Origin of the sequence: Anaeromyxobacter diazotrophicus, from assembly GCF_013340205.1 — a bacterium.
Classification (GTDB): Bacteria; Myxococcota; Myxococcia; order Myxococcales; family Anaeromyxobacteraceae; genus Anaeromyxobacter_A; species Anaeromyxobacter_A diazotrophicus.
On sequence record NZ_BJTG01000007.1, the window covers coordinates 1 to 57021 of the forward strand.

48 protein-coding genes (1 of these 48 only partly in view) are annotated in these 57021 nt (G+C 75.3%); 26 read left to right on the top strand and 22 right to left on the bottom strand.

Translation table 11 applies throughout. The annotated features are described in order from the left end of the window. On the top strand, nt 1-270 hold a 270-nt coding region (locus tag HWY08_RS14485), incomplete at its 5' end, for a transketolase C-terminal domain-containing protein (RefSeq protein WP_308469073.1). A 6-nt stretch (nt 271-276) separates the two neighbouring features. Here HWY08_RS14485 and HWY08_RS14490 read toward each other — a convergent pair. Then, nucleotides 277-1476: a BamA/TamA family outer membrane protein gene (locus tag HWY08_RS14490; protein WP_176066426.1), complete on the bottom strand. Its 1200-nt coding sequence runs from the start codon at nt 1474-1476 to the stop codon at nt 277-279. A 96-nt stretch (nt 1477-1572) separates the two neighbouring features. On the opposite strand from HWY08_RS14490, the gene HWY08_RS14495 reads away from it, so the two are divergent. The 3 genes from HWY08_RS14495 (at nt 1573) to HWY08_RS14505 (ending at nt 6321) form a co-directional block, all read left to right on the top strand. Further along, nucleotides 1573-2541, top strand: coding sequence for a phosphatase PAP2 family protein (locus HWY08_RS14495; RefSeq protein ID WP_176066428.1), 969 nt, complete (start codon nt 1573-1575; stop codon nt 2539-2541). A gap of 2 nt (nt 2542-2543) precedes the next feature. After that, complete coding sequence (locus tag HWY08_RS14500) at nt 2544-4805, top strand: efflux RND transporter permease subunit (protein WP_176066430.1); 2262 nt, start codon at nt 2544-2546, stop codon at nt 4803-4805. Nucleotides 4806-4875: 70 nt separating this feature from the next. After that, entirely contained in the window at nt 4876-6321 is a 1446-nt protein-coding gene (locus HWY08_RS14505; RefSeq protein WP_176066432.1) for an aminoacyl-histidine dipeptidase, read from the top strand. A 704-nt stretch (nt 6322-7025) separates the two neighbouring features. Here HWY08_RS14505 and HWY08_RS14510 read toward each other — a convergent pair. Together HWY08_RS14510 and HWY08_RS14515 are read right to left on the bottom strand one after the other, a co-directional pair. Further along, nucleotides 7026-8210: a 6-phosphofructokinase gene (locus HWY08_RS14510; RefSeq protein ID WP_176066434.1), complete on the bottom strand. Its 1185-nt coding sequence runs from the start codon at nt 8208-8210 to the stop codon at nt 7026-7028. 31 nt (nt 8211-8241) lie between these two features. Continuing rightward, a complete protein-coding gene (locus tag HWY08_RS14515) occupies nt 8242-8715 on the bottom strand; it encodes a YbaK/EbsC family protein (protein ID WP_176066435.1) in 474 nt (157 codons plus the stop codon). Nucleotides 8716-8749: 34 nt separating this feature from the next. On the opposite strand from HWY08_RS14515, the gene HWY08_RS14520 reads away from it, so the two are divergent. Both HWY08_RS14520 and HWY08_RS14525 read left to right on the top strand, forming a co-directional pair. Next, complete coding sequence (locus HWY08_RS14520) at nt 8750-9493, top strand: AzlC family ABC transporter permease (RefSeq protein WP_176066438.1); 744 nt, start codon at nt 8750-8752, stop codon at nt 9491-9493. Further along, entirely contained in the window at nt 9490-9810 is a 321-nt protein-coding gene (locus tag HWY08_RS14525; protein ID WP_176066440.1) for an AzlD domain-containing protein, read from the top strand. Before HWY08_RS14520 ends, HWY08_RS14525 begins: the two co-directional genes overlap by 4 nt. Here the strand turns inward: HWY08_RS14525 and HWY08_RS14530 are convergent, their stop codons facing one another. The 3 genes from HWY08_RS14530 to HWY08_RS14540 form a co-directional block, all read right to left on the bottom strand. Beyond that, on the bottom strand, nt 9811-10671 hold the full coding sequence (locus HWY08_RS14530; RefSeq protein ID WP_176066442.1) for a pirin family protein: 861 nt from the start codon (nt 10669-10671) through the stop codon (nt 9811-9813). It lies immediately after the preceding gene. A gap of 87 nt (nt 10672-10758) precedes the next feature. Beyond that, nucleotides 10759-11364: a glutathione transferase GstA gene (gene gstA, locus HWY08_RS14535; protein ID WP_176066444.1), complete on the bottom strand. Its 606-nt coding sequence runs from the start codon at nt 11362-11364 to the stop codon at nt 10759-10761. A 33-nt stretch (nt 11365-11397) separates the two neighbouring features. Continuing rightward, a complete protein-coding gene (locus HWY08_RS14540) occupies nt 11398-11928 on the bottom strand; it encodes a ferritin-like domain-containing protein (protein WP_176066446.1) in 531 nt (176 codons plus the stop codon). Nucleotides 11929-12123: 195 nt separating this feature from the next. Between HWY08_RS14540 and HWY08_RS14545 the strand changes: the two genes are divergently transcribed. Both HWY08_RS14545 and HWY08_RS14550 read left to right on the top strand, forming a co-directional pair. Continuing rightward, the gene (locus tag HWY08_RS14545) at nt 12124-14001 is read left to right on the top strand and encodes a PAS domain-containing hybrid sensor histidine kinase/response regulator (protein WP_176066448.1); all 1878 of its coding nucleotides are present in this window, start codon (nt 12124-12126) and stop codon (nt 13999-14001) included. Between the two features lie 9 nt (nt 14002-14010). Continuing rightward, nucleotides 14011-14856, top strand: a complete 846-nt coding sequence (locus HWY08_RS14550) for a 1-acyl-sn-glycerol-3-phosphate acyltransferase (protein ID WP_176066450.1) — start codon at nt 14011-14013, stop codon at nt 14854-14856. On the opposite strand, the gene HWY08_RS14555 is transcribed toward HWY08_RS14550, so the two are convergent. Continuing rightward, nucleotides 14853-15665 carry an alpha/beta fold hydrolase gene (locus HWY08_RS14555; protein ID WP_176066452.1) on the bottom strand — a complete coding sequence of 271 codons (813 nt, stop codon included), beginning with the start codon at nt 15663-15665 and terminating at the stop codon, nt 14853-14855. The two genes, HWY08_RS14550 and HWY08_RS14555, sit on opposite strands and share 4 nt — an antisense overlap. Before the next feature lie 113 nt (nt 15666-15778). On the opposite strand from HWY08_RS14555, the gene HWY08_RS14560 reads away from it, so the two are divergent. Together HWY08_RS14560 and HWY08_RS14565 are read left to right on the top strand one after the other, a co-directional pair. After that, on the top strand, nt 15779-17401 hold the full coding sequence (locus HWY08_RS14560; RefSeq protein WP_176066454.1) for a fumarate hydratase: 1623 nt from the start codon (nt 15779-15781) through the stop codon (nt 17399-17401). A 7-nt stretch (nt 17402-17408) separates the two neighbouring features. Then, nucleotides 17409-19547, top strand: a complete 2139-nt coding sequence (locus HWY08_RS14565; RefSeq protein WP_176066456.1) for a M3 family metallopeptidase — start codon at nt 17409-17411, stop codon at nt 19545-19547. Between the two features lie 435 nt (nt 19548-19982). On the opposite strand, the gene HWY08_RS14570 is transcribed toward HWY08_RS14565, so the two are convergent. Next, complete coding sequence (locus HWY08_RS14570; RefSeq protein ID WP_176066459.1) at nt 19983-20492, bottom strand: GreA/GreB family elongation factor; 510 nt, start codon at nt 20490-20492, stop codon at nt 19983-19985. 64 nt (nt 20493-20556) lie between these two features. Here HWY08_RS14570 and HWY08_RS14575 point away from each other — a divergent pair, with 64 nt between their 5' ends. Continuing rightward, nucleotides 20557-22527, top strand: coding sequence for an ABC-F family ATP-binding cassette domain-containing protein (locus HWY08_RS14575; protein ID WP_176066461.1), 1971 nt, complete (start codon nt 20557-20559; stop codon nt 22525-22527). A gap of 27 nt (nt 22528-22554) precedes the next feature. On the opposite strand, the gene HWY08_RS14580 is transcribed toward HWY08_RS14575, so the two are convergent. Together HWY08_RS14580 and HWY08_RS14585 are read right to left on the bottom strand one after the other, a co-directional pair. Next, the gene (locus tag HWY08_RS14580) at nt 22555-24576 is read right to left on the bottom strand and encodes a hypothetical protein (protein WP_176066463.1); all 2022 of its coding nucleotides are present in this window, start codon (nt 24574-24576) and stop codon (nt 22555-22557) included. Between the two features lie 183 nt (nt 24577-24759). Next, complete coding sequence (locus HWY08_RS14585; protein WP_176066465.1) at nt 24760-26151, bottom strand: oligosaccharide flippase family protein; 1392 nt, start codon at nt 26149-26151, stop codon at nt 24760-24762. 391 nt (nt 26152-26542) lie between these two features. Here HWY08_RS14585 and HWY08_RS14590 point away from each other — a divergent pair, with 391 nt between their 5' ends. Genes HWY08_RS14590 through HWY08_RS14600 form a run of 3 tightly spaced genes read left to right on the top strand, consistent with a single transcriptional unit; the run spans nt 26543 to nt 31447 of the window. Further along, the gene (locus HWY08_RS14590; RefSeq protein ID WP_176066467.1) at nt 26543-28846 is read left to right on the top strand and encodes a polysaccharide biosynthesis tyrosine autokinase; all 2304 of its coding nucleotides are present in this window, start codon (nt 26543-26545) and stop codon (nt 28844-28846) included. A 2-nt stretch (nt 28847-28848) separates the two neighbouring features. Beyond that, nucleotides 28849-30393, top strand: a complete 1545-nt coding sequence (locus HWY08_RS14595; RefSeq protein WP_176066469.1) for a hypothetical protein — start codon at nt 28849-28851, stop codon at nt 30391-30393. Between the two features lie 4 nt (nt 30394-30397). Then, complete coding sequence (locus HWY08_RS14600; protein ID WP_176066471.1) at nt 30398-31447, top strand: glycosyl hydrolase family 28-related protein; 1050 nt, start codon at nt 30398-30400, stop codon at nt 31445-31447. A gap of 81 nt (nt 31448-31528) precedes the next feature. Here HWY08_RS14600 and HWY08_RS14605 read toward each other — a convergent pair whose 3' ends face one another. Both HWY08_RS14605 and HWY08_RS22195 read right to left on the bottom strand, forming a co-directional pair. Beyond that, nucleotides 31529-32860 carry a glycosyl hydrolase family 28-related protein gene (locus HWY08_RS14605; protein ID WP_176066472.1) on the bottom strand — a complete coding sequence of 444 codons (1332 nt, stop codon included), beginning with the start codon at nt 32858-32860 and terminating at the stop codon, nt 31529-31531. A 472-nt stretch (nt 32861-33332) separates the two neighbouring features. Further along, complete coding sequence (locus HWY08_RS22195; protein WP_176066474.1) at nt 33333-34031, bottom strand: YdcF family protein; 699 nt, start codon at nt 34029-34031, stop codon at nt 33333-33335. Nucleotides 34032-34183: 152 nt separating this feature from the next. On the opposite strand from HWY08_RS22195, the gene HWY08_RS14615 reads away from it, so the two are divergent. From HWY08_RS14615 to HWY08_RS14625, 3 genes are all read left to right on the top strand, one after another. Beyond that, nucleotides 34184-35386, top strand: coding sequence for a glycosyltransferase (locus HWY08_RS14615; protein WP_176066476.1), 1203 nt, complete (start codon nt 34184-34186; stop codon nt 35384-35386). After that, nucleotides 35383-36303: a glycosyltransferase family 2 protein gene (locus HWY08_RS14620; RefSeq protein WP_176066478.1), complete on the top strand. Its 921-nt coding sequence runs from the start codon at nt 35383-35385 to the stop codon at nt 36301-36303. The genes HWY08_RS14615 and HWY08_RS14620 overlap by 4 nt, the downstream gene beginning before the upstream one ends. A 71-nt stretch (nt 36304-36374) precedes the next feature. Next, nucleotides 36375-37004 carry a tRNA-uridine aminocarboxypropyltransferase gene (locus HWY08_RS14625; protein ID WP_176066480.1) on the top strand — a complete coding sequence of 210 codons (630 nt, stop codon included), beginning with the start codon at nt 36375-36377 and terminating at the stop codon, nt 37002-37004. Here HWY08_RS14625 and HWY08_RS14630 read toward each other — a convergent pair. The 3 genes from HWY08_RS14630 to HWY08_RS14640 form a co-directional block, all read right to left on the bottom strand. After that, nucleotides 36993-38177, bottom strand: coding sequence for an MFS transporter (locus HWY08_RS14630; protein WP_176066482.1), 1185 nt, complete (start codon nt 38175-38177; stop codon nt 36993-36995). The two genes, HWY08_RS14625 and HWY08_RS14630, sit on opposite strands and share 12 nt — an antisense overlap. Before the next feature lie 184 nt (nt 38178-38361). Beyond that, on the bottom strand, nt 38362-39129 hold the full coding sequence (locus HWY08_RS14635; RefSeq protein ID WP_176066484.1) for an NYN domain-containing protein: 768 nt from the start codon (nt 39127-39129) through the stop codon (nt 38362-38364). Nucleotides 39130-39180: 51 nt separating this feature from the next. After that, nucleotides 39181-40446: an MFS transporter gene (locus tag HWY08_RS14640; RefSeq protein WP_176066485.1), complete on the bottom strand. Its 1266-nt coding sequence runs from the start codon at nt 40444-40446 to the stop codon at nt 39181-39183. Nucleotides 40447-40563: 117 nt separating this feature from the next. Between HWY08_RS14640 and HWY08_RS14645 the strand changes: the two genes are divergently transcribed. Both HWY08_RS14645 and HWY08_RS14650 read left to right on the top strand, forming a co-directional pair. Then, entirely contained in the window at nt 40564-41475 is a 912-nt protein-coding gene (locus HWY08_RS14645; RefSeq protein ID WP_176066487.1) for a LysR family transcriptional regulator, read from the top strand. A 9-nt stretch (nt 41476-41484) separates the two neighbouring features. Further along, nucleotides 41485-42249 (top strand): YdcF family protein, encoded by a 765-nt coding sequence (locus tag HWY08_RS14650; RefSeq protein WP_176066489.1) that lies wholly within the window; start codon nt 41485-41487, stop codon nt 42247-42249. Nucleotides 42250-42262: 13 nt separating this feature from the next. On the opposite strand, the gene HWY08_RS14655 is transcribed toward HWY08_RS14650, so the two are convergent. Genes HWY08_RS14655 through HWY08_RS14670 form a run of 4 tightly spaced genes read right to left on the bottom strand, consistent with a single transcriptional unit; the run spans nt 42263 to nt 44582 of the window. After that, a complete protein-coding gene (locus tag HWY08_RS14655; protein WP_176066491.1) occupies nt 42263-43006 on the bottom strand; it encodes an N-acetyltransferase in 744 nt (247 codons plus the stop codon). Nucleotides 43007-43065: 59 nt separating this feature from the next. Next, nucleotides 43066-43602 carry a GNAT family N-acetyltransferase gene (locus HWY08_RS14660; RefSeq protein WP_176066492.1) on the bottom strand — a complete coding sequence of 179 codons (537 nt, stop codon included), beginning with the start codon at nt 43600-43602 and terminating at the stop codon, nt 43066-43068. Between the two features lie 9 nt (nt 43603-43611). Then, the gene (locus HWY08_RS14665) at nt 43612-44232 is read right to left on the bottom strand and encodes a hypothetical protein (protein WP_176066494.1); all 621 of its coding nucleotides are present in this window, start codon (nt 44230-44232) and stop codon (nt 43612-43614) included. Continuing rightward, nucleotides 44229-44582: a YbjQ family protein gene (locus HWY08_RS14670; RefSeq protein WP_176066497.1), complete on the bottom strand. Its 354-nt coding sequence runs from the start codon at nt 44580-44582 to the stop codon at nt 44229-44231. Before HWY08_RS14670 ends, HWY08_RS14665 begins: the two co-directional genes overlap by 4 nt. 60 nt (nt 44583-44642) lie before the next feature. Here HWY08_RS14670 and HWY08_RS14675 point away from each other — a divergent pair, with 60 nt between their 5' ends. From HWY08_RS14675 to HWY08_RS14690, 4 genes are read left to right on the top strand one after another with little or no spacing between them, the layout of a single operon-like run. After that, complete coding sequence (locus HWY08_RS14675) at nt 44643-45014, top strand: hypothetical protein (protein WP_176066499.1); 372 nt, start codon at nt 44643-44645, stop codon at nt 45012-45014. 31 nt (nt 45015-45045) lie between these two features. After that, nucleotides 45046-45741 carry an ABC transporter ATP-binding protein gene (locus tag HWY08_RS14680; protein WP_176066501.1) on the top strand — a complete coding sequence of 232 codons (696 nt, stop codon included), beginning with the start codon at nt 45046-45048 and terminating at the stop codon, nt 45739-45741. Beyond that, nucleotides 45738-48272, top strand: a complete 2535-nt coding sequence (locus tag HWY08_RS14685; RefSeq protein WP_176066503.1) for an FtsX-like permease family protein — start codon at nt 45738-45740, stop codon at nt 48270-48272. The genes HWY08_RS14680 and HWY08_RS14685 overlap by 4 nt, the downstream gene beginning before the upstream one ends. After that, a complete protein-coding gene (locus tag HWY08_RS14690) occupies nt 48262-49443 on the top strand; it encodes a lipocalin-like domain-containing protein (protein WP_176066505.1) in 1182 nt (393 codons plus the stop codon). Before HWY08_RS14685 ends, HWY08_RS14690 begins: the two co-directional genes overlap by 11 nt. On the opposite strand, the gene HWY08_RS14695 is transcribed toward HWY08_RS14690, so the two are convergent. Further along, nucleotides 49395-50117: a PrsW family glutamic-type intramembrane protease gene (locus tag HWY08_RS14695; protein WP_176066506.1), complete on the bottom strand. Its 723-nt coding sequence runs from the start codon at nt 50115-50117 to the stop codon at nt 49395-49397. The two genes, HWY08_RS14690 and HWY08_RS14695, sit on opposite strands and share 49 nt — an antisense overlap. A 175-nt stretch (nt 50118-50292) precedes the next feature. Between HWY08_RS14695 and HWY08_RS14700 the strand changes: the two genes are divergently transcribed. The 3 genes from HWY08_RS14700 to HWY08_RS14710 all read left to right on the top strand — a co-directional run bounded on the left by HWY08_RS14700 (nt 50293) and on the right by HWY08_RS14710 (nt 53661). After that, entirely contained in the window at nt 50293-51024 is a 732-nt protein-coding gene (locus HWY08_RS14700; RefSeq protein ID WP_176066508.1) for an acyl-[acyl-carrier-protein] thioesterase, read from the top strand. Between the two features lie 160 nt (nt 51025-51184). Continuing rightward, nucleotides 51185-53218, top strand: a complete 2034-nt coding sequence (locus HWY08_RS14705) for a HAMP domain-containing methyl-accepting chemotaxis protein (protein ID WP_176066510.1) — start codon at nt 51185-51187, stop codon at nt 53216-53218. Between the two features lie 26 nt (nt 53219-53244). Next, complete coding sequence (locus HWY08_RS14710) at nt 53245-53661, top strand: bacteriohemerythrin (RefSeq protein ID WP_176066512.1); 417 nt, start codon at nt 53245-53247, stop codon at nt 53659-53661. A gap of 19 nt (nt 53662-53680) precedes the next feature. On the opposite strand, the gene lysS is transcribed toward HWY08_RS14710, so the two are convergent. Together lysS and HWY08_RS14720 are read right to left on the bottom strand one after the other, a co-directional pair. Beyond that, a complete protein-coding gene (gene lysS, locus HWY08_RS14715) occupies nt 53681-54811 on the bottom strand; it encodes a homocitrate synthase (RefSeq protein ID WP_176066514.1) in 1131 nt (376 codons plus the stop codon). A 2-nt stretch (nt 54812-54813) separates the two neighbouring features. After that, nucleotides 54814-57021, bottom strand: partial view of a GNAT family N-acetyltransferase gene (locus HWY08_RS14720; protein ID WP_176066516.1) — the final stretch only. 2484 nt of this gene lie beyond the right edge of the window; only the last 2208 of its 4692 coding nucleotides appear in the window; its start codon lies off the right edge, out of view — the gene reads right to left on this strand; its stop codon occupies nt 54814-54816.

Genomic DNA, 57021 nt, shown 5'->3' on the forward strand with positions numbered 1-57021 from the left:
CTCTTCTGCGAGCTGGCGGCCTCGGCGCGGCGGGTGGTCACGGTGGAGGAGGGGGCGCTCATGGGCGGCTTCGGCGCGGCCTGCCTGGAGGCGTTCGAGCGGGGCGGGGTGCTGCCGGGACTCCAGGTGAAGCGGCTCGGGCTGCCGGACGCGTTCGTCACCCACGGCGACGCGGGCAAGCAGCGCGCCGAGCTCGGCTTCGACGCGGCCGGCATCGCCGCCGCCGCCCGCGAGCTCGTCGGCGACCGCGCCGCGCGCGGCGTGGGGTAGCTGCGATCAGTACGGGTACCCGAGCTCGACGTAGACGTTCAGGTTCTCCCCGAGGCCCTTCGCCACGTCGACGCGCCCGAGCACGTTCGGGTGGACGAAGGCGCGGAAGCCGACGCCGGCCGCGGCGCGCGGGCGGGAGAAGGCCTCGTCGAACGGCCCGAAGACCTGGCCCACCGCGAAGAAGGGGTCGACGCGCCAGTCCGCCACCACGCCGAAGATGTGCGTCTGGAACAACCGGAGGCGCTGCTCCAGCTCGAGCGTCCAGGCCTGCCGGTCGATGAAGCGATCGGGCATGAAGCCGCGCAGGAGCAGCGCGCCGCCCAGCGAGCTCTGCTGGTAGAAGGGCGCGCGCCCGGAGCTCACGCCGCTCCACAGCAGGCGCGCCGCGCCCGAGACGCGGCCGTTCTCGGGGAAGACCGCCCGCGCCTCCAGCGCGCCGCGCAGGTACGCCGGCGAGCGCGAGAGCCCCTCGACCACCCCGGCCGCGGCGTCCACCCGGACGCCCCGCTCCGCGTAGTCGCCCCCGCGCCGGTCGTCGTAGCGGAGCTCCACCCCCTGCGAGGCGAGGGTGGCGCCGCCCATCCCCGGATCGCCGGGGAAGGCGCGCGGGCTGAGCGGCAGGCCCGGCACGCCGAGCCCCACCACCGCGTCCGCCTCGAACCAGGCGGCGACGCCCAGGTTGAGGTGCGGCGCCACGTTCAGCCCGCGCCGGAAGCTCGCCAGCGCGCGCTGGCGCGTGTAGCTCGACTGCGCGTCGAAGGAGGTGCCGGGGCCGAGCCCGAAGTAGCGGAAGAAGACGTCGCGCTGGAGCCGCACCGTCAGCTCGTCGGTCGAGGCGCCCACGTCGGCGGGGAGGCGCTGCCACTGCAGGAGCGCGTTCCGGTTGATCTGGGTGCTGGCGGAGGCGACCAGCACGAGCGAGGTGTCGTCGGTGGGGTAGTGGAACCAGCGGAAGGTGCCGGTGTACTGGATGACCGAGTTCCAGCTGAGGCTCGGGGCGAGGATGGACTCGGTGCGCTCGCCCTCCGGGCACACGCGCAGGAACACCGGCATGAGGCCCCAGGTGTTCCCCTCGTTCGGGAGCGTCGCGTAGATGGGGATGGGCAGGAACTGGGTGGTGAGGCCGGGCCGGCACTCCGCCGCCGCGCGCGCGCCCCACAGGGCGAGGGCGGCCGCGGCCCAGCGTCGCAGGGCGCGGCGGCTCACGCGGCCGGACCGGGGTGGTGGAGGCTCATGCCGTCGCGCCGTTTACACCAGAAGACGTTGAAGTCGTCGAACGATCTGCTACATAGCCGGCCACCGATGCCGAGCGCTGTGCCGGAGCTGCCGGGCGAACTCGAGCGTGCGCAGGCGCCGTCCTGGCGCGGCGCCGCGCGCGAGTGGCTGCTCCCCTCGCGGACGATGCGGCGCCGGCTCGGCCCGTTCGCGCTCGGCCTCGCCTACATCGCGGCGGTGGGCCTCCTGGGCGGGCTGCGCGGCGATCACGTGGCGGTGGGGCTGCTCGGGCTGCTCGACCTCTACAACGAGCGCTCCCGCCTGTTCCTGCGCCGGTTCTTCCCGTTCATCCTGACGGGCGTGCTCTTCGACTCGATGCGCTACTTCTACTGGCAGGGCATCGCCGGCCGGGTGCACGTGGCCGAGCCCTACCTGTTCGAGCGCGCCTGGTTCGGCGTCGGCGGGCGGACCCTCAACGAGCTCTTCCTCGAGCACCACGCGCCCGCGCTCGACCTGGCCTGCGGCTTCGCCTACCTGGTCTACGTGGGCGAGTACCTGGGGCTCGCGTTCGTGCTCTTCTGGCGCGGGCGGCTCGACGCGGTGACGACCTTCGCCCGCTCGTTCCTGATCGTGAACGTCATGGGGTACGTCACCTACTTCGTCTACGCGGCGGCGCCGCCCTGGTACGTCACCCAGTACGGCCTGGGTCCCGCCCGCCTCGACGTCCGGCCTGCGGCGGCGGCGGCGCACCGCTTCGACGCGCTGCTCGGCACCCGCTTCTTCGACGAGATGTACGGGCGCGGGGTGGACGTGTTCGGCGCCTACCCGTCGCTGCACGTGGCCTACCCGCTCATCGCGGCGATCCTGGCCTTCCGGCTGCCCGAGCTGCGCTGGGCGCGCTGGCCGGCCGTGGCGTTCTTCCTCCTCATGTGCCTCTCCGCGGTCTACCTGCAGCACCACTACGTCACCGACGTGGTGCTCGGGATCGCCTACGCCGTCGCCGCGCTCGCGGCGGTCTCGGCCTGGGAGCGGCGGCGCGCGCCGGCCGCCGGCTGACGGTGCCGGGGAACGACCGGGCCACCCGCGCCCTGGCGCGCGTCGTGCGGTGGCGCGGGGCGTTCCTCGCCGTCTACGCGCTGCTCGTCCCGGTGGCGGCGGTGGTGGCGGCGCGCATCCCGTCCGAGGGCGCCATCGACCGGCTGATCGTGCCGAGCGATCCGGACTACGCGGCGACGCGCGCCTTCCAGCGCATCTTCCCCGAGACGCCGCAGGTGCTGCTGCTCCTCGAGTCGGAGGACCCGTGGTCCCGGCAGGCCGTGGCGCGGGTCGACGCGGCCGAGGGGGCGCTGCGCGGGGTGCCGCACGTCGGGGCCTTCTCCGTCCTGGACGTGCTGCGGCGCGCCCGGCCCGGCGCCGGGCTCGACGAGCTGCGCCGGGTGGCGGCGGGCACGGACTTCTTCCGGCGGCAGGGCCTGGTCGGGGACCGCTTCATGACCGTGATGGTCGGCCTCGACGTGCGCGGGCCGGCCGAGCGCGACGCGGCGCTGGCGGCGGTGGACGCCGCGCTCGCGGGCGCGCGCGTGGGGCCGGTGCGCAGGGTGGGGGCGCCCTACGTGACCTCCTGGCTCGAGCGGCAGTCGTCGGCCGCCTCGGCGCGGTCGTTCCCCATCTTCGCGGTGCTGCTGGTCGGCATCGCGCTCTTCCTCTACCGCTCGTGGCGGGCGCTCCTGGCGCTGGTGCTGGCGCTCGGGGCGGCGGTCGCCCTGGGCGTCGCCGCCGGAGGGCTGCTGGGCTTCACCTTCACCATCGTCTCGGTGCTGGTGCCGCTCACGCTGCTCGTGACGACGCTCGCCACCCTCGTCTACCTGCACTCGCGCTTCGTGGATCAGCCGCCGGGCGTGCCGCTCCGCGAGCACCACCTGGCGGCGCTCCGCAACAAGCTCCTGCCGGTGACCGCCTCCACGCTGGCGGCCGCGCTGGGGTTCGCCGCGCTGGCCGTCTCGCGCATCCGGCCCATCCGCGAGATGGGCCTGTGGACCGCGGCGGGCCTGGTGGTGTCCTGGGTGGTCTGCCTCACGCTCTTCCCGGCGCTGCAGCTCGTGCTGAAGACGCCCACGGGCCAGAGCGTCCGGGTCCGCGGCCGGCTCTATGACCGGGTGGCGGACGCCCTCCCGGGGCTCACCTTCCGGCACCGCTGGACCCTCGCAGGCGGCGCGCTGGCCGTGTGCGCGGCCGGGCTGGTGGCCGTCTTCGGCGTCCCGGGGGCGGTGCGCGGCATGTCGGTGGGCGTCGACACGCTGGCCTACCTCGACCCCTCCACGGCGATCCACCGCGACCTCGCCTGGTTCCGCGAGCACGTGATGGACCTCAACGTGGCGCGCGTGTGGATCCACCTGCCGGCCCCGGCCGCCACCGACCCGGAGGTGCTGCGGGCCGTCGACCGCTTCCAGAGCGCCGTCGAGGCCGCGCCCGACGTGACGGCGGCGATCGGCCCGACCACGCCGCTGCGGCTGCGGCGCTACCTGGCCGGCCAGGGGGAGGCGCTGCCGGCCGACGCAGACGGGTTCGCCAGCGCCGCGGCCGACCTGGAGCAGCTCCTCCTCACCGAGCCGGACCTGCGCGGGTTCATCGACGTGAAGGGGCTCGCGGACCTGCAGCTCACGGTGCTCTTCCGGAACGGCGACGCGGCCGGCTACCAGGCGATGGCGGGCCGGGTGGCGGCCGCGTGGCAGGCGGCGCGCGCCGGGGCGCCGGCGCTGGCGGGCGCCGAGATGCGGGTGGTCGGCGAGTCGCTCCTGCAGACGAAGGTCGGGGCGAGCCTGGTGCCGACCTTGGCGGAGAGCTTCACGCTCACGGTGGTGCTCATCTTCGCCGTCTTCCTGGTGCTCTTCCGCAGCGGGGTCGAGCGGCTCCTGGCGATGATCCCGTCGCTGTTCGCGCTCCTGGCCACCTTCCTCGGGATGCGCCTGCTCGGGGGGTCGCTCAACGTCGCCACCATCATCATCGCCACCACCGTCCTCGGCACCACCGAGAACGACCAGATCCACTTCTTCCACCACATGCACGAGCGCGCCGGCGCCGGGGTGGAGGAGCGGCTCCGCCACACCTTGAGGGTCTCGGGCCGCGCCATCGCCTTCGCGACCCTCATCAACGCGGCCGGGTTCCTCGGCCTGGCGGTCTCGAGCTTCCCGCCGCTCCGGCAGTTCGGGATCATGGCGTCGGCCGCCTTCCTGCTGGCGCTCCTGGCGGACTTCACGGCGCTGCCCGCCAGCCTCTGGATCGCGGCGCGGTGGCGCGCGCGGCGCCCGCCGGCACCCTGAGCCGATCCGGCTTTCCTCGCGCCGGGCCCGGGGCTAGCCTACGCCGCCACCCACGCACCGAGGAGCCCACGTGTCCGACCTCGCCGACCTCGAACCCCGCCCGCTGTGGAGGTACTTCCTCGAGCTGTCCCGCATCCCGCGCGGCTCGCGCAACGAGGCGGCGGCCATGCGCTGGGTGGCGGAGCAGGGGCGGGCGCTCGGGTGCGCGGTGGAGCAGGACGCGGTGGGGAACGTCCTCCTGCGCAAGGCGGCTGCGCGCGGCGGCGAGGGGCGCGCGCCGGTGGCGCTGCAGGTGCACGCCGACATGGTGTGCGAGAAGAACGAGGGCACTCCGCACGACTTCGAGCGGGACGGCATCGACGTCGTCCGGGACGGCGAGGTGGTGCGGGCGCGCGGCACGACGCTCGGCGCCGACGACGGCATCGGCGTGGCGGCGGCGCTGGCGGCCCTGGCCGATCCCGAGCTGCGGCACGGGCCGCTCGAGGTGCTCGTCACCGTGGACGAGGAGACCGGGCTCACCGGCGCCAACGCGGTCCGGCCCGGGTGGCTGGCGGCGAAGGTCCTCCTCAACCTGGACAGCGAGGAGGAGGGCGAGCTCACCATCGGGTGCGCCGGCGGCGTCGACACCGTCGCCACCCGCCGCGTGACGCGCGCCGCGCCCGCCGCCGGGAGCGTGCCGCTGCGGGTGAAGGTCTCCGGGCTGCGGGGCGGCCACTCCGGCACCGACATCGCGGCCGGCCGCGGCAACGCGCTGCGCGTCCTGGGGCAGGTGCTGGCCGCGCTGGCGGCCGGGGGAGGGTGCGAGCTCGCCTCGGTGCGCGGCGGCAACAAGCGCAACGCCATCGCCCGCGAGGCCTCGGCGGTGCTGCAGGTGGCGCCGGGCCGGGCGGCGGCGGTGCGCGAGGAGGTGGCGCGGCAGGAGGCCGCCTGGCGCGCGGCGCTGGGCGCCTTCGACCCGGGCCTGTCCGTGGCGGTGGAGCCGGGGAGCGCGGGGCCGGTGCTCTCGCCGGCCGACGCGCAGGCGGTGGTGGGGCTCCTCCTGGCGGGGCCGCACGGGGTGGAGGCGATGAGCCCGGACATCCCGGGGCTGGTCCAGACCTCGACCAACTTCGGCGTGTTCGAGACGCGGGACGACGCCGTCGAGGCGAACTTCCTCACCCGCAGCTCGGTCGACGCCTCCAAGTCGGCGCTGGCGGCGCGCATCGCGGGCGTGTGCGCGCTGGCGGGCTTCGAGACCCACACCACGGGCGGCTACCCGGGCTGGAAGCCCGAGCCGGGCGCGCCCGTCGTGAAGCTCGTCGACGGCGTCCACCGGGAGCTGTTCGGCAAGCCCATGGTGGTCCGCGCCATCCACGCGGGCCTGGAGTGCGGCCTCATCGGCGAGAAGTACCCGGGCCTGCAGATGGTCTCGTTCGGCCCGACCATGTGGGACGCCCACACGCCCGACGAGCGGGTGAGCATCGCCTCCGTGCAGAACTTCTGGCGGCTGCTGCGCGCGGTGCTCGAGCGCGTCTGAGCCGCCGCTGCCGGCCCCTGCCGGCCGCTGCCGGGAGCGAGCCTCTCCTTCCTGCGCGAAGAGAGAGCGGGTCCGAGCGGGGGCGGCGGGGTGGCCCTCCGGCGGTGCTCGGCAAACGACCTGCCGGGTGGGATCCGGCGGCCGGTGCAGAAACGCTCGGCGGCTTGCACCGCAACGTGCCGCGCCGCGGAGGCGCGAGAGGAACGCGCGCCGGCGCGGCACCGGCGGTGCAGCGCCCGTTCATCGGGAGTGGTCTTCCGCAGGTCGGCCTCCGCTCCGGCGGAGGGCCACCCCGCCGCCCCCCTGGCGGGCGGGATCTGAGCGCTCAAAGTTCGCGATCGCGGCGAGCGGAACGCTCGGGGGCACGATCACGCCGAGCGGTCGGTTCCCATGCGCGGGAGTCGGGGTGGCCACTCGCCGGAGCGCAGCCAGACCTGCGGACGGACCCGCCCGCCCTACGCCCGGCCAGCAACGCCGGTGCCACGCCGACCCGTGCGCCGCGCGTACCGCGTCGGCGTGGCACGTCGCGTTGCCGGGCCTGGAGCGTTTCCGCCGACGCCCGCCTACCCAGCCCGGCAGGTCGTTGGCGAGCACCGCCGAGTGGCCACCCCGACGCACGCAGCACGGAACCGATCCGCGGACTGGCGGGCGTCACCCCGACGCACGCAGCTCGGAGCTGATCGGGCGCCGCCCCGGCGGAGCGCTCAGGCCCGGTTGAGGAAGATGGGCAGCCCGCGCTTCGCGGCGTAACTCGGCCGGAGGCGGTCGGTGTTGTACATGGACGCGAGGTCGACCTTGCGGGGCCCGAGCTTGGGGTCGGGGATGGGCACGAGGTCGTACTTGCCGTCGACGAGGGCCGACATGAGACCGCTCTTGCCCTCCAGCATGGCGTCGAAGGCCATGGTGCCGTAGGTGAGCGCCACCAGCTTGTCGATGAAGTCGGGGTCGCCGGAGCGCAGGTCGTAGGTGAGGTCGGAGACGATGGTCTCCTCGCCGGTGCGGGCCTTGATCTCGTCCGAGAGCGACTCGGCGACGCTGGCCTTCTTGCGGTGGCCGAAGGCGTCGGCGTCGCCGTACTCCTGCACCCGGTACCCCTCCCACTCGGCGCCCTCGGAGAGGACGATGAGCGAGTAGTTGCTGGGGTTCTCGCGCTTGTCGGTCAGGAGCAGGTCGAGGACGCGGTCGAGCGGCGCCTTGTACTCGGGGATGAGGCAGCGGATGGAGGTGACGAAGGCGGTGTAGAGGGCGGTGAAGCCGGCGTCGCGGCCGAAGACGCGGAAGATGCCGACGCGCTCGTGCGAGCCGACGGTGGTCCGCTGGCGCTGGATGGCGTCGATCGCGCGGGTGATGGCCGTCGAGAAGCCGATGCAGTACTCGGTGTTGCGGACGTCGTTGTCCATCGTCTTCGGGATGGCGATGACCTTGGCGCCGAGCTGGTGGAGCCGGGCGGCGTAGCTGAGCGTGTCGTCGCCGCCGATGGGGATGAGGTAGTCGATGCCGAGCGCGTCCAGGTTCTTCAGCACCTGCTTGCTCACGTCGTGGACGGTGCTGGTCTGGCCGCCCTTCGTGCTCTGCGTGGCGGGGAAGTCGCCGGCCGCGAGGTGCGGCGGGAGCTTCTTCATCTTGGAGGGGTTCGTGCGCGAGGAGTGCAGCACCGTCCCGCCGCTGCGGTCGATGCGGCGGGTGTTCTCGCGGTTGAGCGGCATCACGTAGCGCGCCTTGCTCTGCGCGTCATCGAGGTCGAGGTGGGTGAGCCCCTCCCAGCCGCGGCGGATACCGACCACCTCGAGGCCGTGCTCGGCGGCCCGGTAGGTGACGCTCTTGATGACCGAGTTGAGGCCCGGGACGTCGCCGCCCCCGGTGAGGATGCCGATGCGCTTGCTCGCCATGGCCCCATCCTAAGAGGACGTCGCCGCCGCGTCAGGCGATCCGTGCCACCTGGCCGCCGGTCATCCGCACCAGCTCGTCCGGCGTGAGCGCGAAGACCGCATGCGGGTGGCCCGCCGCGGCCCAGATGCGCGGGTGCTGGAAGAGCGCCTCGTCCACCAGGGTCACCACCGGACGGGCGTGCCCGATCGGCGGGACCCCGCCGATGGCGTAGCCGGTCTGCTCCCGGACGAAGTCGGCCGAGGCGCGCCCGATCGCCTCGCCCACCAGCGCCGCCACCGCCTTCTCGTCGACGCGGTGGCTCCCGCTCGCCGCCACCAGGACGGCTCGCCCGCTGGGGCGCCCCTCGAACAGGAGCGACTTCACGATCTGCGCCACCTCGCACCCGACCGCGGCCGCCGCCTCGGCGGCGGTGCGCGCGGAGTCGGGCAGCTCGATCACCTCGTTCGAGAACCCGGCGGCGCGCAGCGCGTCCTGCACCTTCTGAGCGCTCGGCTTGAGCGGCATCGATCGACGCTCCTTCGGTTGTATGTTGTCCGGCATGCTACCCGAAGCGCCGCGCTTCACGCGCGGGAACGAGTTCCTGTCCGGCTGCCGCGACGAGCTGCCCATCCTGCTCGGCGTGGCGCCGTTCGGGATGATCTACGGCCTCCTCGCGCTCTCCGCCGGGCTCCCGGTGGCGGTCGCGCAGGGCATGTCGTCCATCGTCTTCGCCGGCTCGGCGCAGTTCATCGCCGCCCAGCTCATCCACGACCGCGCGCCAGGCGGCGTGATCGTCCTCACGGTGCTGGTGGTGAACCTGCGCCACGCGCTCTACAGCGCCTCCCTGGCGCCCTACGTCCGCCCGCTCGGCCGGGGGTGGAAGGCGGGGCTCGCCTACCTCCTCACCGACGAGGCGTACGCGGTGGCCGTCACCCGCTACCTGCGCGACGAGGGGCGGAGCGACGTCTCGCCGTACCGCCACTGGTACTTCCTCGGCGCCGGGCTCACCCTCTGGCTCGCCTGGCAGTGGAGCACCGCCGTCGGCATCTTCGTCGGCGCCCGGGTGCCCGCCAGCTGGTCCCTCGACTTCACGCTCGCGCTCACCTTCATCGCGCTCGTCGTGCCGGCGCTCAAGGACCGGGCGGGCGTGGCAGCGGCGCTGGCGGCGGGCGCGCTGGCGATCGCCGGGGCGGCGCTGCCCTACAAGCTGGGGCTGCCTCTCGCCGCGCTGGGCGGCGTGCTGGCGGGCCTCGGGGCGGAGGCCCTCCGCCGCGAGCCCTCCACGGCGGGGCGGGCGGCGTGAGCTACCTCCCGGCGCTCGCCGTCGCGGGCCTCCTCACCTTCCTGACCCGCCTCTCCTTCATCGCGCTGCTCGGCCGGTTCGAGCTGCCGCCGCTGGCGGCGCGCGCGCTGCGCTTCGTGCCGCCGGCGGTGCTCTCCGCCATCATCGTGCCCGAGCTCGTGCTGCGCGGGGGCGAGCTGCAGCTCGGGTGGCGCAACGCGCGCCTCCTGGCCGGCCTCGCCGCCGCGCTCGTCGCCTGGAAGAGCCGCAACGTCTTCCTCACCATCGCGGTGGGGATGGCGGCGCTGTGGGCCCTCCAGGCGCTGCTCGCGGGCTAGTCAGGGGGCCCGGACGAAGGTGCCGTCGCGCAGCTCCTGGAGCGCCTGCTGGATCTCCTCGCGGGTGTTCATGACGAACGGCCCCCAGCGCGCGTAGGGCTCGCCGAGCGGCTGCGCCGACAGGAGCAGGAAGCGCGCCGGCCCTGCGCCGGCGTGGGCGCGGACGACGTCGCCGTCCTTCAGGATGGCGAGCCGCGTCGCCCGGACGGCCTCGCCGCGGCCCGGCGCGCCTCCGCCGACCGTGACCTCGCCCTGGAAGAGGTAGAGGAGCGCGGTGTGGCCGCGCGGCACCGGCTGCTCGAAGGTGCGGCCGGCGGGCAGGGTCACGTCGAGGTAGGTCGGGCCGGCGAAGATCTCGCGCACGGCGCCCGGCACCCCGTCCACCTCGCCCGCGACCACCCGGACCCGCGCGCCGTCCGGCCGGACGACCTCGGGGATGCGGCTCGAAGGGACGTCCTGGTAGCGCGGCCGCGTCATCTTGAGCTTCGCCGGCAGGTTCACCCAGATCTGGAAGCCGTCCAGCCGGCGCGGCCCGACCTTCGGCATCTCCTCGTGGAGGATCCCGCTGCCGGCGGTCATCCACTGGACGTCCCCGGCGCCGATGACGCCGGCGTTGCCGAGGCTGTCCCGGTGGGCGACGCTGCCGTCGAGCATGTAGGTGATGGTCTCGATCCCGCGGTGCGGGTGGAGCGGGAAGCCGGCGAGGTAGTCGTCCTGGTTCTCCGACCCGAAGTGGTCGAAGAGGAAGAACGGGTCGAGGTGATCCAGGCGCTCGGTGGCGATGCTGCGCGCGAGCCGCACCCCGGCTCCGTCGCTGGTCGCGACCGGCGTCACGACGTCCTGCAGGGTCCGTTCGATCATGGGGAATGGGTAACCACCGGTGCGGGCGGCACAACCGGCGCCGCCCGCACCACACCGTCCCGCGGCGGGAACGACCCGCGGGCGCGGCTAGGCGAGCCCCTCGGCGCGGAGCGCCGCCTGCACGGCCGGGCGCGCCGCGACCCGATCCACGAACGCCTTCAGCGCCGGCCAGCGCGCGAGGTCCAGGCCGACGTGGCTGGTCCAGGACAGCACGACGAACAGGTAGGCGTCCGCCACCGTGAACCGCGGCCCGGTGAGGAACCCGCCGCCCGCGAGCCGGCTCGACAGGTAGTCGAAGCGAGCGCCGATCGCCTGCTGGGTCGCCTGCCGCCACTCGGCCGGCATGGACGGATTGAAGAGCGAGCCGACGCTCTTGTGCAGCTCGGAGGTGACGTAGTTGAGCCACGCCTGGAGCTGCGCCCGCTCGAAGCTGCCGTTCGGCGGCGCGAGCCTGGCCTCGGGCGCGAGGTCGGCCAGGTACTGCACGATGGCCGGCCCCTCGGTGAGCGTCCGCCCGTCGTCGAGCTGCAGGACCGGCACGTAGCCCTTCGGGTTGAGCGCCCGGAAGTCGGCGCCGCGCTCGGTCTTGCCGGACTTGGTGTCGACCCGCTCCAGCTCGAACGGCAGCCCGAGCTCCCGCAGCACGATGTGAGGGGAGAGCGAGCACGCGCCGGGCATGTAGTACAGCTTCAAGTGCGACCTCCTGAGGGATGGGGAGGCGGGGCTCTAATTGCCGGGGTCGGTCCCCGGCTCGTCCGCCTCGTCCTCCTCGACGTCCGGGCCGGGCGGCAGCCGCTCCATCCGCTCGCGCACCATCTGCTGGTGCGCGACCTCCTCCTCCCGCAGCTCGGAGAAGAGCTCGTGCACGTCCGGATCGCGCACCTGCTTCAGCGCCTCGTCGTAGAAGTCGTACGCCTTCTCCTCCGCCTCGAGCGCCACCTGCATGGCCTGCCGCGCCCCCATGAACACGCGCGGCGCGCCGCGGTCCGGCGCCTCGACGTCGTCGAGCTGGTCGATCGAGATCCGGCGCGGCGCGCCGCCGAACAGCTCGCGCCGCCGCTCGATGAGCCGGGCGGCGTGCTTCGCCTCCGCGCCGGCCATCATCCGGAACATGTCGTCGGCGTCGCCGGGGTAGCGCCCGCCCACCTCCTGGGTGAACCACAGGTACCGGCGCTGCGCCTCCTCCTCGATGAGGATGGCGAGGTCGAACGCGTCCTGCAGCGACAGCGTGCGGAAGTCGATGCCGCGGGTTTCCATCGGGATCTCCGGGTGTGGGCTGAGGTGGTACAGACGCGTGAATAATGTGCGGTCGCCTGGCGCGCCGCTGCCCGGGGGAGGCCCGCGCAGGGGCTGCGCCCCGCCGTGGGGTGTCGGTCTGCCAGGGGGGCCCGGCCGGCGCCCGCCAACCGTTTCATCCCGTCCCGCCCCGGGCGGAGTAATCTGGGCGGCACAATGCCGACTGGACCGCGGCTGGACGACGTCGCCCGGTACGCGAACGACATGGTCTTGCTGGCCGACGCGGAGCATCGCCTGCTCGACGCGAACGACCGCGCCACGGCGTTGCTCGGCTACTCCCGGGAGGAGCTGCTGGAGCTCCGCTCGATGGATCTCCGCGATCCGGCCACTCTGGGGGACTTCCCCGAGCGCATCCGCGTCCAGCGCGCGCAGGGCAGCGACCTCTTCGAGACGCGCTACCGCCGCAAGGACGGCAGCACGTTCCCGGTGGAGGTGAGCGTCCGGGTCTTCGAGCTGCAGGGCGTCCTCTACCACCAGGCCACCGCCCGCGACATCACCGACCGCAAGCGCTCCGAGGACGCCCGCGCCGGCCAGCTCGAGGAGCTCACCCGCGCGCAGGAGGCGCTCCGCGCCAGCGAGGCCAAGTTCCGCGCCGCCTTCGAGAGCGCCGGGATGGGCATCCACTTCGTCGACGCGGAGGGGCGCATCCTCGAGCACAACAGCGTGCTCCGCGAGATGCTCGGCTACAGCTCGGACGAGCTGCGGGAGCTCTCGCTGCGCGACGTGCTCGAGCCGGCGTACGTCGCCGCCGGCGAGGCGGACCTGCGGGACCTGGTGGAGGGCCGGCGCGACCGCGTCGTCGAGGAGCGGCGTTACCGCAAGCGCGATGGCGGGATCCTGCACGCCGTGGTGCGCGCCACCGCCGTCCGCGACCCGCACGGCGCCTTCCAGTACGTGGTGGGCGTGGTGGAGGACGTGACCGAGAAGCGCGCCCTGGAGGCGCAGCTCCTGTTCGCGGACCGGATGTCGGCGCTCGGGACGCTGGCGGCCGGCGTGGCGCACGAGATCAACAACCCGCTCGCCTTCGTGCTCTCGAACCTCTCCTACGCCATCGAGGAGCTGGAGCGCGGCGGCGGACCCACCGAGGTGACGCGCGCGCTGGAGGAGGCGCGCGAGGGCGGGGTGCGGGTGCGCGAGATCGTGCGCGATCTCAAGACCTTCTCGCGCCCCGAGGAGCGGCCCGACGAGGAGGTCGACCTGCGCGCGGTGCTGCGCTCGGCCATGAACCTCGCCCACAACGAGATCCGCCACCGGGCGCTCCTCGAGGTCGACCTGCGGCCGGTCCCGCCCGTCCTCGCCAGCGCGCATCGCCTGGGGCAGGTGTTCCTGAACCTGCTCATCAACGCGGCGCAGGCCATCGGCGAGGGGCAGGCGGACCGGAACCGCATCCAGGTCGTCTGCCGTCCCTTCGGCCCGCGGCAGGTGCTGGTCGAGGTCTCCGACACCGGCTGCGGCATCCCGCCCGAGCACCTCTCCCACATCTTCGAGCCCTTCTTCACCACCAAGCCGATCGGGGTGGGCACCGGGCTCGGGCTGTCGGTGTGCCACGGCATCGTCACCGGGCTCGGGGGCGACATCTCGGTGGAGAGCCGCCCCGGCGCGACCACCTTCCGCGTCTCGCTGCCCGCGGTCGCGCTCGAGCCGGCCGCCGGCGCCGAGCCGGCCGCCAGCCGGGCGCGCATCCTGGTGGTCGACGACGAGCCGATGGTCGCGCGCGCCGTGGCCCGCATCTTGGCCATGCACGACGTGACCGTGCTCAACAGCGCCCCGGCGGCGCTGGAGCAGCTGCAGCAGGCCGCCTACGACGTGGTGCTGTGCGACCTCATGATGCCGGACATGTCGGGCATGGAGCTGCACGAGCGGCTCGGCCCGGCGAGCGCCACGCCCAGCGACCGGCTGGTCTTCATCACCGGGGGCGCCTTCACCCCCCAGGCGCGCGACTTCCTGGCGCGCGTGCCGAACCCCCGGGTGGAGAAGCCCTTCGAGCCGGCGGCGCTGCGGGCCCTCGTCGACGGGCTGGTCGCGCGGCGTTAGAAAGGGCGCATGCCCGCGCCCCCGCCGGCCGCCCCCTCCATCGACCGCGAGTACGTGGTCCGCCGGCTCTTCCCGCCCATGCGGCGGCTCATCGCGCGCGGCTACTTCCGGTTCGAGGTGGAGGGCCTCGAGCACGTGCCGCGCGAGGGCCGGCTCGTCCACGTCCAGAACCACGCCGGCTGGTTCCCGCTCGACGCCTTCTTCCTCACCTTCGCGGTGGCCGAGGCGCACGGCATCCGGCGGGCGCCGTTCTTCGCCACCCAGGACGCGGCGCTCTCGGCGCCGCTGCTGGGGCCATTCCTGCGGCGCTTCGGGGCGGTGCCGGCGAGCTGGTTCCGCCGCCCGGAGCGGCTCCCCGACGCGATCGAGGCGTGCGGCATCTTCCCGGAGGGCGTGCGCGGGAACTGCAAGCCGTTCTGGGACGCCTACCGCATGCGCGACTGGAACCGCGGCTTCGTGCGGGTGGCGATCGCGCGCGACGCGGTGATCGTCCCGGCGGCGGTGCTGGGCGGCGAGGAGTGCCTGCCGGTGGGCTGGACCATCCGCCTGCTCGAGCCGCTCATCGGCTCGCTCCTGCCGCTGCCGCTCACGCCGGTCCCGCTGCCGACGCGCTGGAAGATCGTGTTCCACCCGCCCATCCACCTCGGCGCGCCGCGCGAGGCCGTGAACGACCAGGCCTACTGCACCGGGGTGGCGCGGCGCATCCAGGCCCTCGTGCAGCGCACGCTGGATCGCGAGGCGCCGCTCCGGCCGCTGGGGAAGGTCTCCGGGCTCTGGTCCGCGCTCGCCCCGGAGCCGCCGCCCGCCGAGGCCGACGACCCGCTGGCGGGCCCGGCGCCGCCGAGCCGCGGCTAGCGGCCGGACGGCGGCCACACCTCGCGCAGGAAGCGCGCCGCCGCCGCCACGCTCTCGGCGCCGGCGCGGGCGCTCGTGTGCGGGCTGTGGCCGGCCTCCACCAGCGCCAGGCGCGCGGCCGGGAGCGCGCGCTGCACGGCCGCGAGCTCGCCCGGCTCGGTGCGCGGGTCGTGGCGGCCGTGGAGGAGCAGGGTGGGGGCGGCGAGCTCGGACAGGCGCCCGCCGTACACGTCCCCGCCCTCGGCCAGCCCGCGCTCGATGAGGCGCAGCCAGGCGCGGCCGCCGCGCGCCAGCACCTCGCGCCAGCGCGCGCCGTGATCGCGCTCGAGCGCCGCCGCCACCTCGGGGCCGAACCGCTCCGGCGCCTCGACCGCGTCGCGGAAGAAGGGCAGCGAGCCGCGCTTGGCGGCGAAGAGGTGCACCGCCTCGAGCACCAGCGCCCGCACCCGGCGCGGCGCGAGGAGGGCGGTCCAGGCCGCCACCACCGCGCCGTCGCTGTGGCCCCACAGCGCCACCTCGTCCACCCCCAGCGCGTCGAGGGCCGCCAGCGTCTCCTCGGCCATCGCCCGGTGAAAGCCATCCGGGAGCTCCCCGCCGCCCTCCGAGCCGCCGTAGCCGGAGCGGTCGAGGGCGATGGCGCGGTGCGCCGGCGCCAGCGCGGCCACGGCCGCGTCCCACGGGTAGGCGGCCTCGCCCCACCCGCCGTGCAGCAGGAGCACCGGCGGGCCCTCGCCGGCGGCGCGGTAGCGCAGGCGGACGGGCCCTCCCTGCGGATGGACGGGGGAGCGGGCGAGCGCGAGGGAGGCCATGGCCCTTTCCTAGGGTGGAAAGCTATGATTTCCTACCCCGACCCACCCGTTCCGAAGAAGGCTCCGCCGGCCCACGGCCGGCGGGGCGCCCCCTCAACCCCCAAGGAGCCGACATGGCCGCCCCTGCCTTCCAGTACCAGGACCCGTTCCCGCTCGCGAAGGACGAGACCAAGTACCGCCTGCTCACGAAGGAGGGGGTCTCGGTGGCGACGTTCGACGGGAAGGAGATCCTGAAGGTCGAGCCGTCGGCGCTGGCGCAGCTCGCCCGCGAGGCGCTGCGCGAGTGCTCCTTCTTCCTGCGGCCCGCGCACAACGAGCAGGTGGCGAAGATCCTCTCCGACCCCGAGGCGTCGCAGAACGACAAGGGCGTCGCGCTCGCCTTCCTGCGCAACGCCGAGATCGCCGCCCGCGGCGAGCTGCCCATCTGCCAGGACACCGGCACCGCCACCATCCAGGGCAAGAAGGGCCAGCAGGTGTGGACCGGCGCCAAGGACGAGGAGTGGCTCTCGCGCGGCGTCCACGAGACCTACACGAAGGAGAACCTCCGCTACTCGCAGACGGTCGCGCTCTCCCTCTACCAGGAGAAGAACACCGGCACGAACCTGCCGGCGCAGATCGACCTCTATGCGACCGAGGGCGCCGAGTACAAGTTCCTGTTCGTGGCGAAGGGCGGCGGGTCGGCCAACAAGACCATGCTCTACCAGGAGACGAAGGCCACCCTCACCCCGGAGAAGCTGGAGAAGTTCCTGGTCGAGAAGATGAAGTACCTCGGCACCGCCGCCTGCCCGCCGTACCACATCGCGTTCGCCATCGGCGGCACCTCGGCCGAGGCCTGCCTCAAGACCGTCAAGCTCGCCTCGACCAAGTACTACGACGGGCTGCCGACGCAGGGGAACGACCAGGGCGCCGCCTTCCGCGACCTCGAGCTCGAGGCGAAGCTCCTGGAGGCGGCCAACAAGCTCGGCATCGGCGCGCAGTTCGGCGGCAAGTACTTCGCCCACGACGTGCGCGTCGTGCGCCTGCCGCGCCACGGCGCCTCCTGCCCCATCGGCATGGGCGTCTCCTGCTCGGCCGACCGGAACATCAAGGCCAAGATCAACCGCGACGGGCTGTGGATCGAGGAGATGGACCACGAGCCCGGCCGCCTCATCCCGGCGCCCTACCGGACCGGCAAGCACGAGCACGGCGTCAAGATCGACCTGCAGCGGCCGATGAAGGAGATCCTGGCCGAGCTCACGAAGCACCCGGTCTCGACCCCGCTCCTCCTCACCGGCACGCTGGTGGTGGCGCGCGACATCGCGCACGCCAAGTTCAAGGAGCTCATCGACCAGGGGAAGGGCGTCCCGCAGTACCTCAAGGACCACCCGGTCTACTACGCGGGCCCCGCCAAGACCCCGCCCGGCAAGCCCTCTGGCTCGTTCGGCCCCACCACCGCCGGCCGCATGGACTCCTACGTGGACCTGCTCCAGTCGCACGGCGCCTCGATGGTCATGATCGCGAAGGGCAACCGCAGCCAGCAGGTGACCGACGCGTGCAAGAAGCACGGCGGCTTCTACCTGGGGTCGATCGGCGGCCCGGCGGCGGTGCTGGCGGAGGAGAACATCAAGAAGGTGGAGTGCATCGACTTCCCCGAGCTGGGCATGGAGGCGGTCTGGAAGATCGACGTCGTGAACTTCCCCGCCTTCATCCTGGTGGACGACAAGGGCAACGACTTCTTCAAGAAGCTCGGGGTGTGAGCCAGCGATGATCGCGACCGGACTGCTGACCTTCGCCCTGCTCGCCGCGCCCGCCAGTCCGAACCCGCTCCTCGCCCCCTGGCCCGGTCCCTACGGCGGCGTCCCGCCGTTCGACCGGGTCCGGGTGGCGGACCTCGGCCCGGCGCTCGACGCCGCGCTGGCCGAGCACCTGGCCGAGGTGGAGCGCGTCGCCGCCGATCCCGCGCCGCCGACGTTCGACAACACGCTCGTGGCGCTGGAGCGCGCCGGCCGGACGCTCGACCGCGTGCAGGCGGTGCTCGGGGTCTACACCTCGACGCTGGCGGACGACGCGGTGCAGGCGGTCGAGCGGGAGGCGGCGCCGAAGCTGGCCGCCCACCGCGACCGCATCGCGCAGAACGCCCAGCTCTTCCGGCGCGTCGCGGCCGTGTACGAGGCGCGCGCGCGGCTCGACCCGGAGGCGCAGCGGCTCGCCTGGTACTGGCACAAGGAGCTCGTCCGCGCCGGCGCGCGCCTGGAGGGCCCGGCCAAGCAGCGGCTGGGCGAGCTCAACCAGCAGCTCGCCGCGTTGCAGACCCGCTTCTCGCAGAACGTGCTCGCCGACGAGAACGACCGGCTGCTCGTGCTCGAGCGGGAGGAGGACCTGGCGGGGCTGCCCGAGTCGGTCCGCGCCGCCGCCGCCTCGGCCGCGGCCTCGCGCGGCCACCCGGGGAAGTGGGCGGTGCTCAACACCCGCTCCTCGGTGGAGCCGTTCCTGGCCGCCTCGACCCGCCGCGACCTGCGCGAGAAGGTCTTCCAGGAGTTCACGCTGCGCGGGGATCACGGCGACCTCCACGACAACAACGCCGTCGTCGCCCAGATCCTGGCGCTGCGCGCCGAGCGGGCGAAGCTCCTCGGCTACCCCACCCACGCCCACTGGCGCCTGGAGGACCAGATGGCGCGCACGCCGGAGCGCGCCGCCGAGCTCATGGAGGCGGTGTGGCCGGCGGCGGTGGCCCGCGCCCGCGAGGAGGTGGCCGACATGCAGGCGGTGGCGGACGCCGAGGCGGCCGCGGGCCGCGGCCCGAAGCTCACCCTCGCGCCCTGGGACTACCGCTTCTACGCGGAGAAGGTGCGCAAGGCGCGCTACGACCTCGACGCCGAGGAGGTGAAGCCCTACCTGCAGCTCGAGAAGCTGCGCGAGGGGATGTTCGACGTCGCCGGGCGGCTCTTCGGGTTCCGCTTCGCCCCGGTGCCGGCGGGCCAGGTGCCGGTGCAGCACCCGGACGTGCGGGTGTGGGAGGTGACCGACGGCGCCGGCCAGCACGTCGGGCTCTGGTACTTCGACCCCTACGCGCGGAAGGGGAAGCGCTCCGGCGCGTGGATGAACGCCTACCGCCGCCAGCAGCGGGTGGACGGGCCGGTCACCACCATCGTCTCGAACAACGCCAACTTCGTGAAGGGCAAGCCCGGCGAGCCGGTGCTGGTGAGCTGGGAGGACGCCACCACGCTCTTCCACGAGTTCGGGCACGCGCTGCACGGGCTCTCGTCCGCCGTGCGGTACCCGTCGCTCGCCGGGACGAACGTCGCGCGCGACTACGTCGAGTTCCCCTCGCAGCTCCTCGAGCACTGGCTCTCGACGCCCGAGGTGCTGGCGCGCTACGCGGTGCACTTCCGGACGGGGCAGCCCATCCCCCCGGCGCTGGTGCAGCGCATCGAGCGGGCGAAGACCTTCAACGAGGGGTTCCGGACGGTGGAGTACCTCTCGGCCGCGCTGGTGGACCTGAAGCTTCACCTCGCCGGCGCGCGCCCGGTGGACCCCCGCGCCTTCGAGCGGGAGACGCTGGCGGCGCTCGGGATGCCGCGCGAGATCGTCATGCGCCACCGCACCCCGCAGTTCCTGCACGTCTTCGGCGGGGACGGCTACTCCGCGGGCTACTACAGCTACCTGTGGGCCGAGACGCTCTCCGCCGACGCCTTCGCCGCCTTCACCGAGGCGGGCGGCCCGTGGGACGCGAAGGTGGCCGCCCGGCTCCGCGGCGAGATCTTCACCCGCGGCAACACCCGCGATCCGGCCGAGGCCTACCGCGCCTTCCGCGGCCGGGACCCGGGCATCACCGCGCTCATGCGCGAGCGCGGCTTCCCGCTCCCCGCGGCGGCCGCACCCGGGGCGGCGACGGTGCGGTGATCCCGAGGCAGGCGCGCGGCGCGGCCCCCCGCCGGCGCCGCCCGGCGCGGCGGCGCGGCGCGGGCCCCCCCCTCGAATCGCTGGCAGCGGTCCCGAGCGGGCGGCGGGGTGGCCCGCCGGCGTCGCTCCGGACGACCGCCGGGTAGGTACGGCGGTCGGGGCAGAAGCGCGCGGAGGCCGGGCAACGCATCGTGCCGCGCCGGCACGGCGCACGAGGTCCTCGCGCCGGCGCGGCACCGGCGTTGCTGGCGGCAGTACGGCGGGCGGGAATCTCACGCAGGTCGGCCTGCGCTCCTTCGGAGGGCCACCCCGCCGCCCGCTGGCGGGCGTATCCGTCCGCTGGTCGAGGTCGCGGTCGGGATCGAGGTCGGGATCGAGGTCGGGGTCGGGGTCGAGGTTGGGGTCGAGTTGGGGTCGAGGTCGCGGTCGAGGACCTCACCCCGGCGGCGTCCTCCGGACCTCCACCACCGTCAGCTCCACCTCGCCCTTGGGGCGGCGCACCGTCGCCGTATCGCCGGCGCGCTTGCCGAGGAGCGCGCGCGCCAGGGGGGCGTCGGCGCTGACGAGGCGCCGCCGGGCGTCCGCCTCGTCCGGCCCGACGATGCGCCAGGTGGCGCGCTCTCCCGCCTCGTCCTCGACCGTGACCCAGCTGCCGAAGCCGGCCTGGCCGGCGGGCGCCGCCTCCGGGCCGAGCACGGTGAGGGCGGCGAGGGTGCCGCGCAGGAAGCCGGCGCGGCGCTCCAGCTCCGCGCGCCGCGCCTCCCGGGCGGCCGCCGGCGAGGTCGCGGCCTCCGCCAGCTCGCGCTCGGCGCGCGCCAGCGCCGCCCGGAGGGCCGCCTGCCCCTCCGGCGTCACGTAGCGGACCTCGCCCGGCGCGAGGCGCGGGGGAGGGCGGGCGACGAGCTCCGCCTCGGGGGTCTCCTCGCTGGTGAAGGCCTTGGACACCCCTCGATCCTAGCGCCGGACCGCGCCCCCCGCCTCGCGGAGGCTTTCCGGGTAGATTGCGCCCGTGACCCTCCTCCACGCCGCCGGCCTCCGGCTCTCCTTCGGCAGCCGCGTCGTCTTCGACGGGCTCACCTTCACCATCGACGAGGCGGAGCGGGTGGGCCTGGTGGGCGTGAACGGCTCCGGGAAGTCCTCGCTCATGCGCATCCTGGCGCGCGCCGCCGAGCCGGACCGCGGCGAGGTGCAGCTCCGGCGCGGGGCGTCGGTCACCTACCTGCCGCAGGAGCCCGAGTTCGAGGCGGGCGCGACGGTCGCCTCCGAGCTGGAGGTGGCCCGGGCGCCGCTCCGGGCCGCCCTGGCGGCGCACGCGGAGCTCTCCGGCCGGCTCGCGGCCGAGCGCGACGAGGCGGCGCACGAGCGGCTGCTGGCGGAGCTGGCTGCCCTCTCGGAGGAGATCGACCACCTCGGCGGCTGGGACACCGCCCACGAGGCGCGCCGGCTGCTCGATCGCCTGGGCGTCAAGGAGTGGGAGCGGGCAGTGGCGGACCTGTCCGGCGGGACCCGCAAGCGGGTCGCCATCGCGCGGGCGCTGCTCACCCGGCCCGACCTGCTGCTCCTGGACGAGCCCACCAACCACCTCGACGCCGACACGGTCGACTGGCTGGAGGAGGAGATCGACGCGCTGGGCGGGGCGCTGCTCCTCGTCACCCACGACCGCTACTTCCTCGACGACCTGGTGGACCGGATCGTGGAGATCACGCCCGGCGCCGGCGTGACGAGCTACCCCGGCAACTACCAGGCCTACCTGGAGCAGAAGCTCGTCGCCGAGGAGCAGGGCGCGCTGGCGCAGCACAAGCGCGAGCGCTGGATCGCGCAGGAGGTGGCGTGGCTCCGCAAGGGCGTCGAGGCGCGCCGGACGAAGAGCAAGGCGCGCATCGCGCGGGCGCGCCAGCTCATGGCGGAGCGCGGCTTCACCCCGCCGCGGGTGGCGGAGCTGAAGCTCGCCCCGGCGCCCCGCCTGTCGCAGGTGGTGCTGGAGGGGGAGGGGCTCGTGAAGCGCTTCGGCGCCACGGCCGTCCTCGACGGGGTGGACTTCAAGCTGCAGCGCGGCGAGCGGCTCGGGCTGGTGGGGCCGAACGGGGTCGGGAAGACCACCTTCCTGCGGGTGGTGCTGGGCGAGCTGCCGCCCGACGCCGGGCGGACGGTGGTGGGCGCGAAGACCCGCGTCGCCTACTACGACCAGCAGCGCACCCGGCTCGACCCGGAGCAGACCGTCTACGAGGCGGCCGGCGGCGGCGCGCCGGGGAAGGGGGGCGAGGACTTCGTCGAGCTCTCCGGCCGCCGCGTGGCGCTGCGCGACTACCTCGACGACCTGCTCTTCCCGCCCACCGTCCAGCGCATGCAGGTGAAGGCGCTCTCCGGCGGCGAGCGGAACCGCCTGCTCCTGGCGCGCCTCTTCCTGGAGGGCGCCAACGTGCTCGTGCTGGACGAGCCCACCAACGACCTCGACCTCGTCACCCTCAACGTGCTGGAGCGGCTGCTCCTCGACTTCGACGGGAGCGTGCTGCTCGTCACGCACGACCGCTACTTCCTCGACAAGGTGGCGACCGGCATCCTGGCCTTCGAGGGGGGCGGCCGCGTCACGCGCTACCCGGGGAACTACGAGACCTACCGCACGCTCAAGGAGCAGGCGGCGCGGGCCGCGGAGGCGGAGCGCGCCGCGCCCCGGGGAGGCGAGCGCGTCCCGTCCCCCTCGCCCCGGAGAGGCGAGGGCCGGGGGGAGGAGGGGCGTCCCCCGGCGCGCAAGCCCGGCAAGCTCGGCTTCAACGAGCAGCGCGAGCTCGAGGGCATGGAGGCGGCCATCCTCGCCGCGGAGGAGCGCCAGGCGGAGCTGGAGCGGACGCTCTCGGACCCCGCCACCTACCAGCGCGACGGGGCCGCGGTGGCCGGGCTGCGGGCGGAGCTGGAGACCGTCACGGCCGAGGTGGAGCGGCTCTATGCCCGGTGGCAGGAGCTCGAGGGGCTGCGGGGGTGAGCGCGCGCGGCGGGTTCGCCGGGCGCGTCAGGGGCCGGCGTAGGCGGCGACGCCGCCCGGCGCGGTGATCGCCCCGCTCTTGTCGGAGACCGCGCCGAACGCGAAGTACACGACGCGGCCCCCGCTCCCCCACCGGTCGAGCTGGATGCTCCGCACCGGCTGCGAGGCGAAGGCGGGCGCGCCCGCCACCGTCATGTCCTGGAAGTGCCCGTCCGTCGTGCGCCGCAGGACGCCACCCGTGCCGAGCCCGATCCAGAGGGTCCCCGCGCCGGCGCCGCCCCAGTCGCACGCCAGCGCGACCGCACCGGCGAAGTTGTCGGGCAGGCTCACCTTCTGAATGACGTTCCCCCACGCGTCGAGCTGCGCCAGGCCGTGGGTGAACGACCCCACCCACACCGTGCCGTCCTGGCAGTGCGAGAGCGCCCGCACGCTGTCGTCCGGCGTGCCGTCGCCGAGGCTGGCCGGGATGAACGGCGGGACGTCCGGCCAGATGTCCGCGCCGTACATCCAGTCGGTCGTCTTGCCGTCGGCGTGGTCGACGACCTGCGCCGCCGGGCCCATCCACCAGTCCTGGCGCGAGAAGGTCTCGCCGTAGCCGCCCTGGTTCACCGGGACGTAGGCGGTGCGGGCGCCGTTCGAGCCCCAGGGCGCGCCGTCCTGCGGGTTGATGGAGACCGCGTACCCCTGGCCGTAGTAGACGGACTGCGCGCCGTTGCTGGCGGTCCAGGTGACCACCGGGTGCAGGTGCTCCCAGAAGTAGCGCGCGTCCTTCCACTCGTCTTGGGTCGAGGCGTCCAGCTCGGCGATGGGGTCCCACCAGCCGCGCTGCTGCGGCTTCGCGATCAGCGCGGCCAGGGTGGCGTGCTGCCCGCCCATCCAGGCGTCCCCGTACATGAGCGACCAGGCGTTGTGGTTGACGGCGACGTGGTCCACGCGGTGCAGCAGGCGGCGGCCGGTGGTCCAGTAGGGCAGGGAGGCGAGCGGCTGCTGACCCGGGGCCGGCTGGCACTTCTTCGTCCACTGATCGTGCAGGTAGTCGCAGACGACGTGGGGCGGGCCGCCGGTCAGCACGTGCCGGGTCAGCGACAGGCTCTTGCCGTCGAAGGCGACCACGTCGGCGCCGCCCGAGTCGAGGGCCCAGCCCGCCAGCGGCTGCTCCAGGCAGACCACGTCCTGCAGGTCGCAGATGAACGAGAAGTCGAAGCCGTCGTAGCCGACGAACGCGCCGCCGGGTGCCGCGCCGGCGACCGAGATGACGGGGCAGAGCGTGAACGGCGTGGGCGGGAGCTGGGCCACCTTGGTGGAGTACGACCAGTCGTTGCACTTCCGGGAGAGCCCGCCGTTCGCAGCGTCGAAGCGCAGGAACTTCTCGTCGCCGCGCTGCTTCGCGTAGAGGGCGTCGACGCCGGCGACGTAGACGTTCCCGCCCTCGTCGGCCGAGACGTCCCGGATGTCCCGCGAGAGGCCCTCGCGCGCGCCGTAGTAGGTCCAGTCGCCCACCTTGCGAGGATGCACCGTGACCGTGACGGTCCTCGACTGCGTCGCGCCGGCGTCGTCCCTCGCCGTCAGTGTGTAGGTCGTCGTGTCGGCGGGGATCACGGCGACGGAGGTCTGGCCGGCCGCGAGCGCGCCCACGTCGGGCGAGATCGCGACGCCGGCCGCGCCGGCCAGCGACCACGCCAGGGTCGTGCTCTGCCCGAGCGCGAGGTCGGAGGGCGTGGCCGTGAACGAGCCGATCTCGAGCGCGATGCGAGGGTGCACCGTCACCGTGACCGCCCTGGTCTGCGGCGCCCCGGCGTCGTCGGTCGCGGTCAGCGTGTACGTCGTCGTGGTGACCGGCTTCACGGTCACGGAACGCTGGTCGGCCGCGAGGGCGCCCACGTCGGGCGAGATCGTGATCGTGACCGCGCCCGTCAGCGTCCACGCGAGCGTCGTGCTCTGCCCTTCCGTGAGCTCGGACGGGGTCGCGGTGAACGCGTCGATCGCGAGCGCGGTGTGCCCCGCGTCGGGGGCGCTGGGCGAAGAGGCGGCGGAGCAGCTCCAAAGCACCAGGGCGCATCCGCAGGCGCCCACCATCCTCGACCGACCCTGACCCATGGCCCACCCCGCGCGCTCACTTCGCGTCCGGAGGATCGTGGGTCGGCCGCCGGCGAAGTGGGAGGCCAGGGGAGGGGAGGCACGCTCCTGGGTCGCGCGGGCGGGCGGATGCGGGGCGGCGGGCTCGCGCCGGGATCAGCCCCTTTGCTGCTCGGCTGCTCCCGGCGGTACCGCCGGCGCGGCGGCGGGCTCGCCGGGCAGCAGGGCGCGCCGGTGGAAGGAGGTGAAGGCGAACAGGCCAGCGGCGGTGGCCGTGAACGCGGCCGCGTAGGCGACCGCGAGCCCCGCCGCGCCCCACCTCGGGATGAGCAGGCTGCCGAGCGCCACCACCGTCACGCCCAGCACGACGTCGAACCCGAAGCGGGTCCACATGCGGTGGCCGACGACGAGCGGGTAGCCGAAGACCGTGTTGAGCGCCTCGGGGATGGTGGAGGCGGTCAGGATCACGAGGACCGGCCAGCCGGCGGCGAACCCGGTCCCGAACGCGGCCATCGCCGGGCGGGCCAGGAGCCCGACCGCGAGCGCGGGGACGGTGACCAGGACCAGGGTGACGACGAGGTTGGCGCGATTCAGGCGCGCGTACCGCACCGTGTCCGCGGCCCCCCTCAGGTTCGACATCATGGGGAACACCATCCGGAACACGGTCATCGGCACGAACAGGAGCGCGAGGCGCCAACGCTCGGCGGCCGTGTACACGCCGAGCTCGGCGTAGCCGCCGGGCGTGTTCGCGAGCAGCGCGTTGCAGGCCCACAGCGCGGGCGTCACCGCGAAGGAGGCGAGGAACGCCGGCAGGGCGAAGCTCCAGAACACCGAGGCCTCGCGGCGCCAGTCCGGCGCGCGGGGCCGGATGCCGGCGCGCGCGTACTGCTCGCGCAGGCTCCGCTGGTTGAGCACGAGGTTGACGAGGAGCGAGGCGACGGTCCCGACCACCGCGCCCTCGAGCCCTCGCTGCCAGGCGCCGATCGCGATGAGCGGAAAGGACGTGAGCCCGCTCACGAGGCTGATGCGGGCCATCGGCCGGAACGCCTCGAAGCCGGCCAGGACCCCGTTCTGGAACGCGACGAGCGCGTTGAGCGCGACCATCGCCGCGCCGAGCATGAGCGGGGTCGCGAGCCGCGGGGAGGCGAGCACGCGGCCCGCGATGAGCGGCGCGAAGGCGAGGAGGGCGGCCGTCATGAGCACGCCGGACGCCCCGGAGGCCAGCGAGGACATCCGGAGCACGCGCGCCACCTTCTCGGGATCCTTGTCGCGGTACTCGGCGACGTAGCGGGTCGCGGTGATCCCGAGCCCGAGCACGGAGAAGGAGCCGAGCATCCCGACGGTGCTCTGCACCATGCCGTACTCACCGTAGACGGCGCGGCCCATCAGGCGAGCGCAGACCAGGGACGCGGCGACGTTCAGGCCGCGCGACCCGACCGCCGACACGAGCGACCAGAGGAGCCCCGACGCGAAGCGGTTGCGCAGCGATCCGGCGGGCAGGATCCGCTCGCGCTCGCGCGCCACGTACGACAGGACGGGCGCGATCATGGCGGCGGGCCCACGGGCGCGCCGGGGCCGAAGGCGCGGGTCTCGGCTGGAAGGTGGAGCGGAGCGGGAGCCGTGAGCGCCTCCGGGTGCACAGCGGCCGAGGATCCGAGCGGCCGGGGTCATGAACGAGGTAGGTCGGGCCCGGGGCACCATCAACGCACGCTTCGGGGGGCGTGCCTGCGAAGCGGCCGAGCGAGGGCCTGGAGGTCCCGTCCCTCAGGGCGCGGGCGACCGCGCCCCGCGGCAGCCGCCGCACTCCAACTGTGCAGTCGATCTTCGGGGGAGGGGTGCGGAGCCTCACCGGGTGAGCGGGCGAGGGGGTCCTTCGCCCGCCGCGGGACCAGGCACGGGGCTCGGGGATGTCGCCGCTGCGGACGCCGGGGGCGGAGCGATGGGCCAGGAAGAGGCGAGCGAGCGGCAGGAAGCACCCCCGGAAGAGCACCAGGTCGCCCCAGAGCCGGGGCCGGCGACGCCGCGGCGCGAGCTGCCCTCGGCGGCGGCCGGCCTGACCTTGCGCGAGGACGAGCTGACGGCCCGGGAACTCGGCCGCGCGCTGGCGGCGCGCTGGCGGACGCTGCTCGCGTCCACCCTCGGCGCGCTCGCGGCGGCCGCGCTGTACCTGGGCGCGGCGCCGCCGGTCCATCGCGCCACGATGTCGCTGCAGGTGTCGGATCCACAGTCCCTGGGCGTCCGCCTCCGCCTCGCGCAGCCCGCGTTCGAGCCGCCGAGGACGACGGAGGGCCACGCCGAGATCCTGCGGTCGCGGAGCGTGCTCGGCCCCGTGGTCGACGCGCTCGGGCTGGACGTGGTCGCGGAGCCGAGCCGATTTCCGATCTTCGGCGGCGCCGCCGCGCGCGCGCGCCAGGCCCCCGTGGCGCCGCCGCTGGACCTGCCGCGCCTCGCCCGCTGGGCGTGGGGCGGCGAGCGCATCGCCGTCGCCCGCCTGGACGTCCCCGAGGATCTGGCCGGCGAGCGGCTGACGCTCACCGCCGAGGGCGCGGACGCGTTCCGCCTGGCGCTCCCGTCCGGCCGCGTCCTGCTGGCGGGGCGCGTGGGCGAACCGGCGCGCGCGGCGTACGGAGCGGGCCGGCTCGAGCTGCTCGTCTCGGAGCTGGCCGCGCGCCCCGGGACCGAGTTCCACCTCGAGAAGCTGCGGCGCGAGGACGCCATCGCGGCGCTCCGGGACGGGCTCTGGATCGAGGAGACGGTGAAGGGCGCGGGCGTGATGTCGGTCTGGCTGGACGGCCCCGACCCCGCGCGCCTCGCGGCCGTGCTCGCCGAGCTCGCGAGGTCCTACCTGCGCCAGGACGCCGAGCGCCGCGCGGCGGAGACGGCGGCGCGGCGCGCCCTCCTGGACGCGCGGCTCCCCGAGGCCGCCGCGCGGGTGGACGAGGCCGAGGCGGCGCTCGTCCGGTACCGCACGAGCCGGGGGATCGTCGATCTCCCGCTGCAGGCCAAGGCGGCGGTCGACCGGTCGGCGGAGCTCGAAGCGCTCACCTCCGACCTGGCGAGCGAACAGCGGCTGCTCTCCACGCGGTACACGGACCAGCACCCGGACGCCGCCGCGCTCGAGCGCAGGCTGACCGCCGCCCGGGAAGAGCGCGCCGCGCTCGATCCCCGGGTGCGCGCTCTGCCCGACGACCAGCGGGGCGCGGCGGGCCTCGCGCGGAGCGCGAGCGTCGCGACCCGCCTCGACGGGCTCCTCTCCGCTCAGGCCCAGCGGATGAGCCTCGCGCAGGCGTGGACCCTCGGGGAGGCCCGCGCCCGCCTCCTCGACGCGCCGGCCGTGTCGGCGGCGCCGGTGCGCCCCGCGGCCCCGGCGACCTGGCTCCTGGCGCTGTTCCTCGGGCTCGGCGGCGGGGGCGCGCTGATCCTCGCGCGGCGCGCCGGCGACGCGGCGGCGAGCGACCCGCTCGCGCTGGAGCGGGCCACGGGCCTCCAGGTGATGGCCGCGGTGCCGCACAGCCGGCGCGAGGCCACGCTCGGGCGCCGCCGGCGGGCGCGCCGCGTGCCGCTCGCCGCCGACAGCCCGGACGACCCGTCGATCGAGAGCCTGCGCGGGCTGCGCACGGCGCTCGGGTGCGCGCTGGAGTCGCGCGGCCGCGTGGTCGCCGTGAGCTCCCCCTCGGCCGGCGCGGGCAAGTCGTTCCTGTGCGCCAACCTCGCGCAGCTCGCCGCGGCCGCCGGGATGCGGGTGCTCCTCGTCGACGCGGATCTCAGGCGCGGTACGGTGCACCGATCCTTCGCGGCGGAGACGCAGCCGGGGCTCGCCGACGTGCTGACCGGCGCGGCGACCGTCGAGCAGGCGACCCGCTCGACCGGGACGCCCGGGCTCGAGCTGATGGCGCGAGGGACGGCGGCGGCGCTCCCGGCCGAGCTGCTGTCGAGCCCGCGGATGCAGGAGCTGTGCGCGAGCGCGGCGCGACGCTACGACCTCGTCCTCCTCGACGCGCCCCCGGTCCTGGAGATCCCGGACCCCGTCCTCGTCGCCCGCTGCGCGAGCTTGAACCTGCTCGTCGTCCGGGTCGGCCGCCGCCCCGCCAGCGAGCTGGCCCTGGCGCTGGAGCGGTACGCGCACGTCGGGGCCGCCGTGCACGGCGCGATCCTGAACGACACGAAGGCGCCCGCGATCGCCTGCGCGCGGAGCCCCGACAGCGGCGGAGGGGGCCCGGCAGCGCGGGCCGCCGGGAGGTGACCATGGCACACCAGGTGGGCTCATCGGGGATCATCGCCGCGCCCGCCGGCGGCGCGGCCCGCCCGCGCCTCCCGGGGATGTGGGCGCCGTTCCTGCTCACCATCGCCGCCGTCGGGGCGCTCTGCGCGTACGCCCTGCTGCTGGTCGCGTCCTCGTCGCGCGGCGCGGAGATGCCGGTGGCCGCGCCCTTCGCGGCGGGCGCGTTCGCCTTCTTCCAGCTGATCTTCCCGGCGACCCGGCCGAGGCGCGACCACGTGCTCTCGCCCCTCAACTGGGCGGTGCTCGCCTTCTTCCTCCAGCTCGTCGCGATGCCGCTCATGATCTCCTGCGTGGGCATGTCGCGCGGCACGCTGCCGTACCTCCCCAGCGCGCCGGCCGTCGAGAAGAGCCTCCTGCTGTCCATCCTCGCCTTCGGGGCCTTCAGCGGCGGGTACGCGTTCCTCGAGCGCGGCGGCCGGGGCGCCGGGGCGAGGGAGAGCGCGCGGCTCCGCCTGCCGCGGCTCCTGGTCGCCGCCTACGTCGTCATGGGCGTGGCCGGGATCCTGCTCAGGTTCGGCTCCTTCGGCGCGATGTTCGCGACCCTCGGCGACCCGGAGAAGTTCTGGTCCGGAACCCCGGCCACGGAGACGACGCTGGCCGACGCGGCCAGCACCTTCCTGCGGCCGTTCCTCATCGGCGGGATCGTGATGGCGTGGTGCGCGTGGATCGAGCAGCGCGGGGCGCGCGCGTCGCGCCTCGCCCGGCTGCTCGCGAGCGCGCTCGCGGCGGCCGCGATGATCCTCGTCGGCGCCACCTACGCGTTCAACCGCGGCTCCTTCGTCGTCCCGCTGGTGGCCCTGGCCGCGGCGTACTCGTTCCACGTCCGCCGCCTCTCCATGGGCGCCCTGGTGTCGATGGCGCTCCTGCTCCTCGGGCTCTCGGCCGTGTTCGGTCAGTACCGCCGGGGCGAGGCGACGCCCGCGGAGCTCCTCGAGGGCGGCGGCCAGCGCGAGAACGTGCTCCCGAAGGATCCGCTGGGCGAGGTGCAGGTCTACGGGAGCGCCCCCCAGTTCGCCGGGTTCCTCCTCGAGGCGGGCGAGCGGGGCGAGCGGCGGTTCAGCCCGCGGGTGCTGCTCGGATCCCTGATGTACCCGGTCCCGGTCCTCGGGAAGCCGTTCCGCGAGGAGAGCGGCCCCGTCATCTTCAACCGGCTCATCTACCGGGAGTCCGACATCGTGGACCAGATCATCCCGTTCCAGGCCGAGGTCTGGCTGAGCCTCGGGCCGGTCGGGCTGCTCGCCGCGTTCCTGCTCCTCGGGGCCCTCCTCGCGCGGCTGCAGCGCGCGTTCGACGCGGCCCAGACCACGTTCGACAGCTACGCGATCCAGTTCACGGCGATCTGGGCGACCTTCCTGATCCAGGGCAGCCTCGCCGTCGTCTCGCAGGTGTTCGTGTACTTCGCCCTGCCGATCTACGGGTACATGCTCGTCCGGCGCTGGCTCAGGCGGTGGGAGCCGGACGAGGAGTCACCGACGGTGGGGCTGGCGTCGCTCCCGGCCTCGAGGTGAGCGAGTGCGGGGGCGCGCGACGTCCACCGCCCGGCTGGCGGCGGCCGCGCTGGTCGGCGCGTCGCTGGCCACCTGCGCCGCCGCGCGGCCGGCGGCTGCGGCGGCGCGGCCCGCGGGGTCCGTGAGCGTGCTGGACCACGGGGCCAAGGGGGACGGCGTCACGGACGACACGGCGGCCCTCCGGAGGGCCGCCGCCACCGGGCGGCCGCTCTGGTTCCCGACCCCGGCCGCCTACTACCGGATCACGGGCACCATCGAGCTACGGAACTCGATCTACGGCCAGCGCCGCCCCGAGCTGCGCATGGACCCGGGCGTCCAGGACGGCGGCGCCGACAACGACACCGCCAACGGCACGGTCATGCTCCTGGTGCGGAGCTACCAGGGCCCGGGGATGGTGATCGACTCCATCCACCTGAACGGGAGCTGGAACCATGTCCCGCTCGGACGTTACGACGCGGGCCAGCCCGCGGCCCCGCAGTGGTCGCACGGCATCCGCATCATGGGCCCGTCGAGGAACGTCACGGTCCGGAACTGCTGGATCGAGAACAACGGCGGCGACAACATCGCCATCACCTGGTACCGGCCGGAGGCCGGTCCGCCGCGGAACATCGAGATCGTCGGGAACAAGCTGCAGTGGCCGTGGCGCTGCAACGTCTTCTTCAACGCCGGCGCGGGCGTCGTGATCCAGGGGAACTACTGCGAGGATCTCCTCGACGGCTCGGCGCAGGGCTACCCGGGGAACTTCCAGGGCCTCATCCAGATCGAGACGGACTACGACTACCACACGGTCGCCGGGGTCACGATCCGGGACAACGTGCTGAACGCCTCGCGCTCGTGGGGCGGGATGGGTGCGGTCACCCTGTCGAACGTCCACGCGGGCGCGACCGGCGGGGTGACGGTGTCCGGGAACCGCGGCGTGTGGAGCGAGGTGGCGCCGTCCATCGCCTGGCCCGGCGACGCCGCGGGGCTCGTCGGCCGCGCGGGGACCTGGACCGCCTCGACCGTCTCGGGGAACAGCCGCGACCGCGGGGCGGCCTGGAGCTTCGCGCCGTGACGCGCCGGCCCCGCCCCGCGAGACGGCGACGGGCGGCGGGGTCGCTCGACCCGGCCGCCCGTCGTCCCTGCCCGGCGGAGCTTACTGGACGAAGCTCCAGGCCGTGTTGCCGTCCATCGCGTTGTTCGAGGCCGAGGTGCCCGACCACGCGCCGGAGTAGCCGACGAGGTTGTCGCTGTTCGGGACGATCGCGACGCCCAGGTCGGTGCTCCACTTCCCGCGGGTGCCGGTGATCGTGACCGGGCCGGAGGTCGGGTTCGACCCCGGGTTGGAGAGCATGAGGGCGCCCGGGTTGCCCCACTGCCGGGCCGCGTTCATCACGTTGTTCTCGAAGGTGATGTTGCGGTCGTACTGGTAGCCGATCGGATCGAGCTCCAGGTCGATGACCGTCACGAAGTCGGTCTGCTTCTCGTGGTAGTTGTTCCTCACCATGACGTTGGTCGCGCCGACCAGCGCGATCGTGCAGCGGTACGGGTTCACGAGCTTGTTGTTCTGGATGACGATGTTGTCGGGCGGGGCGGACGCGGGCTGGTACCACGTGAGCGCGATGTTGTCGCCGCAGGTGTTCTCGATCCAGCAGTTCTGGACGGTGACGTTCCGCGAAGGGCCCATGATGCGGAGGCCGTGCGACCACTGCGGCGGGTTGTCGAAGTAGGAGCCCGTCGGCTGCCCGTTCCAGCTCCCGTTGAGGTGGAGCGAGTCGATCACCATCCCGGCGCCCTGGTAGTTGCGCACGAGGAACATGACGGAGTTGTTGCCGTTGTCGGTGTCGGTGCCGCCGTTCTGCACCCCGGGCGCCATCCGGATCTCGGGCCGGTTCTGGCCGTACGCCGAGTTCTGCAGCTCGACCGTTCCGCTGATGAGGTAGTGCGCGCTCGGGGTGGGGAACCAGAGCGGCTTGCCCGTGGCCGCCGCGTTCCGGAGGGCCTGGGTGTCGTCGGTCACGCCGTCGCCCTTCGCCCCGTAGTCCAGCACGCTCACCGAACCCGCGGGCTGCGTGGCGCCGCCGGCGGGCGGCGTGGCCCCGGTGCCGGTGCCGCTGCCGGGCGCCTGCCCCGCGGCGGTCACGAGGACGGTGGCGGTGCCGACCTTGGAGGCGTCCGCGACGCTCGTCCCGTCGACGTGATACGTCCCCGCCGTGGGCGGCGCCAGGTAGACGCCTGCGCTGGTCACCGTGCCCCCGGCCGCACCTTCGCGGACGGACCAGATCACCTCGGAGGCCGGCAGCCCGACCACGCTGGCCGAGAACGTCGCCGTGCCTCCGATCGCGAGGGAGGCGCTGGCCGGAGCGACCACCACCTCGGCCGCGGAGGGCGACGTCTGGTACTGCGCGGAGGCGCTCGGCGCGCTGGCCGGAGAGCCGCCTCCGCAAGCGGTGGTGCCGCCCACCGCGAATGCCACCATCCACGCCATCGCGATTCGATTCTGCCGGTTGTGCATGTGTCCACCGTTCCGGTAGGGGGGCGCCTGGATGGCACCCGTCTGAACTGCCGGTCGCCTGGTCGTGCGTCACTCGACCAAGGGACGCGACGGGAGGGATACAAGCACGGGCCCTGGGGCCAGAGCAACCCGGGCGGGTAGTACACTGTGAGATAACGGATTACCATCGGAGCGCCAGTAGGGGGAGCTGGCGTAGCTGACGGGAGGACAGGGAGCGCGCGAGCGAGCGCCCGCTGCTGCTGCCTAAGCCACCGTACAGCAAGGGGATTTTAGAATGCCCGGCACCGGTGCGCCGGGCGGCGCCTTCCGGCGCCGCTGTCGGCGGCCTAGCCTAAAGAGGCGGTGGGGCAAATGGTCGCGGGTAGCGCGAAACGCTCTGATCGCGGGCTGTCTCGGCGTCCCGGGTCACCTGAACCCACTTGGCGCGAGGCGGGGGCGCGCCGCGCTATCGCGCGTACCCCAGGGCCGCGTAGACGACCCGGCCGGCCCACTCGTGCAGGGCTGCCAGGGCCTGGCGCCGCGCCTCGTGGCCCCACCTCGGCGGGCGCTGCGAGCCGTCCGCCTCGAACGCGACCGGGTAGAGGTCCGGGGCGAGGCCCGCCTCCCGGAAGCACCCGACCGCGCGCTTCGCGTGCGCCGCGCCCGTCACGAGGAGGAGCGACCTCCAGCGGCTCGCCGCTGCGATCCGGGCCGACTCCACCGCGTTCTCGCGGGTGTCGCGGCTCGCGAGCTCGAGGACGAGCTGGGCGTCCGACAGGCCCAGCGCGCGCAGCTCCGCGCGGAGCGCGGCGGCGGCGCTGGTCGAGAGGAAGCCCGAGTAGAGCAGGTGCCGCCCGCGCCCGGAGAGCACCAGCCGCGCGCCGGCCGCCACCCGGGCGTCGTCCCCGCCCAGGACGATCACCGCGTCGTACGGCCCCGCGCGAGCGGTGTTCACGGCCGAGGCCTCCAGGGCGCGCTGCAGCGCCTGGGCGACGGCGGGCGAGGAGAGCGACACGAGCCCGGCGAGCGGCAGCGCGAGGGAGGCCGCCAGCCCGAGCCTCCAGCCGAGCGGGCCGGTGAGCGAGCCCCGCCCGGCCCGGCCGGCGCCCGGCCGGCGCGTGAGGTGGGGGCTGCGCGGCCGCGCGCCCGGAGTCGTGGATGGCACCGGCTGGGCCTCGCAGCAGGGATACGCACTCCGCCTGCCGCTCGCCACCCGGGCCGCCGCCCGGGGCCCGGGACACCTTTCGGGCGCGCACCTGCACGCCCGCCCGCCGAGTAGCTACGTTCGACCACGATCGGTGTTCCGAGGGGAGGCCCGTGCCCGAGCAGCCGCTCATCGCGTTCGTGGATCTGGTGACCTCGGTGGGCGGGGTGCAGACCGTCATGGCGAGCGTGTGGCCGCGGCTCGCCGACCGCTACCGGTGCGCGGTCATCGACGCCTACGGCAACCCCGACTACGCGCGGCTCTGGTCGGGCACCGCCGTCGAGCGCGTCGAGCTGCTGCGCCCGCCCCGGCGGCGCTACATCGGCGGGCGCGGCGCGACCCGCGTCCTGGGGCTCGCCGCCCGCGCGCCGTGGCTCACCTGGGCCGCGCTGCGGCTGCGGCGCTGGGTGCGCACCCACCGCCCGAGCGTGGTGTACTTCAACCAGCTGCCGGCGTTCCTGTGGTTCTCGCGCGCGATCCCCGCCGCCACCCCGGTGGTCTACCACGCGCACGGGGTCGGCGCGGTCCGCGCGGCTGAGGCGCCGTACGTCGGGCGGCGGTCCTCCCGCGTCGTCGCGGTGTCGCGGGCGGTGGCCGACAGCCTGGCCCGGGCCGGAGTCGATCGCGACCGCATCGACGTCGTCTACAACGGGGTCGACGTGGACGCCGAGCGCCGGGTGGCGGCGGCGGGCGCAGCACTGCCGGACTCCGCTCCGGGCGAGGTGGTGCTCGCGCACGTCGGGGTCCTCATCGCCCACAAGCAGCAGCACGTGTCGATCGAGGCCCTGTCCCGGCTGCCGCCGCACGTCACCCTCTGGCTGTGCGGCAGCATGCCGTCCGGCGCCGACCCGGGATACGAGGCGAGCCTCCGCGCGCTCGCGGAGCGCCTGGGCGTGGCCCGGCGGGTTCACTTCCTGGGCTGGCGAGACGACGTGCCGCACGTCATCTCGCGGGCGGACGTCGTCATCCTCCCGTCGGTCCAGGAGGCGATGCCGCGCGCGCTGGTCGAGGCGATGGCGGCCGGGAAGCCGTGCGTGGGGGCAGCGGTGGGCGGCATCCCCGAGATCATCGAGGACGGGGTGACGGGGCGGGTCGTCCCGCCCACCGCGGCCGAGTTCGCGGCCGCGCTCGCGCCGCTCGCGACCTCGGCGTCGGCGCGGCGCGCCCTCGGGGAGGCGGGCGCCCGCCGCGCGGCACGGCTCTTCACGCTCGAGGCCCAGCAGGAACGGCTGGCCGCCGTCCTCGCGTCGGCGATGGGCGGGCCGGCCCGGCGGCGTCCGCGCGCTCCGCGGGCGCGGGAGGGGGTCGCCTCGTGAGCCTCGATCGTCCGGCGGTCACCATCGGGCTCCCCTTCTTCAACGCGGCGCGGACGCTGCGCGAGGCGCTCCAGTCGATCTTCGCCCAGACGCACCAGGACTGGGAGCTGCTCCTCGTCGACGACGGGTCGCGCGACGGCTCGCTGGCCCTGGCGCGGGCCGTCGACGACCCGCGGGTCCGGGTCCTGAGCGACGGCGTCAACCGCGGCGTCGTGTACCGCCTGAACCAGATGGCGGAGCTGGCGCGGGCGCCGTACCTGTGCCGGCTGGACGACGACGACCTCATGCACCCGCGGCGCATCGAGGCGCAGGTCGCCTACCTCGAGGCGCACCCCGACGTGGACGTCGTGTCCTCGCCGCTGATCTCGATCGACGAGGCGGGCGCGATCCGCGGGATCCGGGGCGCCGGCGCGGCGCGGGTCGGGGATCCCGTCTCGGCCCTGCGCGGCTGCCCGCTGGCGCAGGGCGCCGCGATGGGCCGCACGCGCTGGTTCGCCGAGAACCGGTACGACCCCCGCTACCTCCGGGCGGAGGATCACGAGCTGTGGTGCAGGACGGCGCCTCACTCGCGCTTCGCGGTGACGGACGAGGCGTACCTGTTCTGCCGCGAGCCCGCCGAGGTGAACCTGCGCAAGTACGTCCTGAGCTGCCGCACCGACCGGCGGATCTACCGTCAGTACGGGCCGGCGCGGGTCGGCCGGCGCGGGACGGCGGTCCTCGTCGCGCAGTCGTTCGCGAAGGAGGGGCTGTACCGCGCGGCCTGCCGGCTCGGGCTCGCCGGCAGGCTCGTCGCGCGCCGCAACCGGCCCGAGCCCCCGGAGGCGGTGGCCCGGGCCGCCGCGGTGCTGGAGCAGGTGCGCCGGACCGCGGTCCCCGGGCTCGACGGCGAGCCCGCTCGCCGGCGGACGCAGGGGTAGGAGCCAGGCCGGCGCCCGCGGCGGGGGGGGCGCGGCTTGACGCCGGCGGGCCCGTCCGGGAGAAAGGGCGGATGCGCCGCACCTGCCGCCGCTGCCTCCGGCCGGAGTCCTTCTGCGTCTGCGACGGAGTGGTCCCGGTCCAGACGCGCACCCGCGTGGTGCTGCTGCAGCACCCCCGCGAGGCGCGGCTCGCCATCTGCAGCGCGTGGCTCACGCGGATCGCGCTCGAGAACGCCGAGCTCCACCGGGGCGTCCGATTCGAGGACGACGCGCGCGTGACGGAGCTGGCGTCGGCGCCGGGCGCGGCGCTCCTGTACCCCGGCGGCGACTCCGCCGCGTCGCGCGCCGGCGCGCCCCCGCCCATCCTGTTCGTCGTCGATGGGACCTGGGTGCAGGCCGAGAAGATGCTGGCCGCGAACCCGCGGCTGTCGGCGCTGCCCCGGCTCGCCATCGCCCCGCCGGCGCCGAGCGGCTACGCGGGGCTCCGCCGCGAGCCGTCGGCGCACTGCCTCTCGACCCTGGAGGCGGTGGCGTACGCGCTGGCGGACCTGGAGGGCGGGGCCGCCCGGTTCGAGCCGATGCGGGCGGCGTTCCGGCGGATGGTGGAGCTCCAGCTCGCCTGCTCGCGCGACGGGCGGCGCGCGCCGCGGCACCGCGCCCCGGCGAGGCCGCGCGGCGAGGCAGCCGGTTCAGGCGGGTGAGGGGCTCGGCGCTCGCCCAAAGGCGCGCAGCCCGAGCGCGGCGGCGGCGAGGCGCACCGCGCCACCCGCGGCGAACAGGAGCTTCCGGCCGAGCAGGACCCGACCGGCGATGAACACGAACAGCGGGAGCTTGTCCGAGAGCACCCCCGTCGCGAGCGACGCGGCGGCGAACGAGAGGCCCCCGGCCGTCGAGAAGGCGGCCACGACCTCCGCGCGCCGGTGGCGCGGCGCGATCTGAAGCGGGAGCGCCACCGAGGCGAGCGCCTGGCCAGCGAGCAACGTCCCGCCGAGCGCGGCGTCGAGCGCGAGCGTGAAGACCGAGCCGGCGTGGATCCCGAGCCAGAGGAATGGCAGCGACGCCGCGCCGGCGGTCGACGCGACGAGCACGCGGCCCGCCCCGAAGCGATCGAGCATCTTGCCCCAGAGCGGAGCGCCCAGGAGGCAGCCGGCGGCCACGCCGGCGCCGTGCACGCTGACGGCCACGAACCCCAGGTGAAGCCCCTGCAGCATGTGGAGCGCCGTGATGGCGGCCGTGATCCCGAGCGCCGCGTTCCACGCGCAGACGTAGCCGAGCACGCGGCGCACGCCGCCGTCCGCCAGCGCGCGGCTGGCGGACGGCATGGCGCGTTCGCGCCGGGGCGGCGGCGCCTGGCGCGCGAGCCAGAACGCGGCGAGCAGGCCGGCCGCCCAGGCCAGGATGGCGAGCAGGGAGAGCGCGTGGACCCGCGCCGCCCCCGCGTGACCGTCGAGGAACACGCCGACCGCCAGGCTCGCGGCGGCGCCGGAGACGGCCGCGCGGCCCGCCCGGCGGCCGAGCACCCGGCTGCGCACGGGCGCGCGGTACAGCGCAGGGGTCCAGATCATCCAGGCCTGCTGCGCGATCGAGGCGAGCGCGCACGAGCTGACGGCGACGGCCGCGACGACGAGCTGAGCGCCGGTCCGCGTGAGGGGCAGGAAGGGCAGGGCGACCAGGGCGAGGTAGGGCTGGCGGGCCGCGATCGAGGCTGCGAGCGCGACGCGGCGCGGCCCGTGCCGCGCGGTCAGGCGCGCGGCCGGGAAGTGCAGCACCTGCGCGAGCGCAGGCAGCGCCGCCAGGAGCGCGACGAGCGCCGGGGAGGCTCCGACCTGCAGGGCCCACGCGGTGAGCGCCGCGCCTCCCGCGCAGGCCGTCACCCACTCGGCGGCGATGGCCTCGAGGGAGGTCGCGAGCAGCGAACGGCGCAGGCGCCCGCGGGCGCTACGGGGTGGGCGAGGCGGGGTGAGAGCGGAGTCAACGGACATTGACCCGACCCAACGCGGGGCGGCGGGTCAGGATTTCCCGGGTGAGGCGGTCCGCTCGGGGCTGTGGGACGCCGACCTACGGCGCCACCACGTACCACTGCCCCTTCGCGCCCTGCTCGCGCTTCAGGAGCCCTTCCTTCTCCATCGCCTCGAGCAGCTTCTTGAACGTCGAGAAGCCGTGGTCGCGCTCGTCGAAGTCGGGCTCCTTGCGGACGATGAACTCCTTGATGGCCGAGGGGTTCACCGGGCCGGTGGCGCGGGCGAGCAGCGCCGAGACCGCCTCGCGGGCGACCTCCGGCACGGCGGCCGGCTTCGCGGGCGGGCGGTCCTTCTCCTTCTCGCGCGGGCCGGCGCCGTCGCCGCGGCCGCGGCGCTGCGAGGCGGGGCGCAGGTAGATGAACTCGTCGCACGCCTTCACGAAGAGCGGGCTCGTCGCCTCGCGCACGCCCATCCCGATGACGGTGCGGCCCACCTCGCGCAGCTTGTAGGCCAGCGGGCAGAAGTCGGAGTCGCCGGAGGCGATGACGAAGGTGTCGATGTGCTCGCGCAGGTAGGCGAGCTCGAGCGCGTCGATGACGAGCCGCACGTCGGCGCCGTTCTTGCCGGCGCGGGTGGAGGGCGGGACGTCGATGAGCTCGACCCCGTGCTCGTGCAGGTTGCGGGTGGCGGGCGCGAAGCGCGTCCAGTCGCAGTACGCGCGGCGGAACAGGACCTTCCCCTTGTCGAGGAGGGTGTCGAGGGCGGGGCCGACGTCGAACTGCTCGGCGGAGAGGCCGGTCCGGGTGACGAGGTTCTCGAAGTCGACGAAGAGCGCGATGCGCTGGCCGTCCGAGTCGCGTTTCATCGTCAGGGCGTACCAGGGATGGCGCGCGGCGGCAACTTCGCCGCCCTCCGCTCAGGCGGCCGGACCGGCTGGCGTCGCCCGGGGGGCGGCCGCGAGCGCGGCCGGCGCGAGCGGCCCGCCCGCCGCCGCGGACGGGCGCCAGTAGCGCAGCGCCAGGGCCAGCGTGGCGACCTGCACCGCGGCCGTGAGCGCCACGCACGCCGCCCAGCCGCCGGCGTTCCAGGCCAGCGCCGGCAGGACCCCGCCGGCGGTGCCGCCGAGGTAGTACGAGGCCACGTACACGCCCGAGGCCGCCGAGCGCACCTCGCGCTTCGCCGCCACCTGCAGGTAGCTCGTGGAGGCCGCCTGGGAGACGAAGGTGGCGGTGCAGCAGCAGGCGAGCCCCACGCCGACCGCCGCCACCGACGGGGCGAGCGTGAGCAGCACGCCGCCGAGGTTGAGCCCCAGCGACGCCGCCAGCGCCGAGCGCGAGCCCACCCGGTCGATCCAGCGCCCGGCGAAGGGCGTCACCACGGCGCCGACCAGGTAGACGGCGAAGAGCGAGCTGAGCGCGGCGGCGCCGAGGAGGAAGGGGGGCCCGGCGAGGTGGAAGGTGACGTAGGTGAAGATGGCGACCTGCGTGAAGAGCACGTTGAAGCCGACCGCGAAGGTGGCGAGCAGCCGCGCGTCCAGCGCGGCGGCCAGCGCCCGCAGCGCGCCCAGCGGGCGGCCGGCCGGCGCGCTGCGCGCGGGCTCGGGCGGCAGCCAGCGGGAGGTGGCGACCGCGCCCGCCGCGGTGAGCAGCCCCAGCGCGAGGAAGGCCCAGCGCCACCCGAGCGTCTCGGCGCAGAGCCCGGCGGCGAAGCGGCCGATGAAGCCGCCGAGCACGTTGCCGGTGACGAGGGCGGCCATGCCGCGGCCCACGCCGCGCCCCTGCCAGACGTCGCTGATGTACGACACGGCCACCGCGTAGACGCCCGGCACCGCCAGCCCTTGCGCGAAGCGCCAGGCGACGAGCGCCGGCATGGTGCGCGCGGTGCCGGCGAGCGCCGTGGGCACGGACAGGGTGAAGAGGGCGGCGATCATGAGGCGCCGCCGCCCGACGCGGTCGGCGACGGCGCCGACGAAGGGCGAGGCGAGCGCGACCGCGATGGTGGGGGCGCTGACGGTCCAGGCGGCCTGCGCCTTCCCGACCGCGAAGGCGCGCTCGAGCAGCGGGAGCAGCGGCTGGGTGGCGTAGACGTTGAGGAAGGTGCACAGCCCGGCGAGCGCGATCGCCAGGAGCGACGCGGTGTCGCCGCGCGGGCGCGGTCCGGGGGTTCCAGCGGGGAGGGGCATCGCGAGGGGCGCCGGCCGCGCGCGGGGCGAGGCCGGACCCGGAGAGGTTGCCCGCCGCGGGACGAGACTTCCAGTATATCTTTCGTCTCGACCGAGACGTGGAAGGTATCGATCGCCATGGAGCTCCGCCACCTCCGCTACTTCGTCTCGGTCGCCGAGGAGCTGCACTTCGGGCGGGCGGCGGCGCGCCTGCACATCGCCCAGCCCCCGCTCAGCCAGCAGATCCGGCAGCTCGAGGCGGAGCTGGGGTTCGCGCTCTTCGTCCGCGCGCACCGCCGGGTCCGGCTCACCGAGGCGGGCCGTACCTTCCTCGCCGGGGCGCGGGCGGTGCTCGACCGCGCCGCGCAGGCGGCCGCGGACGCGCGGCGGGTCGCGCGCGGCGAGACCGGGGCGCTGGCGGTCGGCTTCGTCGCCTCCGCCACCTACGGCTTCGTGCCGTCGCTCTTCCGCGCCTTCCGCCGCCGGCTCCCCGGCGTGGCGCTCGCGCTCTCGGAGCTCTCCACCGAGGAGCAGCTGGCGGCGCTCCGCAGCGGCGCCATCCAGGTGGGCCTGGGCCGGCCGCCCGCCGACGACCCGGCCGTCGCCGCCGAGCCGCTCCTCGACGAGCCGCTCGTGGCGGCGCTCCCGGCGGCGCACCGGCTGGCGCGCGGCCGGGCGGTGCCGCTCGCCGCGCTCGCCGACGAGCCGTTCGTGCTCTTCCCGCGGCACCCGCGCCCGGGGTGGGCCGACCACATCCTCTCGCTCTGCCGGGCGGCGGGGTTCCGGCCGCCGGTGGCGCAGGAGGCGCTGGAGCTCTCGACGGCGCTGGCGCTGGTCGCGGCCGGCATCGGCGTGACGCTGGTGCCCGCCTCGGTCCGCACGCTGCGCCCGCGCGGGCTCGTCTACCGCCCGCTGGCCTCGCCCGCGCCCACCACCCGGCTCCTGGCGCTCTACCGCCGGGACGACGCCCCCCCGGCGGTGCACCGCTTCGTGGAGGTGGCGCGCGAGGTGCTCGGGCGGGAGGGGCGCCCGCCGCGCGGCGGGGGCTAGGATGCTCGCGTGTTCCTGACCCTCTCGAAGCTGCTCGACCTGCTGGTGGCGCCGCTCACCTGGGCGCTCGCCCTCGCGCTGGGGGCGGCGCTGGCGCGGGCCAGGCCCGCCCGCGCCCGGGCGCTCGCGGCCGCTGGCGCCGCCGTCCTCTACCTGTTCTCGATCGAGCCGGTCGCCACCCTGCTCATGGCCGCGGTGGAGGCGCCCGCGCGCTCGACCTACCGGCCCGAGGTGGTCTACGACGCCGTGGTCGTGCTCTCGGGCGAGGTGGACGCCGCGGCCGCGCGCCGGAGCGGCCGGCTCGAGCTCACCGAGGGCGCCGACCGGCTGGTGGCGGCCTACGAGCTCCTGCGCGGCGGCCGCGCGCGCGCGGCGCTGCTCTCCGGCGGGTCGGCCTTCCCGGTGCCGGGGGAGCGGAGCGAGGCGGAGCTCGTCGCGGCGACCCTGCGCGGGTGGGGGATCGCCCCCGACCGGCTCGTCGTCGAGGGGGCGAGCCGCAACACCCGCGAGAACGCGGTGGAGGCGGCCCGCGTGGCCGGGGCGCGGGGCTGGCGCTCGCTCCTGCTCGTCACGAGCGCGTTTCACCTGCCCCGCGCGCTCGGCTGCTTCCGCCGGGTCGGCCTCTCGCCCGACGCGCTGCCGGTGGACGCGCGCGCCGGCGACGGCCGCCGCCGGAGCTGGCTGCCGCGCGCCAGCGCGCTCGGCCAGAGCACGGAGGCGCTCCGCGAGTGGACCGGCCGGCTCGTCTACTGGGCGATGGGCTACACCGCCTGACGGGCGAAGGCGCCTACGCGGCGGCGCGGATCCGTCCCGGGCCCCGCGCCTGGGCGCGCCGGACGCCCAGGACGTGCCGGCTCGGGTCGAGCAGCAGCCAGGGCGCGCGCGCTTCCTCCGGGCCGCACTGGCCGCGCGCGACGCGCAGCGCCTCCTTCGACCAGCCCTTCTTGCCCTTCGGCACGAGCGTGAGCGGCACGTCCGAGGGGCGCATGAGCTCGAAGCCGAGGCGGCGGTACTGCTGCAGGCAGCGCGGGTTCTCGGCCTGGAGCGACACCCTGCCGCCGTGCCCGGCCGAGAAGGAGAGGCGCTGGGCGTGGGCGATGAGCGCCTGGCCCACCCCGCGCACCGCGCGGCGGTCCGGGCCGCCGGGGGCGCGCAGGAGGTTCCAGGGCGCGCTGGCGAGCAGCTCGATGAACACCCCGCCCGGGCAGACGAAGTAGGAGCAGACGCCCTGCAGCCGGCCGTGGCCGAAGGCGGCGCACAGCTCGCGCTCGCGCGCGGTGCCCTCGCCGGGCTCGACGCCGTCGAGCACGTTGCGCAGCTCCTCGATGATGCGGAGGTCGTCCTCGATGCGGGGGCGCGTCTCGGCGCCCAGCTCGCCCTCGCCGAGGAGCGCCCTCGCGAGGCGCTCCCACTCGGCGAGTCCGGCGCGCAGGAGCGGATCGCCGGGGTCGAGGTGGTGAATCGTGAGTTCCGCCCGCGCGTCGGCGCGGGCGCATCGTTCGTGGGGGTCGTCGAGGGACGTGAGGTTCATGGCGGGGGCAAGCCCAACACCTGAACCGGGTAGGTGTCCAGAAACTACGGTGCGACGCGCTATTTCTCCTGTCGTGTCGACCGCTTGCGCTTTGGCGCAGCCGATGCTTTCGACGGCGCTTCCCGCGTCATCTCCAGCATGGTCGGCCGGAATCCGAGCGACCTGAAAAGGGCTTGCGCGCCCCGGTTGCGGGCCGCCGCCTCCAGCACCACGCGCTCCGCGCCGAGCGCGGCGAGCGCGTCGAAGAGCGCCGAGGCGAGCTTTCGTCCGATACCGCGCCCGCGCGCGCCGGGCTCCACGACGAGGTCGATGGCGTGCCCACAGGCCTCGCGCAGCGCGTTCCAGTCGCGCCCCTCGAGCCGCCCGTAGGCGTAGCCGAGGACCTGCCGGCCCCGCGCCGCGACGAGCACCACCGCCCGCGGGCTCGCGAGCTCCTTGCCGAGCCACCAGGCGTACCCCTCGTGCATGTCCTCCACGACGAAGAAGCGCTGCGGGTCGAAGGCGTGGTGGACGGCCGCCAGCGCGGCGCCGAGCCGGCCCAGCGCCGGCAGGTCGGAGCGCCGCGCCGGGCGGATGACGAGCTCACGCTTGGGCACGGGAGGGCTCTACCTCGCCCGCGGCTGCGGGGGAACGGCCCGGAGCAGGCGTCCCGCCGCCCGGCCGAAGGCCGCCTCGCGCCGGGCGATGGGCGCGAACCCGCTGCAGGTCCGGGGCAGCGCGCGCTCGGGGCAGGCCTCGCAGCGGCGCCGGTCCGGCCCGCGCCGGCGGTAGGCACGGACGGCCCATCCGGCGGCCGCCAGCGCCAGGGCGGCCGCCGCGAGCCCGGCCGGCGACGCGGCGCGGAGGCCGGACAGCGCGAGCGCGGCCGCGGCGCAGGCCGGAGCGCCGCGGGTGAGGAGCTTTCCGCCAGCCGGCGCTCCCGCGGCGCCTGCCCCGCCGCGGGGCCGCACGGCCGCGAGGAGAGCCGGGCCGAGCAGCGCCGCGCCCGCCAGCAGCGCCGCTCCCGGAGGCACGGGCAGCGCGAACGCGGCGGCCGCCCCGACCGCCGCGCCCAGCGCCGCGCCCGCGCAGCCGCGGCAGAGCCGGGCGCGCCGGCCGAGCCGCACCGTCTCGGCGGCGTAGGCCGCGCAGAGCGGGTGGTGGGCGTACCGGTGGAAGAGGTGAGCCCCGCGCGCCAGGCGGTCGAGGCGCCGCGCCAGCGGCCGGGGGACGCGGCGGCGCTTCACGCGGCGCGGGCGCGCAGCACCACCGCCGTACCGTAGGCGACGATCTCGTTCGTGTTCTGCATGAGCTCCGACGAGTCGAAGCGCATCCCGAGCACCCCGTTCGCGCCCATGACGCGCGCCTGCTGCTCGAGCCGGTTCATCGCCTCGTTGCGGCTGTCGTTGGCGAGCTCGGTGAACATCGTGATCTCGCCGCCGAAGAAGGTCTGGCAACCGGCGCAGGTGGTGCCGACCACGCTCCGGCTGCGCACCGTGATGCCCCAGCACGGGCCGATGACGCGCTCCACCTCCCAGCCGGCGGGCGGCTCGAAGGTGGTCAGGATCGGGATCTCGTGGCGCTGGATGCCGTGCATCGTTTTTCCCCTCCGGGCTCGCTCCGTGGCACGTTAGCAGGAAGCTCGCGGGGGAGGATCATGCCGAACGAGAAGCTGCAGTCCGACATCGAGCGGTTGGCGCGGGGCTTCGCCGCCGAGGTCACGCGCCTCGTCGCCGAGGCCATCGTCTCCGAGGTGCAGGCCGCGATGGCCCGGCCCGGCGCGGCCGGGGGCGGGCGGGCCCGCGCGGCGCCGACGCGGCGCCTGCAGGCGTCGCAGGTGGAGCGGTGGGTGCCCGACCGCCGCGCCCGCCGCGTCCCCAACTTCGTCATCCAGGCGACGGGCCTCTCCACGAAGCGCGAGATCGTCGACCGCTACGGCGAGCACGCCATCTTCCAGAGGGGCCACCCGGCGCCGCCGCCGCTCCGCGCCGCCGCCGCGCCGAGGTCCACCGGCGAGGCGGACGGGTGAGCCCGGCGGGTGAGGCCGGGCCGCCCTCGTTATGAGAGGCGGCGTGGAGCCCGAGGTCCTCGCCTTCCGCGACGTCACGAAGCGCTATCCGCTCGCCGCCGGCGCCGAGGTCGAGGCGCTGCGGGGCGTGTCGCTCGACGTGCCGGCCGGGCGCGCGGTGGCGCTCATCGGGCGCAGCGGCTCGGGGAAGTCCACCTTCCTCCACCTCGCCGCGGGCATCGACGCGCCCACCCGGGGCGCGGTGCGCCTCATGGGCCGCGACCTCGGCCAGCTCTCCGACCGCGAGCGCACGCTGGCGCGCCGCGACGGGGTGGGGCTCGTGTTCCAGTTCTTCCACCTCCTCCCGCACCTCACGGTGCTCGACAACGTGCTCGTGCCGGCGCTCATCGGCGGCGGCGACCTCGCCGCGCTGCGCGCGCGGGCCGGGGCGCTCCTGGCGCGGGTGGGGCTGTCCGGCCGGCTGGCGCAGCCGGCCCAGCAGCTCTCGGGGGGCGAGATGCAGCGGGTGGCGCTGTGCCGGGCGCTCCTGCGGCGCCCGCGCCTGCTCCTCGCCGACGAGCCCACCGGCAACCTGGACGAGGCCACCGGCCAGGTCGTGATGGAGCTCCTCCTCGGCCTCGCGCGCGAGGAGGGGAGCGCGCTCGTGTACGTCACCCACAGCCGGGAGCTGGCGGCGCTCGCCGACGAGACCTGGCGGCTGCACAGCGGCCTCCTCGAGCGGGCGTGAGGCGCTATTTCCTGCGTGCGCTCGGGGCGCACCTGCGGGGCGGCCGCGCCCTGTTCGCGCTGGCGGTGGCGGGCGTGGCGCTGGGCGTCGGGGCGGTGCTGTCCATCCAGATCCTGAACCAGAGCGCGCTCGGCGCCTTCACCGGCAGCGTGCGGGCGCTCTCGGGCGACGCGCAGCTCTCGGTGGTGGGCCGGGGGCCCACCTTGCCGGACGAGCTGCTGCCGGAGGTGCTCGGCACCGCCGGGGTCGCCGCGGCGCGGCCGCTCTTGCGGCTCGAGGTGGCGCTGGAGGGAGAGCGCGGCGCCGCGCTCGAGCTGGCGGGCGCCGACCTCTTCTCCGCGGCGGGGCGGCGCCCCTTCGAGCTCCCGCGCGTCCGCCTGGCCGAGGTGCTCGCGCGCCCGGGCTGGGTGGCGGTGACGCCGCAGCTCGCCCGCGAGCGCGGGTGGGCGCCCGGGACGAAGCTCGCCGTCTCGCTCGGCTCGCGCCGCGCGACCCTGGAGGTGGGGGCGCTCGTCGACTTCCAGCGCGTGGCGCCGCTCGCCAGCCGCCGCCTGGCGGTCATGGACCTGGCGCAGGCGCAGGCGCTCCTCGGGGCGGCGGGGCGCGTGAGCCAGCTCGACGTGGTGGCGGCGCCCGGCGCCTCCGTGGAGGACCTGACGCGCAGGCTCGAGGCGCGCCTCGGCCCCGGCTACCGCGCGGTGACGCCCGAGCAGCGCGTGGCGGAGGCGGGGGCGCTCCTCGCCGCCTTCCGGCTCAACCTCACCGCGCTCTCGGCGGTGAGCCTGTTCGTGGGCGGGTTCCTCGTCTACGCCTCCACCCAGGCGGCGCTGGCGCGACGCCGCGAGGAGCTGGGGGTGCTGCGCTGCCTCGGCGCCACCCGCGCCCAGGTGCTGGCGCTCGTCCTGGGCGACGCGCTCGTGCTCGGCGCGCTGGGCACCGCCGCCGGCGTCCCGCTCGGCTGGCTCGCCGCGCGCGCCAACGTGGGGGCGGTGAGCGCGACCTTGCGCAACCTGTACCTGCTCGAGGGCGTCGAGGCGGTGACGCTCGGGCCCGGGCTCGTGGCGCTGGGGGTGGGGCTCGGGCTCCTGGGCGCGCTGGCGGGCGCGGTCCTGCCCGCGCTCGACGTGGCGCGCGAGGACCCGCGGGCGCTCCTCTCGAGGCGCGCCGAGGCCTCGCCCGGGCGGACCCCGCCGCGGCTCGCCGCGCTCGGCCTCCTCGCCCTCGCAGCGTCCGCCGCGCTGGCGCTCGGGCCGCTCCGGCGCTGGCCCTACGCCGGCTTCGGCCTGGCGCTGGGCGTGCTGGCGGCAGTGCCGCTCGCGGCGCCGCTCCTCTTGCGGGCCGCCGGGCGGCTGCGCCCGCCGCGGCGGCTGGGGGTCGCCTTCGGGGCGCGCGACCTCGCCGCCCACCTGCGCGCCACCGCCGTCCCCGCCGGCGCCCTGGCGGTGGCGGTGAGCATGCTCGTCGGCATCACCGTGATGATCGGGAGCTTCCGGCACACGGTCGAGGACTGGCTCTCGGCCACCCTGCGGGCCGACGTCTACGTGACCTCGCCCTCGTGGCGGCGCGGCCGGACGGACGCGGTGCTGGCGCCGGAGGTGGTGGCGCGGCTCGCGGCGGCGCCCGGCGTGCGGCGGGTGGAGCGGCTCCGGCAGGTGACGGGCGAGGTGCTCGGGCGGCGCGTGCCGGTCTCCGGGTTCGACGCCGCGCCGGCGGCCGGGCGGGTGCAGCTCCTCGCCGGCGATCCCGCCGCCGCGCTCGCGAAGGTGGCGGGGGAGGGGCAGGTCCTCGTCTCCGAGCCGCTGGCGCGCAAGGCGGGGCTCGCGCCGGGGGACCGCCTCGCGATCGACTTCCCGGCCGCCGGGGCGAGGGCGGGCCCGCGGCGCTACGTCATCGCCGGCGTCTATCGCGACTACGGCAGCGAGGGGGGCGCCATCCTGATGGACCTCGCGGCCCTGGCGGAGGCGGCCGGCCCCGGGCCGCTCACGAACGTCGCCCTGGACCTGGCGCCGGGCGCCGACGTGGAGGGCGAGGTGGCACGGCTGCGGCGCGAGTTCCAGGGCGAGGCGCTGGTGGTGCGCTCGAACCGCACCCTCCGGACGGAGGTGCTCGCCATCTTCGAGCAGACCTTCGCCGTGACGCGGCTCCTGCAGGGGATGAGCCTGGTGGTGGCGGTGGCCGGGGTGGCGCTGGCGCTGCTCGTGCTCGCGCGGGAGCGGTCGGCCGAGGTCGCGCTCCTGCGCGCGCTCGGCGCGACGCGCGGGCAGATCTTCCGCCTCTTCGTGGGGCGCGCGCTCGGCATCGCGCTGGCGGGCCTGGTCCTCGGGGCGGCCGGCGGCGCCGGGTTGGCGCTCGTCCTCGTCCAGGTGATCAACCCCGCCTGGTTCGGCTGGTCTCTCGCGCTCCACGCGCCGTGGAGGGTGCTCGCGAGCCAGGGGGCCCTGCTGCTGACGGCCGCGGTCGCGGCCGGGATCTACCCCGCCGCGCGCGCCAGCCGCACCCCGGCCACGGAGCTCGCCCGCGATGCGCTCTGAGCCCCGGGCCGCGCTGCTCGCGCTCCTCCTCGCCGCGCCGGCCGCGACCTCGATCGCGACCGCGACGGCGACGGCGACAGCGACGGCGGCGACCGCGCCCTCGACCGCCGACGGGTTCCGCCCGGCCGCCCCGGGCTACGCCTGGTCCTTTCCGCGCGACCACTGGAAGCACGACGGGTACCGGACCGAGTGGTGGTACTTCACCGGGCGGCTCAGCTCGGTGGACCCGCCGGGGCGCGAGCTCGGCTACCAGCTCACCTTCTTCCGCGTGGGCCTGCTCCCGGAGCGGCCGCCGCTCGACACGCCCTGGGCGAGCGCGAACCTCGTCATGGTGCACGCGGCCGTCTCGGATCTCACCGGCGGCGCGCACCTCTTCGGCGAGGTGCTCTGGCGCGAGATGCCCTACCTCGGGGAGCTGGCCGAGTTCCCGCGCCACCCGCTCGCCTGGGCGCGGGCCGCGCCCGGCACGCCGGGGCGCTGGACGCTGGACCTCGCCGGTGGCGCCTTCGAGCTGGCGGTGGAGGACCGCGCCCGCGGCTTCGCCTACCGGCTGCGCGCCACCCCGGAGCGGCCGCTCGTGTTCCAGGGGCCCGGGGGGTTCTCGCGCAAGTCGGCCCAGGAGGGGTACGCCAGCCTCTACTACAGCTACCCCCGGCTCGCGACCGAGGGGACCGTGACGCTCGGTGGAGAGAGCTGGCGCGTGCGCGGCCTCTCCTGGATGGACCGCGAGCTCGGCTCCTCGCAGCTCGCGCCGGCGCAGGTGGGCTGGGACTGGTTCGCGCTCCACCTCGCCGACGGGCGCGACCTCATGCTCTACCTCCTGCGGCGGGAGGACGGGGCCGTCGACTTCGCGCGCGGCACGCTGGTCGGCCCCGGCGGCGCTACCCGCTGGCTGGCGCAGGGCGAGCTGTCGGTCCGCGCCGACCGCAGCTGGAGGAGCCCGGGCAGCGGGGCGACCTACCCTGCGCGGTGGGAGGTGAAGGTCCCGTCGGCCGGCATCGCGCTCACCGTGACCCCGGCGCTGGCGGACCAGGAGAACCGGAGCGCGCTCGCGGGCGGCGTCTTCTACTGGGAGGGGGCGGTGCGGGCCACCGGGCCGGACGGGGCGCCGGCGGGGGAGGGCTACGTCGAGCTGACCGGGTACGGGGCGCGCAGCCGGCCGCCCATCTGAGCGCCGCGCGCCGGCCGGGCCCGGGCGCGCGCGAAGAGCCAGAGCGCCGGGAGCAGCAGCGCGGCGGCGAAGCCGAACCGGCCCCAGCCCGCGCGCGCCACGCAGAAGTCGCCCAGCCCGTGCAGCGCCGCCGCGATCGCCGCCGCCGCCGCGACCCGCAGCGCGAGCCGCCCGCGCGGCGCCGCGGTCGCCTCCGCCAGCGCCACCGCGAAGGGCGCGGCGAGCAGCCCGTGCGCCACCGGCCCGAGCGCCGCGCGCGAGAGCGCGAGCGGCCAGCTCGCGCCGCGCAGCGCCAGCGCCGCCTCCGCCACCGCGAACACCGCGACCGCCGCGGCGCTCGTCCCGAGCACGTTGCGCCGGCGGTGGCCCCGGCGCGGCGGCGAGACGGCGAGCGCGATGCCGAGGAGCTTCGCGCCCTCCTCGATGATCCCGATGGCCGCCGCCGCCCCGAGCGCCGGCCAGGCGCCGGCCGAGAGCCACTCCCAGCGGAGGTCGAGGCCGGCCGCCGCGGCGGCGCGGTAGGCGAGCCACGCGGCCGCGAGCGCGATGGCGCCGCCGGCGATCCCGCGCAGCGCCGTCGCCCCGGTGCGCCCCGGCTGCCAGGCGACGGCGACGACCCAGGTCGCGGCGAGCGCAACGCAGGCGGCCAGCCAGGCGAGGCCTTCTGTGCTCATGGCGCACAAGGTAGGTGTCCGCCCACAAGGAGACACCCGAACACCTCACGCGGGATTGATCCGGGCCACCCCAGGCGCCCTACCGCTTGGGATGGGTGGCCAGGGTCTCCCCGGAAGGTGGGCTGGCTCGCGCCCGGCGGGGGAGCGCGGTCGGGGCCTGCTATAAGCGGCACCGATGCTCCGCCACGTCGAGCGCATCCCCGTCCACGGCTACGACACCGACGCCTTCGGCGAGCTGGCCCTCCCGGCGCTCGCGAGCTACCTGCAGGAGGTCGCCGGCCACCACGCGACCGCCCTCGGCTGCGGGCTCGACGCGCTCCGCCCGCGCGGGCTGACCTGGGTGCTGGTCCGCCAGCGGGTCGAGGCGCCGCGGCCCATCGCCCTGGGGGAGGAGCTCGAGATCGCGACCTGGCCCTCCGGGCTCCACCCGCTGGTGGTCACGCGCGAGTTCACGGTGAGCGGAGCGGACGGCCAGGAGCTGGCGCGCGCCTCGACCGCCTGGCTGGTCCTCGACCTCACGGCGCGCAAGCCGGTCCGGCCGGAGGCGGTGCTCGACGCGGCGCTCCGGCCCCACCTCGAGGCGGTGGCCCCCGTCCCGCCGCGCCTGCCGCCGCCCGCGGAGGGCGCGCCGTCGCGGCGCTTCGAGGTCCGGTACGCCGACATCGACCTCAACCGCCACGTGACGAACACGAGCTACCTGGGCTGGGCGCTCGAGGGCGTGCCGGAGGCGAGCTGGCTCGCCGAGCGCGCCTCCGCCGTGGAGGTGCACTACCTCGCCGAGGCCCGGCTCGGCGACGCCGTGCGCGTGAGGACCGAGGGCGGCGCGGGGGAGCGGCTCCACGCGGTCGTGCGCGAGGCGGACGGCAGGGAGCTGGCCCGGCTCCGCACGCGCTGGGCGCCGCGGTGATCCTGCCGCGGAGCGCCGCCAGCGCCCGCGTGTCCCGTGAATATCGGGGGTCGTCGAACGGACACTGGGTCAAATTGGCGTGGCCACCCATCCCACGCTGGCCGCGATCGCGCGCGGCACGGCGGCTGCACCGGCCCGGCGCGGGAGGCACAGGGACGACATGCGCCAGGGCCGTTCGAGCCGGTTGACCATCCGCACCCGCGTCCTCGTCGCCTTGACGGGCGTGGCGCTCACGACCGGGGTGGTGGGCGGGGTCGGCTGCTGGCGCCTGCTCGGGATCGAGGCCCGTTTCGAGGAGAGCTCCAGGGACGCGGTCGCGATGACCCAGCTCGCCGAGGCGGAGCGCGGGCTGTGGGAGCTGCGGTTCGCGCTCCCCAACTACCTCCTCGGGGACGCGGCCCGGCGCGCCGCGCTCCGGGACGGAGCGCGGCGCTGGCTCGACCAGGTCGAGGCGAACCTGGCGCGGTTCCGGGCCGGGAGGAACGATCCCGCGACGGCGGGGCTGCTGGCGCAGTGGGACGCCTCGTACTCCACGTACGTGGCGTCGAGGCCGCGGTTCTTCGACCTCGTCGACGCCGGGCGGGCTGACGAGGCGAAGGAGCTCCGCGCGAACGTCACGAACCCCGCAGCCGCGCGCTCCGTCGAGGCGCTCGGGAAGCTCATCCAGCTCGGGCAGGCCCGGTTCGAGCAGGAGAAGGCGACCGCGCGCGCCAGCGTGGAGGCCTCGCTCCGCGTGCTCGTCCTGCTGACCATCGCGGCGGCGGTCGCGGCGATCGCCACCGCCCTCGCCGTAGCGGGCTTGACGGCGCGCTCCGTGGCGCGCGTCGCCGGAGAGGCGCAGCGCCTCACCACGGCCGTCTCGGAAGGGCGCCTGGGCGCCCGCGCCGATCCCGAGCTGGTCGAGCCCGAGTTCCGGATCGTGATCGACGGGATGAACCGGACCGTGGACGCCTTCGTGGCCCCCATCCGGCTGACGGCGGAGTACGTGGCGCGCATCGCGAACCACGAGATCCCTCCCAGGATCACCGACGAGTACCGGGGCGACTTCGCGCTCGTGAAGGAGAACCTCAACCGCTGCATCGACGCGGTCGCCCAGCTCGACGGCGACGCCGACCGCCTCGCCCGCGGGATCGCGGCCGGCGACCTGTCGCTGCGCATCGAGCTGGCGGGCCACCAGGGCACCTTCCGGAAGGTGGCCGAGGCCATGAACCAGGCCCTCGAGTCGTGCGCGGTGCCGCTGCGGCGCGCGCGCGAGGTCCTGGAGCGGCTCGCCCGGCACGATCTGCGGGCGCGCATGGATGGGGAGCACCGAGGCGAGTTCGCCGCCCTGAAGGTGGCCATCGACGCGGCGGCCGGCGCGCTGGACGAGACCATGGCGCTGGTCGCGGACTCGGTCGAGCAGGTCTCGGCCGCCTCGACGGAGATCGCGGGCTCCAGCCAGGAGATCGCGGCCGGCGCGAGCGCGCAGGCCGCCAGCCTCGAGCGGACGCAGACGTCGCTCGAGGGCATCGCGGCGTCGACCCGGAGCGCCGCCGCCAGCGCGCAGGAGGCGGGCGCGCTCGCGGGGCAGGCGAGGGGCACCGCCCAGGACGGCGCGCGCGCGATGGAGCGCATGAGCGAGGCGATGGTGGAGATCCGCCGGTGCGCCGACGGGACGCGCCAGATCATCCGGGACATCTCGGAGATCGCCTTCCAGACCAACCTCCTCGCGCTCAACGCCGCGGTCGAGGCGGCGCGGGCGGGCGACGCGGGCCGGGGCTTCGCGGTCGTGGCCGAGGAGGTGCGGTCGCTCGCCCAGCGCGCCAAGAGCGCTGCCGTCAAGACGGAGGAGCTCATCCAGGAGTCCGTCAGGCAGGCGGCGCAGGGCGAGAGCACGAGCGCGCACGTGGGCGCGAAGCTTGGCGAGATCCTGGCGAGCGTCGCCTCGCTCTCGGACGTCGTGGGCGGGATCTCCGCCTCGACCGCGCAACAGGCGGCCGGCATCGGGCTCCTCGGCACGACGGTCGCCGAGGTGGGAAAGGTCACGCAGGAGAACGCGGCCAGCGCCGAGCAGTCCTCCGCGGCCGCGGGCGAGCTGTCGCGCCAATCCGACGAGCTGGCGGCGCTGGTCCGCGGCTTCGAGCTCTCGCGCCGCGCGCGCCGCGCGCACGCGGCCACCAGGCTCGCGGACGAGCCGTCCGCCGGCCTCACCTGAAGCGTCCCGAAGGGAGGAGCACCCGCATGCCGACCTGGAATCCGAGCCTCACCGTGGGTGTCACGGCCATCGACGAGCAGCACCAGGAGCTCTTCCAGCGCGCCGACGCGCTGCTGGAGGCGATGCGCGCCGGCAAGTCCACCGAGGAGGTGAAGCCGCTGCTCGAGTTCCTCGACGCGTACTGCGCCCGCCACTTCGCCTCCGAGGAGCGGGTCATGCGCGAGCGCGGCTACCCGGGGCTGGAGGAGCACCTGGCGCAGCACCGCACCTTCGTCGGCAACTTCCAGAAGGTGGCGGAGCAGTTCGAGCTGAAGGGGGCCTCGCCGACGGTCACCATCGCCCTGCAGCAGCTCGTCTGCGGCTGGCTGGTGGGGCACATCGGCGCCGTCGACAAGCGGCTGGGGGCCTTCCTGGCCGGCCAGCAGGTCCGGATGACGGTCTAGCGTCCCCGGCCGCGCCCGCTCAGGCCGTCACCCACTCGCGCAGCACCTCGTCGATCTGCTCCTCGGAGAGGCTGCCCTGGTCGGCCAGCTCCTTGATGCGCTGGGTGATGGCCTTGAGCTCGCCCTCGCCGAAGGTGATGCCGATCTCCCGCGCGCGATAGCCGATGGCGTGCTTGCCGGTGAGGCGGCTCCCCACGATGAGGCGGCGGGTGAGGCCGAACGCCTCCGGCGGGATGACCTCGTACGAGCCCGGGTTCTGGGTCATGGCCTTGAGGTGCATGCCGGCCTTGTGGGAGTAGGCCGTCTCGCCGGTGAGGTAGTTGTTGAACGGGATCTCCACCGCCGCCGCGCGCGCCACCAGCCGCTCCAGCTCGCGGAGCTGCCCCAGCCGGTAGCGCTTCGCCACCCCCTGCGGATCGAGCGAGTACATGCGGGCGACGAACCCGCCCAGCGGCGTGATCCCGATGCGCTCGCCGATGCCCAGGACCGAGACGTCGACGTGGGTGGCGCCGGCCGCCACCGCCTCGTGGGCGTTGGCGATGGCGCAGCCGGTGTCGTTGTGCCCGTGAAACCCGATGTCGCACTTCACCGCGCGGCGCACCTCGCGCACGGCGGTGAAGACCTGGCGTGGGGTCGCGATCCCGACCGTGTCGGCGAGCCCCACCCGGTGGACGCCGAGCTGCGCCGCGGCGCGGTAGACGGCGAGGAGGTCCGCCTCCTCGGTGCGGAAGGTGTCCTCGGCGCTGAAGCGGACCTCGAGCCCGGCGCCCAGCGCCAGCTCGATGGGCGGCGCCATGGCGTCGATGATCTGCTGGATGCTCTTGCCGTGCGACGACTCGCGCAGGATGCGGCTGGTCGCGAAGAGGAGCCCCAGCCCGCGCACCCCGGTGTCGATGGCCGCCTTGACGTCGTCCACCACGCAGCGCGAGTGGGTGATGACGCGGGCGCCCAGCCCCAGCTTCACCACGTGGGCCAGGTCGCGCTGCGACTGCGGCGAGGCGGCCGGCGAGGTGAGCTCGATGTAGTCGACGCCGAAGCTGTCGAGCGCGCGCGCGATCTCGACCTTGTCCTGGGGCCGGAAGGTGGCCTTGGCGAACTGCTCGCCTTCCCGCAAGGTCGAGTCGATGATCCTCCAGTTCGAGTTCGGCATGGTCATCTCGAGGCGGCGGCCGCGACGGGCGAGGGCGGCGCCGGCGGGGTGGGCTCGGCCGCGAGATCCGAGACCAGCCCGCCCGAGGTGGGGTCGGTCCGGAACCCGAAGCGGCTCAGGTACTCCGGCTGGTAGTAGCCGGTCTCGACGGCGGTGGCGCCGTGGGCGCGCAGGCGGCGGAAGAACTCGCCCATGAGGCCGTCGGCGATCCCTTGCCCGCGGTGTTTGCGGGCCATGACCAGCTTCTCCATGTGCGCGCGGTCGGGCGCCACCCACCGGTAGAAGACCCCGCCCATGACCGTCTCGTCGCCGTCGAGCGCCACCAGGAACTCGTGCTCGGCGGTGAAGGTGACCTGCAGGTTCGCCTCGTGGAAGAGCTGCAGCAGGCGCGCCGCCTCGCGCGGCGTGGCCGGCGCCCGCACCCAGAAGCGCTCGCCCTGCTCGTCGCGCAGGCCCATGACCACCTCGGTCACCTGCTTGTCGCCGGCGGGCAGCGAGATGAGCTGCGCGTCGTCGGTGGGCGCGAGGTAGCGGTAGGTCATGCGGGCGAGGAAGTAGTCCTCCTCCGCGGTGGTGCGCAGCGCGGCCCGGTGGGCCGCCACCTGCTCCTCCAGATCGAGGCCGAGCATCGAGACGGAGCGGGCGCGCTGCATGAGCCGGTCGAGCGCGGCGCCGAGCTCGGCCCGCGCCCCGGCGAAGACGGTCTGGCGGAAGAACCGGATGCGCGTGTCGGGCCAGGTCGCCTCGAGCTCGGAGAGCCGGTAGGTCCCCCACAGCTCGCCCAGCATCTTGCCCCGCGCCTCCACCGTCGCGGCCGGGGTGGCCGCGAGCCAGCGCGCGAACCGGCGGGCGGCGAAGTGGACCCGGAGCGGGGTGTAGCCGCCGTCGCGCACCGCCTCCAGGAAGGCGGCGATGGCGGGGCCGCGGCGGTCGATGCGGGCGGCCACCTCCAGGAGCGCCCGGGCGCGCGTCAGCCCCAGCGCCTCCACCGCGGCCGAGAAGAGCATGGTCTCGCTCACCTCGCCCGCCAGGTCGGGGCGGGAGGCCTCGACCCGGTTCAGGAAGAAGTCCTGGAAGCGGTCCAGCAGCTCGTCGAACGAGCCGCAGGCGCAGCGGTCGGAGATGGACACGAGGCGCGTGCCGGTGTGGTAGTCGTGCGACGGCACGATGAACGCCTCGGGCGAGGGCTCGCGGACGGCGAGCTTCCGGCCGGTGCGGTCCCAGAACGCGATGTGGGCCGACAGCGCCGACCAGGCCAGGTACGGCCAGAGCGTCTTGAGCCGCTTCGTCTCGCCGTGGCGCTCGAGCCGCTCCACCTGCCGCGCCACGTGGTCGCCCGGGATGTACTCCTCGGTGAAGATGCCGTACTCCGGGTAGTAGCCGCCGAACGCCTCCACCAGCGGCGGCGGGGCGCCGGCGGCGAGCAGCCAGGAGATCTCCTCCCGCAGCTCGGCCGGGTGCATGGCCGAGACGAGGTTGATGGCGCTGTCGAAGGTCTCGCGGGCCCGGGTGTGGATGGAGAGCCGGAACACCGCCTTGCCGTGACCGGTGCCGAGGTAGCTCACGGTGGCGCCGCCGGGCGGGATGTCGGCCAGGGAGAGGAGCGCGCCCCGCCCGAAGAGGAAGCAGGAGGCGCGCACCAGCGTGGTGTCGATGATGGCGCGCAGGAGGAGCTCGCGGGTGCGCTCGCCGATGCCGTGCTCGAATCCGATGACGTCCTTCCAGCCGTACTCGTTGCCGCTCTCCGGGTCGATGGCGAGCCGGAGGTTCGGCCCGATCCAGTTGGAGAACCCGCGGCGCAGCCGGTCGAGCTCCTCGCTGGCGCGCGCCCCCAGCTCCTCGTCGTCGTGCATCGACAGCCGCGCCAGCGGGACCCGCACCGCCGCGTACCACCGCGGGTGCGTGTTGGCGTGCGCGACGAGGAGGCGCATCGTCCCGACCAGCAGCCGCCGCTCCGAGGGGTCGCGCACCTCGTCCAGCGCCGCGTCGGCCGAGAGCGAGGCGAGCAGCACCGCCACCTGCGGGTCCGAGAGGCCGCGCTCGCCCAGGATGGCGAGGTCCTCGTCGCGGAGCGCCATGGGGCCGAGCCGGTCGAGGAAGAGGCGCAGGGTGGCGAGGGTCTCCTCCGCGTCCTCCTCGGGCAGGAGCGCGCGGAAGGCGCGGCGGCGGATCTCCTCGTCGGGCGAGTCGGCGGCGCGGCGCAGCAGTGC

Coding starts and splice junctions, on each gene's coding strand:
- HWY08_RS14520 (WP_176066438.1), top strand. CDS start 8,750: ATGCTACCCGAAGCGCCGCGCTTCACGCGCGGGAACGAGTTCCTGTCC.
- HWY08_RS14605 (WP_176066472.1), bottom strand. CDS start 32,860: ATGGCGTGGATGGTGGCATTCGCGGTGGGCGGCACCACCGCTTGCGGA.
- HWY08_RS14700 (WP_176066508.1), top strand. CDS start 50,293: ATGCTCCGCCACGTCGAGCGCATCCCCGTCCACGGCTACGACACCGAC.
- HWY08_RS14635 (WP_176066484.1), bottom strand. CDS start 39,129: ATGAAACGCGACTCGGACGGCCAGCGCATCGCGCTCTTCGTCGACTTC.
- HWY08_RS14555 (WP_176066452.1), bottom strand. CDS start 15,665: ATGGCCTCCCTCGCGCTCGCCCGCTCCCCCGTCCATCCGCAGGGAGGG.
- HWY08_RS14565 (WP_176066456.1), top strand. CDS start 17,409: ATGATCGCGACCGGACTGCTGACCTTCGCCCTGCTCGCCGCGCCCGCC.
- HWY08_RS14680 (WP_176066501.1), top strand. CDS start 45,046: ATGAGAGGCGGCGTGGAGCCCGAGGTCCTCGCCTTCCGCGACGTCACG.
- HWY08_RS14645 (WP_176066487.1), top strand. CDS start 40,564: ATGGAGCTCCGCCACCTCCGCTACTTCGTCTCGGTCGCCGAGGAGCTG.
- HWY08_RS14695 (WP_176066506.1), bottom strand. CDS start 50,117: ATGAGCACAGAAGGCCTCGCCTGGCTGGCCGCCTGCGTTGCGCTCGCC.
- HWY08_RS14690 (WP_176066505.1), top strand. CDS start 48,262: ATGCGCTCTGAGCCCCGGGCCGCGCTGCTCGCGCTCCTCCTCGCCGCG.
- HWY08_RS14550 (WP_176066450.1), top strand. CDS start 14,011: ATGCCCGCGCCCCCGCCGGCCGCCCCCTCCATCGACCGCGAGTACGTG.
- HWY08_RS14670 (WP_176066497.1), bottom strand. CDS start 44,582: ATGCACGGCATCCAGCGCCACGAGATCCCGATCCTGACCACCTTCGAG.
- HWY08_RS14510 (WP_176066434.1), bottom strand. CDS start 8,210: ATGGCGAGCAAGCGCATCGGCATCCTCACCGGGGGCGGCGACGTCCCG.
- HWY08_RS14545 (WP_176066448.1), top strand. CDS start 12,124: ATGCCGACTGGACCGCGGCTGGACGACGTCGCCCGGTACGCGAACGAC.
- HWY08_RS14495 (WP_176066428.1), top strand. CDS start 1,573: ATGCCGAGCGCTGTGCCGGAGCTGCCGGGCGAACTCGAGCGTGCGCAG.
- HWY08_RS14560 (WP_176066454.1), top strand. CDS start 15,779: ATGGCCGCCCCTGCCTTCCAGTACCAGGACCCGTTCCCGCTCGCGAAG.
- HWY08_RS14530 (WP_176066442.1), bottom strand. CDS start 10,671: ATGATCGAACGGACCCTGCAGGACGTCGTGACGCCGGTCGCGACCAGC.
- HWY08_RS14585 (WP_176066465.1), bottom strand. CDS start 26,151: ATGATCGCGCCCGTCCTGTCGTACGTGGCGCGCGAGCGCGAGCGGATC.
- HWY08_RS14675 (WP_176066499.1), top strand. CDS start 44,643: ATGCCGAACGAGAAGCTGCAGTCCGACATCGAGCGGTTGGCGCGGGGC.
- HWY08_RS14595 (WP_176066469.1), top strand. CDS start 28,849: ATGGCACACCAGGTGGGCTCATCGGGGATCATCGCCGCGCCCGCCGGC.
- HWY08_RS14710 (WP_176066512.1), top strand. CDS start 53,245: ATGCCGACCTGGAATCCGAGCCTCACCGTGGGTGTCACGGCCATCGAC.
- lysS (WP_176066514.1), bottom strand. CDS start 54,811: ATGCCGAACTCGAACTGGAGGATCATCGACTCGACCTTGCGGGAAGGC.
- HWY08_RS14590 (WP_176066467.1), top strand. CDS start 26,543: ATGGGCCAGGAAGAGGCGAGCGAGCGGCAGGAAGCACCCCCGGAAGAG.
- HWY08_RS14655 (WP_176066491.1), bottom strand. CDS start 43,006: ATGAACCTCACGTCCCTCGACGACCCCCACGAACGATGCGCCCGCGCC.
- HWY08_RS14705 (WP_176066510.1), top strand. CDS start 51,185: ATGCGCCAGGGCCGTTCGAGCCGGTTGACCATCCGCACCCGCGTCCTC.
- HWY08_RS14540 (WP_176066446.1), bottom strand. CDS start 11,928: ATGGAAACCCGCGGCATCGACTTCCGCACGCTGTCGCTGCAGGACGCG.
- HWY08_RS14515 (WP_176066435.1), bottom strand. CDS start 8,715: ATGCCGCTCAAGCCGAGCGCTCAGAAGGTGCAGGACGCGCTGCGCGCC.
- HWY08_RS14625 (WP_176066480.1), top strand. CDS start 36,375: ATGCGCCGCACCTGCCGCCGCTGCCTCCGGCCGGAGTCCTTCTGCGTC.
- HWY08_RS14640 (WP_176066485.1), bottom strand. CDS start 40,446: ATGCCCCTCCCCGCTGGAACCCCCGGACCGCGCCCGCGCGGCGACACC.